The 46708-nt window shown below is 53.7% G+C and carries 40 protein-coding genes; 16 read left to right on the forward strand and 24 right to left on the reverse strand.

Annotated features, from left to right (window positions below; translation table 11 throughout):
* Positions 1–157 precede the first annotated feature (157 nt).
* From HN413_14720 to HN413_14755, 8 genes are all read left to right on the forward strand, one after another.
* Positions 158–1237, forward strand: a complete 1080-nt coding sequence (locus tag HN413_14720; protein MBT3391648.1) for a 4Fe-4S dicluster domain-containing protein — start codon at positions 158–160, stop codon at positions 1235–1237.
* Complete coding sequence (locus tag HN413_14725; protein ID MBT3391649.1) at positions 1234–2085, forward strand: FAD/NAD(P)-binding protein; 852 nt, start codon at positions 1234–1236, stop codon at positions 2083–2085. The genes HN413_14720 and HN413_14725 overlap by 4 nt, the downstream gene beginning before the upstream one ends.
* Entirely contained in the window at positions 2085–2828 is a 744-nt protein-coding gene (locus HN413_14730) for an NADH:ubiquinone oxidoreductase (GenBank protein ID MBT3391650.1), read from the forward strand. Before HN413_14725 ends, HN413_14730 begins: the two co-directional genes overlap by 1 nt.
* A 2-nt stretch (positions 2829–2830) precedes the next feature.
* Positions 2831–4129, forward strand: coding sequence for a Ni/Fe hydrogenase subunit alpha (locus HN413_14735; protein ID MBT3391651.1), 1299 nt, complete (start codon positions 2831–2833; stop codon positions 4127–4129).
* Complete coding sequence (locus HN413_14740) at positions 4122–4649, forward strand: hydrogenase maturation protease (protein MBT3391652.1); 528 nt, start codon at positions 4122–4124, stop codon at positions 4647–4649. Before HN413_14735 ends, HN413_14740 begins: the two co-directional genes overlap by 8 nt.
* Before the next feature lie 108 nt (positions 4650–4757).
* Positions 4758–5153: a response regulator gene (locus HN413_14745; GenBank protein MBT3391653.1), complete on the forward strand. Its 396-nt coding sequence runs from the start codon at positions 4758–4760 to the stop codon at positions 5151–5153.
* Positions 5154–5256: 103 nt separating this feature from the next.
* Positions 5257–7221: a HAMP domain-containing protein gene (locus tag HN413_14750; GenBank protein ID MBT3391654.1), complete on the forward strand. Its 1965-nt coding sequence runs from the start codon at positions 5257–5259 to the stop codon at positions 7219–7221.
* Complete coding sequence (locus HN413_14755) at positions 7211–8359, forward strand: response regulator (GenBank protein ID MBT3391655.1); 1149 nt, start codon at positions 7211–7213, stop codon at positions 8357–8359. Before HN413_14750 ends, HN413_14755 begins: the two co-directional genes overlap by 11 nt.
* A 74-nt stretch (positions 8360–8433) precedes the next feature.
* Here HN413_14755 and HN413_14760 read toward each other — a convergent pair whose 3' ends face one another.
* Both HN413_14760 and HN413_14765 read right to left on the reverse strand, forming a co-directional pair.
* On the reverse strand, positions 8434–9405 hold the full coding sequence (locus tag HN413_14760; protein MBT3391656.1) for a fructose-bisphosphatase class II family protein: 972 nt from the start codon (positions 9403–9405) through the stop codon (positions 8434–8436).
* Between the two features lie 56 nt (positions 9406–9461).
* Positions 9462–11582: an STAS domain-containing protein gene (locus HN413_14765; GenBank protein ID MBT3391657.1), complete on the reverse strand. Its 2121-nt coding sequence runs from the start codon at positions 11580–11582 to the stop codon at positions 9462–9464.
* Between the two features lie 336 nt (positions 11583–11918).
* On the opposite strand from HN413_14765, the gene HN413_14770 reads away from it, so the two are divergent.
* Entirely contained in the window at positions 11919–14150 is a 2232-nt protein-coding gene (locus tag HN413_14770) for a 6-phosphofructokinase (protein MBT3391658.1), read from the forward strand.
* A gap of 33 nt (positions 14151–14183) precedes the next feature.
* On the opposite strand, the gene HN413_14775 is transcribed toward HN413_14770, so the two are convergent.
* The 4 genes from HN413_14775 to HN413_14790 form a co-directional block, all read right to left on the reverse strand.
* Positions 14184–15968 carry an ABC transporter ATP-binding protein gene (locus tag HN413_14775; GenBank protein ID MBT3391659.1) on the reverse strand — a complete coding sequence of 595 codons (1785 nt, stop codon included), beginning with the start codon at positions 15966–15968 and terminating at the stop codon, positions 14184–14186.
* Positions 15965–17266 carry an NAD(P)/FAD-dependent oxidoreductase gene (locus HN413_14780; GenBank protein MBT3391660.1) on the reverse strand — a complete coding sequence of 434 codons (1302 nt, stop codon included), beginning with the start codon at positions 17264–17266 and terminating at the stop codon, positions 15965–15967. Before HN413_14780 ends, HN413_14775 begins: the two co-directional genes overlap by 4 nt.
* A gap of 96 nt (positions 17267–17362) precedes the next feature.
* Positions 17363–18247 carry a methyltransferase domain-containing protein gene (locus HN413_14785; GenBank protein ID MBT3391661.1) on the reverse strand — a complete coding sequence of 295 codons (885 nt, stop codon included), beginning with the start codon at positions 18245–18247 and terminating at the stop codon, positions 17363–17365.
* Between the two features lie 88 nt (positions 18248–18335).
* Positions 18336–19664 carry a UDP-glucose/GDP-mannose dehydrogenase family protein gene (locus HN413_14790; protein ID MBT3391662.1) on the reverse strand — a complete coding sequence of 443 codons (1329 nt, stop codon included), beginning with the start codon at positions 19662–19664 and terminating at the stop codon, positions 18336–18338.
* A 208-nt stretch (positions 19665–19872) separates the two neighbouring features.
* Here HN413_14790 and HN413_14795 point away from each other — a divergent pair, with 208 nt between their 5' ends.
* Together HN413_14795 and hutU are read left to right on the forward strand one after the other, a co-directional pair.
* Positions 19873–20292, forward strand: a complete 420-nt coding sequence (locus HN413_14795) for an Rrf2 family transcriptional regulator (protein MBT3391663.1) — start codon at positions 19873–19875, stop codon at positions 20290–20292.
* A gap of 145 nt (positions 20293–20437) precedes the next feature.
* Positions 20438–22090 carry a urocanate hydratase gene (gene hutU / locus HN413_14800; GenBank protein MBT3391664.1) on the forward strand — a complete coding sequence of 551 codons (1653 nt, stop codon included), beginning with the start codon at positions 20438–20440 and terminating at the stop codon, positions 22088–22090.
* Between the two features lie 37 nt (positions 22091–22127).
* Here hutU and HN413_14805 read toward each other — a convergent pair whose 3' ends face one another.
* The 13 genes from HN413_14805 to HN413_14865 form a co-directional block, all read right to left on the reverse strand.
* Positions 22128–23648: a hypothetical protein gene (locus HN413_14805; GenBank protein ID MBT3391665.1), complete on the reverse strand. Its 1521-nt coding sequence runs from the start codon at positions 23646–23648 to the stop codon at positions 22128–22130.
* 106 nt (positions 23649–23754) lie between these two features.
* A complete protein-coding gene (locus HN413_14810) occupies positions 23755–24777 on the reverse strand; it encodes a 3'(2'),5'-bisphosphate nucleotidase (protein MBT3391666.1) in 1023 nt (340 codons plus the stop codon).
* 51 nt (positions 24778–24828) lie between these two features.
* Entirely contained in the window at positions 24829–25209 is a 381-nt protein-coding gene (locus tag HN413_14815; GenBank protein ID MBT3391667.1) for a GxxExxY protein, read from the reverse strand.
* Positions 25210–25307: 98 nt separating this feature from the next.
* A complete protein-coding gene (gene rimO / locus HN413_14820) occupies positions 25308–26657 on the reverse strand; it encodes a 30S ribosomal protein S12 methylthiotransferase RimO (GenBank protein ID MBT3391668.1) in 1350 nt (449 codons plus the stop codon).
* Positions 26658–26744: 87 nt separating this feature from the next.
* The gene (locus HN413_14825) at positions 26745–28016 is read right to left on the reverse strand and encodes a DUF4115 domain-containing protein (protein ID MBT3391669.1); all 1272 of its coding nucleotides are present in this window, start codon (positions 28014–28016) and stop codon (positions 26745–26747) included.
* Between the two features lie 521 nt (positions 28017–28537).
* A complete protein-coding gene (locus HN413_14830; GenBank protein ID MBT3391670.1) occupies positions 28538–29155 on the reverse strand; it encodes a 50S ribosomal protein L9 in 618 nt (205 codons plus the stop codon).
* Between the two features lie 191 nt (positions 29156–29346).
* Positions 29347–29826 (reverse strand): tRNA (N6-threonylcarbamoyladenosine(37)-N6)-methyltransferase TrmO, encoded by a 480-nt coding sequence (gene tsaA / locus HN413_14835; GenBank protein ID MBT3391671.1) that lies wholly within the window; start codon positions 29824–29826, stop codon positions 29347–29349.
* 90 nt (positions 29827–29916) lie between these two features.
* Positions 29917–30912, reverse strand: a complete 996-nt coding sequence (locus HN413_14840) for a TGS domain-containing protein (GenBank protein MBT3391672.1) — start codon at positions 30910–30912, stop codon at positions 29917–29919.
* Positions 30913–30991: 79 nt separating this feature from the next.
* Positions 30992–32176 carry a glycine C-acetyltransferase gene (locus tag HN413_14845; protein ID MBT3391673.1) on the reverse strand — a complete coding sequence of 395 codons (1185 nt, stop codon included), beginning with the start codon at positions 32174–32176 and terminating at the stop codon, positions 30992–30994.
* Positions 32177–32253: 77 nt separating this feature from the next.
* Positions 32254–32538, reverse strand: coding sequence for a GIY-YIG nuclease family protein (locus HN413_14850; protein MBT3391674.1), 285 nt, complete (start codon positions 32536–32538; stop codon positions 32254–32256).
* Between the two features lie 3 nt (positions 32539–32541).
* Positions 32542–33534, reverse strand: a complete 993-nt coding sequence (locus tag HN413_14855; GenBank protein MBT3391675.1) for a prephenate dehydrogenase — start codon at positions 33532–33534, stop codon at positions 32542–32544.
* Positions 33535–33545: 11 nt separating this feature from the next.
* On the reverse strand, positions 33546–34073 hold the full coding sequence (locus HN413_14860) for an HD domain-containing protein (GenBank protein MBT3391676.1): 528 nt from the start codon (positions 34071–34073) through the stop codon (positions 33546–33548).
* On the reverse strand, positions 34073–34723 hold the full coding sequence (locus HN413_14865; GenBank protein ID MBT3391677.1) for a site-2 protease family protein: 651 nt from the start codon (positions 34721–34723) through the stop codon (positions 34073–34075). The genes HN413_14860 and HN413_14865 overlap by 1 nt, the downstream gene beginning before the upstream one ends.
* 124 nt (positions 34724–34847) lie before the next feature.
* Between HN413_14865 and HN413_14870 the strand changes: the two genes are divergently transcribed.
* Entirely contained in the window at positions 34848–36266 is a 1419-nt protein-coding gene (locus HN413_14870) for a trimethylamine methyltransferase (GenBank protein ID MBT3391678.1), read from the forward strand.
* Positions 36260–36967 (forward strand): GMP synthase, encoded by a 708-nt coding sequence (locus tag HN413_14875; protein MBT3391679.1) that lies wholly within the window; start codon positions 36260–36262, stop codon positions 36965–36967. Before HN413_14870 ends, HN413_14875 begins: the two co-directional genes overlap by 7 nt.
* Before the next feature lie 59 nt (positions 36968–37026).
* Here the strand turns inward: HN413_14875 and HN413_14880 are convergent, their stop codons facing one another.
* The 3 genes from HN413_14880 to HN413_14890 all read right to left on the reverse strand — a co-directional run bounded on the left by HN413_14880 (position 37027) and on the right by HN413_14890 (position 41323).
* Entirely contained in the window at positions 37027–38532 is a 1506-nt protein-coding gene (locus HN413_14880; GenBank protein MBT3391680.1) for an apolipoprotein N-acyltransferase, read from the reverse strand.
* Positions 38533–38541: 9 nt separating this feature from the next.
* Positions 38542–40662, reverse strand: coding sequence for an NAD(P)/FAD-dependent oxidoreductase (locus tag HN413_14885; GenBank protein ID MBT3391681.1), 2121 nt, complete (start codon positions 40660–40662; stop codon positions 38542–38544).
* 112 nt (positions 40663–40774) lie between these two features.
* Positions 40775–41323: a PadR family transcriptional regulator gene (locus tag HN413_14890; protein ID MBT3391682.1), complete on the reverse strand. Its 549-nt coding sequence runs from the start codon at positions 41321–41323 to the stop codon at positions 40775–40777.
* 195 nt (positions 41324–41518) lie between these two features.
* Here HN413_14890 and HN413_14895 point away from each other — a divergent pair, with 195 nt between their 5' ends.
* Together HN413_14895 and HN413_14900 are read left to right on the forward strand one after the other, a co-directional pair.
* Entirely contained in the window at positions 41519–42397 is an 879-nt protein-coding gene (locus HN413_14895; protein ID MBT3391683.1) for a fumarate hydratase, read from the forward strand.
* A gap of 91 nt (positions 42398–42488) precedes the next feature.
* Complete coding sequence (locus HN413_14900) at positions 42489–44876, forward strand: FtsW/RodA/SpoVE family cell cycle protein (protein MBT3391684.1); 2388 nt, start codon at positions 42489–42491, stop codon at positions 44874–44876.
* Between the two features lie 37 nt (positions 44877–44913).
* Here HN413_14900 and HN413_14905 read toward each other — a convergent pair whose 3' ends face one another.
* Entirely contained in the window at positions 44914–45288 is a 375-nt protein-coding gene (locus HN413_14905; GenBank protein ID MBT3391685.1) for a (2Fe-2S)-binding protein, read from the reverse strand.
* 127 nt (positions 45289–45415) lie between these two features.
* Between HN413_14905 and HN413_14910 the strand changes: the two genes are divergently transcribed.
* The gene (locus HN413_14910; GenBank protein ID MBT3391686.1) at positions 45416–46168 is read left to right on the forward strand and encodes a MerR family transcriptional regulator; all 753 of its coding nucleotides are present in this window, start codon (positions 45416–45418) and stop codon (positions 46166–46168) included.
* Between the two features lie 55 nt (positions 46169–46223).
* On the opposite strand, the gene HN413_14915 is transcribed toward HN413_14910, so the two are convergent.
* Positions 46224–46682, reverse strand: a complete 459-nt coding sequence (locus tag HN413_14915; GenBank protein MBT3391687.1) for a DUF1801 domain-containing protein — start codon at positions 46680–46682, stop codon at positions 46224–46226.
* Positions 46683–46708: the final 26 nt, after the last annotated feature.

Below are 46708 nucleotides of genomic sequence, written 5' to 3' on the forward strand. Positions count from 1 at the left end.
AATCCACATAGTAGGGATTCTTCACCCCCTTCGGGGGTTCAGAATGACATTTTTTTCGATGTATTGGTGTTTGAAAAGCACCTATTTTGAATTTTCGGATAAATACTTAGTGAGATTAGCGAGTTGCAATTATAAAATATAGCAACAAGGAGAAGCAATGAGTTTTAAAGTAATTCCAAAATCTGCGCTGCCAGCGTGGATCGAGTTTCTCGCCTCAGCGCATACAGTCTATGCCCCGCAGACTCGGCAGGGCAAAACCCGTTTTACTGAAATTCATTCAGCCGCTGAAGTAAACCTGGACTATGCCACCACCATCTTGCCCCCCAAGAAGATGCTGCTGCCACAGCGTGAGGAATTGATCCGTTTCAAGGGTAATGGCAAAGAAACCGAACCTGCTGTCCAACCGGTATTCGATACCCGTCCGACGGTTATTTTGGGCATTCACACCTGCGATATGCACGCGGTGAGTTTGCTGGATGAAGTCATGCGCGCCCCGATGGTCGATCCGCATTATCGGGAGCGGCGCGCCAACACAACGCTGGTCAGTCTCGACTGCCTCAAACCCTGCTCGCCGGAGGCCTTCTGCCAGGATATGGGCACGCATTTTGTTCCCGAAGAATTTGACCTGCACCTCACCGATCTGGGTGAAGCCTATGCCGCCGGGATTGGCTCCGAAAAAGGTGCCGCCCTGCTGGATGGCTTTGCCCCCGCACGCGCGGCCCTCCCCGAAGATTTCGACCGTCTCAATCAGGTGATGAGCCAGCGTTTATCGCGCTTCCCCTATCGCCTGAATGCGGACGCGCAAGATTTGCCCAAATTACTTTCAGTCACGCAATCCAGCCCGGTGTGGGCTGAAATCGGCGCAAAATGCCTGGGATGCGGCACCTGCAATCTCACCTGCCCCACCTGTTTTTGTTTTGATGTCTTCGATACAGTTGATTTTTCGCTGCAATCGGGTACCCGCGCCCGAGTGTGGGATTCGTGCCAATTAGAGCGTTTTGCGCTGGTCGCCGGGGGACACGATTTCCGCAACAAACGCGCCAAACGGCTGCGGCATCGCTTTGCCCATAAATACGAATACCTCAGCCAGTACGATGGCCTAGAAGGTTGCGTAGGCTGTGGGCGCTGTGCCACACAATGTCTGGTGAAGATCACGCCCATCGGTGTGTTGAATCAACTCTCCACAGAGAAGCACTATATTGGTGAAACCAATAGCAAAACGGAGGTGCGCGCATGAGCACCCCTTTGCGTGAAGCCTTGAAATCCACTTCCATTTATGCTCCCGTAATGGCGCGCATCGTCAATGTGCAATCCATGAGCCATCAGGAAAAACTCTACACCATTGAACTGCCCGGCGGCTTGTCGCTCGATCATCAACCCGGCCAATTCGTCGAAGTCTCCCTGCTGGGTGTGGGCGAAGCGCCGATCAGCATTTCTTCTTCGCCCAGCCGCAGCAACGGATCATTTGAGTTATGCATTCGCAAAGCAGGCGATCTGACAAACGTGATGCACACCCTTCAGACGGGCGACTTTCTGGGCATCCGCGGCCCGTATGGCAACCCCTTCCCGCTGGAACGTTTCCAGAGCAAGGATTTGCTGTTCATCGTCGGTGGCCTGGGATTGGCCCCGGCGCGCGCGCTGATCAATGAAGTGCTCGACCATCGCAGCCAATATGGACGCGTGATCGTCCTCTACGGGGCGCGTACTCCCTCGGAGTTGCTCTTCACCGACGAACTCGCCGAATGGCAGGCGCGTGACGACGTGGATTTCCGCGTCACTGTAGATCAGGCCGATGCCAATTGGACAGGCAATACCGGCGTGATTACCACCCTGATCCCCGATATTCCCGTCTACGTACATAACACTATCGCCGTGACCATCGGCCCGCCGATCATGTATCGCTTTGTGCTTGCCGAACTGCTCAGTAAAGGGCTGCGCGACGCTAATATCTGGCTCAGCCTGGAGCGGCGCATGAAATGCGGCGTGGGCAAGTGCGGCCACTGCCAGATCAACGATAAATTCTGCTGCCAGGATGGCCCCAGCTTCTCCTACGCGCAAATTAAAAATCTTGGGGAGGCAATGTGATGCCCGCAAAACCGAAAATAGCCTTCTTTGATTTCGCCAGTTGCGAGGGCTGCCAGCTAACCGTGGTCGATTCGTTGCAAACGCATGTCGAATTGCTCGACGCGGTTGAGATCGTCCAGTTCCGCGAAGCCATGACCGAGCGCGGCGAAGATTATCAAATTGCCTTCGTAGAAGGCAGTTGTACCCGCCAACAAGATGAAGAACGCTTGTTAAAAATCCGGGAACAAGCCGCTGTGGTGATTGCCCTGGGAGCCTGCGCCCACATGGGTGGCGTGAACGCCTTGCGTAACCGCCAGGCCGTGGCCCAGGCCAGCGCCTATGTCTATGGCAACGATGTCGAAACGCCAAAAGCCTATGCCGCACGCCCGGCCAGCGAAGTCATCACCGTCGATTATTTCATCCCCGGCTGTCCGATTGACCAAAACGAATTTATCGCCGCGGTCAAAGCCCTGTTGCAGGGACGCGCCCCACAATTGCCCGACTATCCCGTGTGTGTGGAGTGCAAGCTGCGCGAGAATGCCTGTGTGATGCTCCAGGGCAAAGCCTGCCTGGGTTCTGTCACCCGCGCCGGTTGCGATGCCATCTGCACCGCCCTGGGTGTGGGCTGCGAAGGCTGCCGTGGCCTGATCCCCAACCCCAACCTGGAAGGCCTCGCCATCGCCATGAGCGAAAATAATATCCCCTTCGCCGAATCCGAAGCCAAACAGCAGCTTTTCCTCACCTATCAACTGATGGACGTGTAACTATGACAGTAACCACTAAAGACGTAAAAATAGACGTTCACCATATTACCCGCGTTGAAGGCCACGGCAATCTGGTTGTCGATGTGCAAAACGGCGAGTTGAAACAATGCGATTTGCAAATTATCGAAGCGCCGCGTTATTTCGAAGCTATGTTGTTGGGGCAGCCCTATCATCAGACTTCGCATCTCACCTCGCGCATTTGTGGAATTTGTGCCGTGACCCATGCGACGGCCTCGGTTTTGGCGGTGGAACATGCCTTGGGGGTGGTGCCCACGCCCCAAACGGTGCTGCTGCGCAAATTGCAGATGCACGCCGAAATGCTCGATAGCCATGTGCTGCACGCCTATATGCTGGTTGCCCCGGACTTCCTCGGTGTGGGTTCTGTGATTCCCCTGGCGGGTTCTCATCCCGAAGTGGTGCTGCGCGCCCTGCGCATGAAGAAATTAGCCGGTGATATTTGCGCTGCCATCGCCGGGCGGCACACGCACCCCATCTCGATGGCCGTGGGCGGCTTCACACATTTCCCTTCAATAGAAGAACTCAAAGCTCTGCGCCAACGCCTGGATGCCCTGCTCGAAGATGTGGATGCCACAGTGATCCTCTACGAAAACCTGCCCATGCCCGCTTTTGAGCGCGACACCGAGTTCATGGCGCTCACCGCCGAAGATGAATATTGCTTTATCGGCGATACGATTGCCAGCAGCGAAGGCATCACCTGGCCGATTGAAGAATATCGCCGCGTGACCAACGAGCATGTGGTGACTCATTCAACCGCCAAGCATACTTACAACCAGCGCGAGACCTATATGGTGGGATCGCTGGCGCGTTTCAATCTCAATCACGAAAAATTACACCCGCGCGCCCGCTCGGCTGCCGAAGCGCTCAACCTGAACCCGGGCTGCATCAACCCCTATATGAATACCACCGCCCAGGTGGTCGAAATTGCGCATTGCGTAGAAGATTCAATTGCCATTATCGACCATTTGCTCGCCGATGGCATTCAGTGGGAAGATTTGGTCACCCCGCCGCGTAGTTCTGGCGATGGTGTGGGCGCCTGCGAAGCGCCGCGCGGCACGCTGTATCATCATTACGAAGTCACCGACGGGCTGGTGAGCGGCGCCAACTGCATTATCCCCACCGGGCAGAATTTAGCCAATATCGAGGCCGATATGCGCGCCCTGGTTCCCCAAGTGATGCACAAAGAGCAGCATGAAATCACTCTGGCGCTGGAAATGCTCGTGCGGGCTTACGATCCGTGCATTTCATGCTCCACGCATATGCTGGAAATAAAATATGTCTGATGTGTTGGTTTGCGGCCTGGGTAATTCCTTGCGCGGCGATGACGGCGCCGGTTTAGCCGTGCTGGATGCACTCAGCGAGCTTGCCTTGCCCGCGAATGTGGCGCTGTATAATGGCAGCCGCAGCGGTTTGCTAACCACGCTAGTCACTGAACGTTATGAACGCGTTTTTGTGATCGACGCGGTGGAAATGCAACAGCCATCGGGAGCCTGGCAGCGTTTTGATCTCGATGCGGCGGCGTTTTCACCCGGCGATATGCGCGCCAATCTCTCGCTGCACCACGCATCCCTCCCTGAGACGCTGGCGATTGCCCAAGCTTTAGGGGTTGCCCTGCCCCAGATTACGTTGTATGGCATCCAGCCTCAGAGCGTGGCATTGGCTCAGGGTCTGAGCGCCCTGGTGGCAGAAGCGGTTCGAGATGTAACCCAGGAGCTTTTAACGGCAATCCACACAGAAGTAGAAACCGAATATCTTGAAAAGCAACCGCAAATGAACGCGGATAAAATAAAAAAATATCAATAAAGAAATGCGTCATGCTGAACGAAGTGACACTTGCACCTGAACGCAAAGACGCTTTGCTAGACCCTTCGCATTCGCTCAGAATGACAAAAATGATCGAAAGGACAAAAAATGGCTAAAATTCTCTTGATTGATGATGATGTTGATATCATCGCGGCTTGCCGAATGACGCTGGAAAGTGTGGGGCATGAAATCATCGAGGCCCACAACAGCCAGGACGGCATTGAAAAAATCCGGGCAGAGCGCCCTGAGCTAGTGATTCTGGATGTGATGATGGAAACACACACCGCCGGTTTCCAGTTGGCGCTCAAGTTGCATAACCCCGACCCGACTTCAGAATTTGCCGAGTTCAAGGATTTGCCCATTCTGATGCTGACGGCGATCCATAGCACAACGCCGCTGCGCTTTGAACCCGACATTGACTATTTGCCGGTGGAGCTTTTTGTGGACAAACCCATTGATCCCGCCGGGCTGCTCGGCAAGGTCGATTGGATTCTAAGCCGGTAACGAGTACAATAAATTTATTGCTACCCTCACACTCCATCCCCCTCTCCCAGAATTGGGAGAGGGGAGTCGAGCGTAAGCGAGAGGGATGAGGGCCAAATTTGTTATGCGAGAATTCATCATCGGCATTTTGCGCGGGCGTTTGCAGATATTGCTGATTGCCGTGTTCTCCCTTTTGGTAGGGATTACAGTGGCATTAGGCTCCTTGCTGGTTGCGCGGGTGATTGAATCGTATCTGGTGAATGCCCAAAATGAGCGCGTGGCGCGTGATATGTATCTGGCGCAGTCTTTTTATCAACTGGAGTTAGATGAGGCTGTTGCTGCCTGCCAGCGGGTGTTAACCGATACGGAACTCTTGCAACGATTTCGGGCCGCACAGGTGGGAAATGCTATTGCGCGGGATTATTTGGTTGAAAAAATTGCCCGCAAAATATCAATCCCGCCCCTGTCTGGCACGCATCTGATTGTGCTACTGGATACCCACGGAGAAATCGTTATCGCCCGCACCGTATCGGCGGATGGAAAGCTGTCTGAACCCTATTCGGGCGGCAATTGGAGCGAACTACCCATCGTAGCCAGCGTGCTGGCAACGGGGGAGGGTTACGGCGCTACAGAGATTATCTCGGCAGAACTCCTGGACAATATTGGCCTGGTTGAGCAAGCGCATGTGCCTTTACGAGATACGCCTCAATCGGCGCCAGACCTGTTGTTTGAGAACGAGGGCACTGCCGGATTAACGCTGACGGCTGCGTATCCATTGCATGATGCCGATGAAACACTTTTGGGCGTGGTGCTGGTAGGGTATTTATTCAACAATGATTTCACGCTGGTAGACCGCATTCAAGACCTGGCCGGAGTGGATACGGTGACGATCTTTTTCGGCGATATGCGCGTCTCGACCAATGTTCCGGATGCGGATGGCAGCCGCGCGGTAGGAACGCGCATTTCCAGCGAAGTGGGAAAATCTGTTTTAGAGCAAGGTCAGGCTTATAACGGTGTGGCTTTTGTAGTCAACGAAACTTATATGACGCGCTACGAACCATTACATGATCATCAGGGGAGCGTAGTGGGTAGTCTGTATGTAGGCGCGCGGGTGGCTTCGTTTGAACAACTGGTCAAAGACTTTAATGACCGCGTAGTATTGATTATTATTATTTGTCTGGCGCTCACGGCTATTACGGCTGTGCCGATTGCTCAAATTATCACGCGCCCCATTGTGCGCCTGGTTGAAGCCAATCAACGTCTGGCTGAAGGCGATATGACCGTACGCGTGCGCGCCGAGGGCAGCAGCGAACTGGCAACCCTCGGCGAATCGTTCAATATCATGGTGGAAAAACTCGATAGCGCCCAACAGCAGTTATTGCATAAAGAAAAACTGGCCTCGCTGGGGCAGCTTGCCGCGGGCATAGCCCATGAATTGAATAATCCCCTGGGAACAATTTTGCTGCTGGCAGATGTGCTCAAAAAAGAAACCCCTGAGGATGACCCCAAACGCGAAGACCTGAAAGTGATTATTCAGGAAACGGCGCGCTGCAAAAATATTGTTGCCGATTTACTGAACTTCTCTCGCCAACAAGAATTGCTGACTCAAGATGTGTATATCCCCGCGTTGGTGGAACAAGTATTGACGAGCATTTACCACCAACCAGCTTTTGAAGGTATAAAGATCATTCAGGATTTTGATGCCCAGATACCCGCCATTCAGGCTGATCCGGCCCAATTGCAGCAGGTATTCATCAATTTATTGAGCAATGCCGCCGACGCAATTGATGGCGAAGGGCAGATCGAAATTTCAGCCCAGCCTACCAATGGACAGTGGATAGAAATCAAGGTGAGTGATTCGGGCTGTGGTATTTCGCCCGAACATTTGCGTAAACTCTTTGCCCCGTTTTTTACCACCAAGGCACTGGGTAAGGGTACCGGGTTGGGGCTTTCGATAGTGTACGGCATTATTAAAATGCACCGCGGCCAAATTGTGGCGCAAAGTCAGGAAGGTGTTGGCACTACCTTTGTGATTACGCTGCCGGTGCAACTCCCTCAGGCGCAGTGGAAGAAAGATTATGGAAGCTAGCGGCAAAATTCTAATTGTGGATGATGAAGTCGGCATTCATCGTGGCGTGCAGCGGGCGCTCGAACCGCAAGGATATTCCATTGAAACGGCAGCCACCCTCGAGGAGGGCCTGCAAAAAATTCGGCAAGCAAAATTTGATCTGGTTTTGCTGGATGTGATGCTGCCCGATGGGCGCGGTATTGATCTGGTTGCCCCCGCGCACGAAATCGACCCAGATATTGTCGTCATTATCGTCACCGGTTATGCCACCGTTGAACTGGCTGTGGATGCCATCAAGCAGGGCGCCTACGATTTCATTGCCAAGCCTTTCAGCGCCGATATGCTGTTGCTAACCGTGCGCCAGGGGATGGAAAAGCGTCAGCTTTTGCTTGAGGCCCAGCGTCTGCAAGCCATTGAGCAGGAAGCCGCGTTGCTGGCGATCGAAAAAGAATCCGCCGAAAAACTCAGTGAATTTAAATCGACTTTCACGCTGATGGTAGCGCACGAACTGCGCTCACCGGTCAGCGCGGCGCAAAGTTTATTGCGCACCCTGATCCACGGCCTGGCTGGCACTGTATCTGAAAAACAGGGCGAAATTCTCACCCGCATTGACGCCCGGATGGATGAACTGATGACGTTGATTAACGACCTGCTAGACCTGGCCTCCAGCAAAACCCTCGCTGACGAACCGTTGCTCACTCTGTTGCCCCTGCAGGCCGCCTTGCAGGCCAGCCTCGATCGTTTTTGCATCCAGGCCGAGCACAAGAATATTGCAATCTCGTTTCATATTTCTGAAACGCCGCTTGAAATTCTGGCAACTTCGGAGTGCCTTGAACGCATTTTGGGCAACCTCATCAGCAATGCTATCAAGTACACCCCGGAGGGCGGCTCGGTAGAAGTGAGTATGCAGTTAGTGTCCGATGAGGTGGAAATTTGTGTTGTGGATAGCGGAATTGGCATCCCGCAGGCTGCCCTGGAAAAATTGGGGGATGAGTTCTATCGAGCAGAGAACGCCAAACGAAGCGGCATTACGGGAACGGGCCTGGGGTTGAGCATTGTTAAACAAAATATCGACTACCTCGGGGGGCGGATGCAAATCCACAGCGTGGAAGGGCAAGGCACCACTTTTCGAGTTTACCTACCCCTGGCGAAAGCTTAACGCACACAGATCGATTGTTACTCCGTTTCGTGGAAACTTAGCGCCTTTGCGCTAAATAATTTTGCACGAAGGATTTACTCCAACTCCAGCAAGTGCTCAGTATGCACCGAGCGGCGGCTGCCGGTTTCGCAGCGCAAAATGATCGAATCGGTTTCAGCCATTGCGCCGCTGTAATGCACACCATTCAGCACACCCCCATTACTGATTCCTGTAGCTGCAAAATAGATACTATTCCCGTTTACCAACTCGTTGCTGGTGAGGATTTGTTGCCTATCCAGCCCGGCGACGCGTACAGCTTCGGCCTCCTCAGGCGATTGCGGAGCCAGGCGTCCCAACATGGCCCCGCGGAGTGATTTAACTGCACAGGCTGCAATCACCCCCTCCGACACGCCGCCGATGCCCATGAGAATATCCACATTCAAATCCTGACTGGCAGCCATCAGCGCACCTGAAACATCCCCGTGGCTGCGAGCAATCACGCGCGCGCCGGTCGCCTGAATTTCTTTAATCAGGTCTGCGTGACGCGGCCGGTCGAGTACAAAAACCACCAGATCGCGCACATGCTTGTTCGTAACGCGCGCCACCAGAGCCAGCGTCCACGCCGCGGGGGCATCCATACACTCCGGGACGAGGGCCTCGGCGGCCCGGCTCCCCACAATAATTTTTTCCATATACACCGCGGGAGCAGGCGCCCACATCGAGCCGCGCGGCGCAATTCCAGCAACTGAAATCGCTCCGGGGCTACCTTTGATGAGCAAGCTGGTGCCATCAATCGGATCGGCTACAATATCCATGGGAGGGCCTTTTCGGTTGCCAATATGATTTCCGCTGTTGAGGGGCGATGCCAACCCCAAACGGCCTTCTTCCCCAATTACAATGCAGCCATCTACATCCAGCGTGTTGAAGGTATCTGCCATTGCAGCGGTAGCCGTGAGGTTAGCGGCAATCGGATCGCCGCGCCCCATCCAGCGTCCGGCGGCCAACGCCGCGGCTTCGGTTACTCGCACCAGGCTCAAGCCTAAATTGGGGGAAATTTTTTCGCTCATCTATTTATCCTGAAAAACTGCATTATCTTTGTTCATCATGACACTCACAAGCTGCTCTACGCGTCAACCGCTTCTAATAGACCGGCATTTTCCCAGGCTAATAACCCGCCGCGCAACACGCGCACGCTTGGATAACCTTGTTGCGCGAAGAGATACGTCACCCGCGTGCTGCGTCTGCCCCCATGGCATACAAAAACAACATTTTCATTGATCTCAATTTGGTCGGTATCCGCAAGCAGGTTCGATAAGGGGCGTGATTCTGCCTGCGGTATGTGTTTGCGCTTAAACTCGCGCGGTTCGCGCACATCAATAATCCGCGGCGGGCTGGGAGTATGCAGTTCAACCCATAGCTCCAGCGGTGGAACCCCCGCTACATCTCCGGCAGGAATCTCAGTCTTGATGGACAACTCCAAGGCATGTTCTGCCTTTTTGGGAAGATTCTGACATTCCAGAAAAACATGCTGACTACACTCATAAACGCAAATCGCCGGATCGAGAATGCGATGATAGAGAAAACTAATCGCGTGTTCGTAGCGCAGGCAGTGGTCTTCACCCAGCTTCTCGATAAAACCGGTGCTTTGCATCATTTTTAATACGGGTGGTTGAATGCGCATCAAGAAAATATCGCCGCCGCGCTCGCGCATATAGTCCACGATACTTTCCAGGGTGTGAATCCCACTGATGTCGCATTGGTGAACGCTGTTCAACCGCAGCAGCAAAAAGCGCTGGCCGGGATGCTCATCCAAATGCGCTCGCAGAGTTTCTTCCACATGGTTGACCGCGCCGAAATACAAATCGCCGAGAATATCGAAAATGGCTAATTGTGGGCAGTGAGCTTTATCGGGCTGATAACTGAAATGACGAAAATTCTGAGCGGGCAGCACGGGCACAACGCTGGGGACGCTGGTGCGCAAAATATAAATCGCCAGGGAAAGCATGATCCCAGTTAGCACAGCAAATTGCAACGGCAGGAACAGTGTTGCCAAAAAAGTGGCTATCATAATGAACCGGTCGCCACGGGTGCCTTGCAAAATGCGCCGGATTTCCACCTGATCCACCATGCTATAGGCCGTGACGATGAGTACCCCTGCCAGAGCTGTGCGTGGAATATAAGCCGCTAGCGGGCCAAAGGCCAGCATGAAGATGAGTACAAAAATCCCGGAGAAAATACTGGCAATCGGGGTGCGTGCTCCGGCATCGTAGTTGATGCCAGAGCGGGTAAATGAGCCTGATACGGTATAGCCTGAAAATAGGCCGCAGGCAATATTGGCTAAGCCCTGTCCCACAAATTCCTGGTTGCTATCGAGACGTTGCCCGGATATGCTGGCGATGGAGCGCGAGATGGCAATTGCCTCCACCAGCCCGATGGCGCCTAACGCCAGCGCGCCGGTTGAAAGTTCCCCGATGACGGCCAAATCCAGTTTCAGCTTGCTGAGGGGAGGCAGGCTGCGGGGTAGTTCACCGATAATTTTGACACCCTGTTGATCAAGATGGAACATACCGACGACTGCCCCGGCGATAATCATGGCGATGAGAGGGGCAGGCCATTTGGGTTTTAACGCACGCACCAGAAGAATGAGTAAAATAGCGGCAAGGCCAACCCCAAAGCTGATAATATGCGTCTCCATGATGTGCAGACTAATCTCTTTAAGCGTGAGCAATAGCGATGGCGTGCTGGCAATATTTAAATTCAGTAAATGGCGCAGTTGGTTCGCGCCAATTAAAACCCCTGCTCCGGCGGTAAACCCAATAATGACCGAGTCGGAGATAAAGTTGACCATAATCCCCATGCGAGCCATACCCAGCGCCAAACGAAAAATGCCCACCATGATGGCCATTAAGCCCGCGATCGCCAGAAATTCCGGAGAGCCGGGTTGTGCCAACGGCAACAAAATGGTCAGCACCAGCAGCGAAGTTGTATTGGTGGGGCCCGTATGAAGGTGATTCGATGCGCCCCACAACGCCCCAACGATGGAAGCCACAATCGCAGAATACAGCCCGATTTGCGGCGGCAATTCGGCAATCATGGCGAAGGCAATCGCTTGAGGCAACATCACAATCGCTACAGTCAACCCGGCGATGAGATCGGGGCGCAGATCGCCGCGGTCGTAGTTTTTCAGCAAGAAATACGGACGGGTGAGGTAACATGAGGCGTTTTTTAAGATTTGGAGATTCATAGTTGTTTCGATTCGCAGTATACAATACTGGCGAGCATACTATAACGCGAACAGCCTTATCGGTAAAGAATTCGTGAGCGGATCGCGGTAAAATTTAGTCAAACGATATTTTTATGTGAGCTATACTATATCCAGCAAAGGTAATTGCTCAGGCTAATGCCTTCGCAGAGAGAATTCCGAAAAAAGGGGTGTGCGTGGGGGCATACGCCCCCACGCACACCCCTTTTTTTGGCCTCTTCCTGTTCGAGGCTGAGCAATCACCAGAAAAGTTAGAAACACTATAAATTTAACTACAATACGCGGCGCATCGGCGCGCGAGAAAGAGACAACATTATCATGATAAAACGAATAGTAGTTTTTACGAGCGGCGGCGATGCCCAGGGCATGAATGCCGCGGTGCGTTCGGTTGTCCGCACCGGGTTAGAGCACGGCCTGGAAGTGTATGCCATCTACGAAGGTTACCAGGGCATGGTCGATGGCGGCGAGAGAATTCGTAAAATGGATTGGGATTCAGTCGGGGGTATTTTGCAAGGCGGCGGCACAGTCATTGGAACGGCGCGCTGTGATGATTTCCGTCAACGCGCCGGACGCTTGATTGCAGCCAGAAATTTGATCGAACGCGGCATCGAGGGGCTGGTCGTCATTGGGGGGGATGGCTCACTCACCGGGGCGAATCTCTTCCGGCAGGAGTGGCCCGGTCTGGTGGCAGAACTCGCCCAAAGCGGAGCAATCACCCCCGAGCAAGCCAACGCTCATCCGAATCTGCTGATTGTCGGGATGGTTGGGTCCATCGACAATGATTTCACCGGAACGGATATGACCATCGGCACCGATTCTGCGCTGCATCGCATCACCGAGGCCGTGGACGCGCTCACCAGCACGGCAGCCAGCCATCAGCGCACGTTTGTCGTCAAAGTGATGGGGCGCAATTGTGGCTACCTGGCGCTGATGGGCGCACTGGCCTGCGGCGCCGATTGGGTGCTGATTCCCGAAAATCCGCCTGATGTAGAAAACTGGCAGCATGTGATGGCCGAGCGTTTGCGGGCTGGTCGTGCTGCCGGACGCCGCGACAGCATTGTGGTTTTGGCCGAAGGTGCGCGTGACCGAGATGGCAACTATATTGGCAGCAGCGATGTACAACGCGTCCTTGAAGAACGTCTGGGCGAAGATGTGCGCGTGACGGTCTTGGGGCATGTGCAACGCGGCGGACGCCCCAGCGCTTTCGACCGCAATCTGGGTACATTTTTGGGCTATGATGCTGTCCAGGCGCTCATGGAAGCGCAGCCCGACGATGAACCGCTGCATATTGGCATTACCGGAAATCGCATTACCCGCAAACCCCTGATGGCCTGTGTCGAAACTACACAGGCCGTTGCGCAAGCCATTGCCGCTAAAGATTACGAAAAAGCGATGCAGTTGCGCAGCTCCAGTTTTACGGATGCCTTCAACACGCTAATGGTCATGGTGCGCGCCTTGCCACACCCCCCCGCACCAGGGCAAAAACGCTTCCGGATTGGCGTACTCAATGCGGGCGCGCCCGCGCCGGGGATGAACACAGCCACGCGGGCTGCTATGCGCCTGGGGCTGGATCGCGGCCATATTATTTTAGGGATTGCCAATGGTTTTGAGGGTTTCGCAGCCGGAGAGATTCGCGAACTTGCATGGATGAGCGCCAGTGGATGGGCTTCGCGCGGCGGCTCCGACCTGGGCACCAGCCGCCACCTGCCCAAAGGCAGCGACTTATATCAAATTGCCCGCAATATCGAAATCAATGAACTGGATGCCTTGCTGGTGATTGGCGGATGGAATGCCTACGAAGCCGCCAATAAGCTGTATAACGAGCGCACCAATTATCCCGCCTTCAATATCCCGGTTATTTGCGTGCCCGCTTCGATCAACAATAATTTACCCGGCTCGGAGTTAAGTATTGGGGCGGATTCGGCGTTGAATAGCATTGTGGATGCGGTTGACAAGATTAAACAATCGGCAGGGGCGACGCGGCGCTGCTTTGTGGTGGAAGTGATGGGCCACTGGTGCGGGTACCTGGCTCTGCTGGGGGGCATGGCAACGGGGGCAGAGCGGGTCTACATCAATGAAGAGGGGGTTACCCTCAGTGATTTGCAACGCGATGTAGATACGTTGAGCCGCGGCTTTAAATTAGGCAAGCGCCTGGGGTTGATGATTCGCAACGAATATGCGAATTCAGTGTATTCCACCCATTTTATGTGCGCGCTCTTCGAGGAAGAAGGGCAAGATTTATTCGATGTGCGCCCGGCTATTTTGGGGCATCAGCAACAGGGTGGCGATCCCTCCCCCTTTGACCGCATTCACGCCACGCGGCTCTCGCGGCTGGCGCTCAATTTTTTGATTGACGAATGCGAGGCTAATTCCACGCGCAGTTCGTTTATCGGATTGCAAGAAGGCAAATATCGCTACCATGCGATGCGCGATTTTGAGCGTATGGTCGATATGGAACATCAACGCCCGATCAACCAGTGGTGGATGGATTTACGCAAGATCAACAGACTGTTAGCCCAACCCGCCCAGAGCGAGATGGTCGAAAAATAAATACAGCAGGTGGGCAAAACCCACCTGTTGTATTTATTTTTCGACCTTTTTACCTGTTTGCACACCCCATAGACCGGCGTATATTCCTGGGCTGGCAACCAGTTCGTCATGCGTGCCTTGTTCAACAAGCTGGCCGCGCTCCAATACGAAAATTTGGTCTGTATTGCGCACCGTGGAGAGTCGATGGGCAATGATGATAGTTGTACGCCCCACGGCAATATGTTCCAGCGAACGTTGAATCAGGGCTTCAGTCTCATTATCCACGGAAGAAGTCGCCTCATCCAGAATCAACACAGGCGGGTCTTTGAGTACCGCGCGGGCGATCGATATACGCTGGCGTTGCCCGCCAGAGAGCTTTTGTCCGCGTTCGCCGACGATGGTCTCATACCCCTGGGGGAGTTGCATAATAAAATCGTGCGCTTCGGCAATTTGGGCCGCTTCAATAATTTGCTCATCGGTGGCATCAAATGTGCCGTAGGCAATATTCTCGCGCACCGTGCCGTGGAATAGAAAAACATCCTGGCTGACAAATCCGATGGCCCGGCGCAGCGATTGTTTTTCCAGGGCGCGCAAGTCGTGCCCGTCTAGCTCTATGGCGCCTGATTGCACATCATAGAAGCGCAACAGCAGTTTTACCAGCGTACTTTTACCCGCGCCCGTCGAGCCGACAATCCCCACACTTTGCCCTGCCTCAATATTCAGCGACAACCCTCGAATAACGGCTTGATCTTTGGCCGATTGATATTCAAAGCTCACATCTTTGAGCTGAATCGCCCCTTCTACGGTATCTACTTCTAAATTAGTATCACCACTGGGGATGGTTTGCTGTGTGTCCAACAAATCCAGCACCCGATCAGTGGAAGCCATCGCCCGCTGGTATAAATCCAGCGTATCTCCCAGGCGAGTGAGCGGCCAGAGTAAACGCTGGGTGATGAAGATCAATATGCTGTAAGTGGCTACGGCCAATTGACCACTGAGCGCCAACTGCCCGCCGAAGATGAGAATGGCAATGAAGCCGCTCATAATGACCATGCGGATCAGGGGCACAAAGGCTGAACTGAGGGTGATGGCATCGCGGTTGGCCTGACGATAATGGTTACTTTCAACGGTCAGGCTGGCAAGTTCGTGTGTTTCGGCGGTGTAGCTTTTAATGGTGGCGATGCCGCTCAGGTTATTGGAAAGTTGTGCATTGAGGATGCCAACGCGCTCACGCACTTTTGCATATTTGGGGGCCAATGTACGCTGAAAGCGAATCGAACCCCAAACGATGATGGGCATTGGCAGCATCGCCATCCAGGCTACGCTGGGCGCGGTGTAAAAGAAAATGCCGCCGATCACCAATACGGTTGTGATAACCTGCCAGATGTCGTTGACCCCGCCGTTGAAGAAACGCTCAAGCTGGTTGATGTCGTCGTTGAGAATCGCCATCAGGCCGCCGGTGCTGCGGTCTTCAAAATAGGCCAGCTCGAGATGCTGCACATGGTCGTAAGCGTCAATGCGCAATTCGTGCTGCAAAGTTTGGGCCAGATTGCGCCAGGCGACTTGATATAAATACTGAAACGACGACTCGAAAACCCAGATAAAAACCGTCAACCCGGCCAGCGCCAGCAATTGATGGCCGGTATCTTTAATGCCAATACGGGCAATCAGCGAATCTTGCTGCTGCACGACCACATCTACCGCTGCGCCAATTAACATCGGCGGGGCCAGATCAAAGATTTTATTGAGTATGGAGTATAGCGAGGCGATGATAATGCCGCGCCGCTGCTCGCGGGCGTAGGCCCACAAACGGGTGAGGGGGTGTTGTTTTTTTGTCATATCATCAACTGCGCCGCCCGGCGGCCAATCTCCACAGCGAAGTTGGTGCCGCGATCCCAGGGATAAACCTGGCTCATGCTGGCAAAGTACAATCCGGAAATTGGCGTTTCAATGGCGGGAATATTACGGGAATGGTTGACCTCAGGGATCGGCTGCGCGTATCTGGTTTTGTGGAGCCAACTCTTGATGAGCCAATCGGACTCGAACCGGGGGTTGAACTGCCGCAAGGCAGGCAGATACTGTTCCAGAAGTTGATCCTGGCTAAGTTCGAAATAGGGATGATCGGTTTCGAGATAGTCGCCACAATAAACGATATGTTCTCCCCCAAAATGCTCCGCCGAGACATAATTAGTATGCTCTACCAATGCCAAAAAGGGGTACCCGGCATCTTTGGGAAGGCTAAACCAGTAGTAGCCTTCTTCGGAGAGTTGATGTTTGAGCGATAGTGTGATGACAACTGCTCCCATCGATTTTAGATTCAACAGCCCGCGCAAATAATCGTCAGGGAGGGCTGGAACCAATTTTGCCATCAACGCCGGGGATGTTGTGGAAAGTACCTTGTCGTAAGTGGGTTGAAGGTTGGATGTTACAGGTTGAAGGTCGGTCTGGCAGATCAGGCCAGTTTCATCACTTTGACGAATTTGACTCACCGCCGTATTAACGCATATTTCCACCCCCAGGCCGCGCAAAATTTCGGCGAAATCATCACAAAAAGCCTGAAAGCCCCCCTGATACGTACCCAGCCGCGTGGTGCGGGCGTGCAAACGCGCCCAGAACCACGACATAGGTACATCTTTATAATGCGGGCCAAACTTGCCAATCAGCAACGGCTCCCACATTTTTTCATAAACGCGCTTCCCCGCCCATTTTTGAATCCAGGCGTGAGCGGTAATCTTCTCGAGGGCGCGCCAATTCTTCGTCAGGCGCAGGTAAACGCCTACCAGCCCGAAGCGGAGCTTATCCAGCCCCCAGCCCAGGCCGGGGAAAAGCAGCGCCTGAAGAATCGAATCGAAAGGATACCATTTTTCATTATGAAGCAGAACGGTATAGGGGCGCGGGAATATAACTTTATCACTCAGGCCGAGTTCTTCGATCAGGCCGAGCATGTACTCGTCGGAGGCGAACCAATGATGGTAAAACTTCTCTACCGACCAATCCCAATGGGGTTCTTTGAAACCCGAGGCCAGGCCACCCACCTTTTCGCTGGCTTCATAGATCGTAACACTGTGACCGGCGCGCACAAGATCATACGCGGCAGACATGCCCGCGATCCCCGCGCCAATAATAGCGATGTTCATGATACTTCCTCCGTCATTCTGAGGAGCGGAGCGACGAAGAATCTAGTGAAACGCTCTACGCTGCGCTAGACCCTTCGGCTACGCCTCAGGGCGACTCTAGGTTTCCCGAAAGTCGTAGATGCCGTCCACGATGGGCCAGGTGCGCACACAGTTTGTGCAGTGGAGCGCGTCGGGGGATTCTGTCAGGGAAGTTTGTCCACACGCCGGGCAACGGAAGAAGCCCTCGGGTGCGGCCCCTTTAGAACTATCACCCGCCCGGGAACGGGTAAATACGCTGGGGGTCAGTTGCCACCAATCGCCTGTCAGTTGTGCCATTGCATCGAGTGCAACTAAAATTTTCGTCGGAATCAATTTTTTAAGGATGCCAATCCGAAAATGGGAAAGCGTTAATTGCCGCTCAAGCTGAAAATCGGCCGCGTGGAGCCATTGGCGCACGGTGCGAGGGTGAAAATCGAAGTTGAGTGGCACAAATTCAACCGACTCTGGCGTGAAGGGATTCCAACTTTGTAGGCGCAAAATGTAGCGCAGAATGGCCTTGAGATTGAGTTTGCTGGCGAATTCCAGGATAAAGATGGCACCGGGTTGCAGCACGCGGCGGATTTCGTCCAACGCCTGCGGAGCCTCAGCGAGATGATGCAGCACGCGAATCATAGTGGCGGCATCAAACAGACGATCCACGAAGGGCAGGCGATAGACATCCCCGGCGATATAGGTGTAGCGGTCGCTCTTACCGAGGCGAGCCTGAGCCTGCTGCATTTGGGTAAAGGAGTAGTCGAGCAGAACGACGCGCTCAAAATTACGATAGCGCTGCGTGTTGCGTCCGGCGCCTGCGCCCAGTTCGAGCATGAGTTTGCCTTCCGAGGGGAGTAGGCGGCGTAGGGCTACAGCTTCTACCTGATCTTCGTAGGCGCGCCCGCCCTCTTCCCAGAACGTGGTCTGGTAATCGGAGCCTTCGTAATTGCAAATGGGAGGTTGGGTCATACGTGATAAGATGGGAGACGGAGGACGGAAGGCCGATGACTCTCGTCGTCTGTCTTCCGTCCTCCGTCATTTGTGATTGTTTTGAATGCTAGGCTTCCGGCGTATTTGTGCCGTTGTAGCCGCGCCCCAAGCCGCGATAGATAAAGTTGAGTGCTTTCATCTCATCGGGGTCGTAGATGTTACGGCCATCGAAAATGACTGGCTGCTTCATGCTTTCGCGCAGTTGCCGGCGGTTGAGTTGTTTGAACTCGTTCCACTCAGTGTTGACCATCAGTGCGTCGCAACCTGCCGCCATCGAGTAAGGATCGTTGTACATTTCGACATCCGGCAAGAGTGGGGCGGCAACTTCCATCGAAACGGGATCATAGCCGCGCACGGTTGCGCCTGCGGCAATGAGTTGCGTGGCAATGTCAATCGAGGGAGCATCGCGCATATCATCGGTGTTGGGCTTAAAGGCCAGCCCCAACATGCCAATGATCTTGCCCTTGACATCGCCGCCAAGCATTTGGATCACGCGTTCAACCGCCATTGGTCTGCGGTCGGCGTTGATGTCCATGACAGCATGTAATAACTGCGGATGTTTGCCTTTTTCTTCGGCCATGTGCGCCAGGGCAAGTACATCTTTGGGGAAGCAGGAACCGCCATACCCCAGACCCGCGTTCAGGAAGTGATGTCCAATGCGCTCGTCGTAGCCCATGCCGGTAGCGACTTCAGTCACATCGGCGCCCAGGGCTTCGCAAATATTGGCGATTTCGTTGATGAAAGAAATCTTGGTTGCCAGAAAGGCATTGGAGGCGTACTTAATCATCTCGGCGGTGCGCAGATCGGTAATCACGATGGGCGCGCGCAGCGGCAGGTGCAGTTGAGCCACTTTATCGGCGGCATCGCGGTCGAGCGAGCCAAGTACCGTGCGGTGCGGGTTCATGAAATCGAAAATAGCTGAGCCCTCGCGCAAAAATTCGGGGCAGGATACCACCGAAAAGGGAGTGGCTTCAGGTTGATTCCGTTTGACAATTCCGGCCACCCAATCGCCGGTGCCAACTGGCACAGTAGACTTATTGATAATCACCAACTCGCTGCTCATATGCCTGGCAACATCACTGGCGGCCGCCTCAACATATTGCAGATCGGCTTCACCATCGACCCCTGAGGGAGTTCCGACAGCAATGAAGACAAACTCGGTGTCTCCATCTAGCCCTTCTTTATAGGACGTAGTGAATGTCAGTCGGCCTGATTTAACATTACGTTCGACAAGTTCTTCAAGGCCTGGTTCGTAAATGGGCATTTCACCATTTTTCAGGCCTTCAATTTTTTCTTCGCTAATATCCAGTGCGATAACGCGATTGCCAAGATCGGCAAAACCGGCGGCTGTAATTAACCCTACATAGCCGACACCGACAACACAGATTTGTTTCATAGTGATTGATCCTCCAGAACGCGAAGTGACAGTTATGTACTGCGCAGAATACTGCAAAATCTTACCATAGGCTGTGCTATTGCGCACGAGTACCCATGCGCAAGGTCATTGACATGCAATGACCTTAATCACTTGTAGATTGGATAAATATACTCTAAAATATAACCGATAAATTTTATCCGTAAGACCAAATATAGGAAAATATCTTATGCAAATCACTCGCCAGGCAGACTACGCGGTACGAGCCGTTTATTATCTCACGACCTTGGGACCAGGCAAACGGGCGGCAACTAGCAAAATTGCCGAAAAACAACATATTCCGGCCTCATTTTTAGCAAAAATTGTATCCCAATTATCCGTAGCCGGGTTATTGCACACCTCGCGCGGCGCCCGTGGCGGCGTTTCGTTGGCACGCGATCCCCAAGAAATCAGTTTATTGGATGTTGTCGAAGCGATTGACGGCCCAATTTTGCTGAATGAATGTGTTGGCGATGATGGGGTTTGCACGTTTAATGATATTTGTCCCATGCGCCCGGTCTGGTGTGAAGCGCAAAAGAACCTGATTGATCGCCTCAGCTCGACGCATTTCTCTACATTTTCGCCGAAAGAAGAAGCACCGGAAGCATAACTCCTCACCGAGCGAAGTTTGAATCTCCTGCCCCTCCTGGCGTATAATATCCGGGAGGGGTTTATTCTTAATTTACTACCCTCACCCCTGCCCTCTCCCATAGGGAGAGGGTTAGGGTGAGGGCAAATTCACTACGGAGGCTCTAATGTCCCAAGCGCGCGTTGTTCATCCGCCACGCGGCACCCAACTGACCTGTAAGAACTGGCTCATTGAAGCGGCCTACCGCATGATCCAGCATAATCTCGACCCCGAGGTAGCTGAAATTCCCGAAAAGCTGATCGTCTACGGTGGGCGCGGCCAGGCGGCCCGCAACTGGGAGTCGTTCGATGCTATCCTTGAATCGCTCAAAAATCTTGAAGAAGATGAAACCCTGCTGGTCCAGTCGGGCAAGCCGGTGGCTGTATTCAAATCGCACACCGATGCGCCGCGCGTCCTCATTGCCAACTCCAACCTGGTCCCGGCCTGGGCCAATTGGGAACATTTCGACGAACTCGCCGCCAAAGGGCTGATGATGTACGGGCAAATGACCGCCGGTTCGTGGATTTATATTGGCACACAGGGCATTCTGCAGGGAACCTATGAAACCTTTGGCGCGTTGGCGCGTCAGCGGGGCTGGGAATCGTTGAAAGGCAAGTTCGTACTCACGGCGGGTTTGGGCGGAATGGGCGGCGCGCAACCCCTGTCCGTGACCATGAACGAGGGGGTATGCCTGTGTGTGGAAGTAGACCCCGCCCGCGCCCATCGCCGCCAGGAGATCGGCTACGTGGACGTGGTGGTGGATACCCTTGAAGAAGCCATGACCCTCGTCGAGGAGGCGGTTGCCAACGAAGAGCCAAAATCCATCGGCCTGGTCGGCAACGCCGCCGATATTTTCCCCGAACTCGTCACCCGCGGCATCATCCCCGATGTGGTCACCGACCAGACCTCAGCCCATGAAGCCCTGATGTATGTACCCTCCAGTCTGAGTGTGACTGCCGCCGACGAGATGCGCGCCTCAGACCCCCAAGGCTATAAAGCGATGGCGCGTGAATCGATGGCAAAGCACGTTGAAGCCATGCTGGCCTTCCAAAAAGCAGGCAGCGAAGTGTTTGATTATGGCAATAATTTGCGCCAACAGGCTTTTGATTATGGCGTTTCCAACGCCTTCGATTTCCCCGGGTTCGTTCCTGCCTATATTCGTCCGTTATTCTGCGAGGGCAAAGGGCCATTCCGCTGGGTAGCGCTTTCGGGCGATGTGGAAGATATTTACCGCACCGATGAAGCAATCCTCGAACTTTTCCCCGACGACGAGCATCTGCACCGCTGGATCAAAATGGCACAAGAGAAAGTGCCCGTACAGGGCTTGCCCTCGCGCATCTGCTGGCTGGGCTATGGCGAGCGCGAAAAAGCGGGGCAAAAATTCAATGAACTGGTCGAGAAAGGCATTGTCAGCGCGCCCATCGCCATTGGCCGCGACCATCTTGATTCCGGTTCGGTGGCCTCCCCAAACCGTGAAACCGAGGCTATGCTCGATGGTTCCGATGCGGTTTCCGACTGGCCGATTCTAAACGCCCTGATTAACGCCGTGGGCGGCGCAACGTGGGTTTCTTTCCATCATGGGGGCGGCGTAGGGATGGGCTACTCGCAGCACGCCGGGCAGGTGATTGTAGCCGATGGCACGCCCGAAGCCGCGGTGCGCCTCGCGCGGGTGCTGACCAGTGATCCCGGTATGGGCGTAGTGCGCCACGCCGACGCGGGCTATGAAATTGCGATAGATGCCGCCAAACGACATGGCATCAAAATGCCAATGTTGAAATAGACGAAAAATAAAAAGAGCGCCGCTAGCGGCGCTCTTTTTATTTTTCAGTATACAACTTCCACGGCTCATCAGGATGATAATGAACCACCGTCCGCTGTGGGAATAGCGTCATAATTTCGTTCGTAGAGCGCGGGCCGCGGTGATAAACGAATACAAACGGCGCATCGAAAAAGGGATTGCTTAATTCGAGCAGGGCGGCGTACTCGCGCCAATTTTCCGGGTGTACAATCACTAACGCCGGGGTTAGTGCCTGAGCATCAACTGTTAAAAAGGGTTGCAGAGCGGCGCGTTCGATGCCATACAACCCGCGCAGTGAACCGATACGAATCGGCGAATAAAACACTGCACTCATCGCCACCAGCAGCGCAACCAGTCCAGTCACGACCAACGGGCGCGCCATCTTCCAACCCGAAAAACGCTGCGGCCAGCCTGCCAGCCTGTCGATGCCAGCCGCACTCAGCAATACCAGCCCTGGCAGGGCTTCGTAATAATAGCGCGGCCCGAAGAGCCACGCCCCCACCCAATAGGCGGCATAAATCAGTACAAGCACGGGGAAAATGCTGACGAGCAGCCAGATTTTGCCCTGGCCCCCTGAGGGCGGGGGGAGAGGGGAGGGGTGAGGGCGAAGCAGCGCCCACAGGCCAAACGGAAAGAAAATCCACGAGAGCTTGCCCCAGCCGAACAGGTCACTCAGCCCGGCATGCAGGCTAAATTTGGTATTTGTCCAGGCATATTTCAAGTTATGCCCGTCGGCAGTCACGCCAAACCCCGGCCCAAAGCCCAGCCTGTCATACGGCCACCACAGGGTATAGGGATTGGTCAGTGCGTTGCCGGTGACGGCGTACTGCCACAACAGATGCAGACTCCCGACGAGCAGAGCGACAGTGCCAATTACCAGCACGCGGCGGCGGATATTCTGAGGGCCGCGCCACAACAGAATCAGCCCGTGGATGCCAAAGGGTAGGGCGATTCCCAGGGCTGTCAGGGGGCGGCTCAGGGCCAGGACCCCCAGGGTAAGTGCCGCGCTCAAGGTGAGCAGCCAGCCCCGAGCTGAGTCCGACTCATCCAGCGCCTCGAGCCAGAAAAGTGCAAATCCTGCGCTGAGTACCAGCCCCCAGGCGTGAGAAAGCAGTGCGCTGGAATTCATCAAAAAGAAAGGGGAACTTAGTAACAGAGCCGCTGCCAGCAGAGCGATGCGCTCATTGAGTAGTTTTTTCCCCAGCCGATACGTCAGCCAGATGCCCAGCCCGGCCAGAAACGGGTTGACCCAGGCGCGCAGCCCCAGGCGCTCGCCAAGCGAGAGTACCACCGGCCAGCCGAGGGGATATTTACCAAAACGCTGCCCGTTGTGATCGACGACGAAGGGCACCAGAAAACTTTTGGGGTTGTCGGGGGAGGGGGTGGTGAGTTGGCCGCGGGCAATGACCTGCGCCTGCCAGACGTAGGCAAATTCGTCTTCAAGATGCGGAATGTCTTCGAAGATATTGAGCGCGATCCAGCCGGTAATTAGGGTGGCGAGGGCGCTGAGGGCGAGGGCGAGCCAATCGGTGCGGGACATGCGTTAAACCTTAACGCAAAGGTGCAAAGATGCAGAGTCGCAAAGAAAAATATATAAAATCTTTGCCCCTTTGCCCCTTTGCCCCTTTGCGTCTTTGCGTTAAAAATCATGCGGCAATTTCTTTGAGCGCGGCTAGAGCTTGCTCATGTAAAATGCCATTGGTAGCGCAGATGCCGCGCGTGTTGGCGAGGGTACGGCCGAGGCCGAAATTGAGTTCTTGCCCGTGCAGATCGGTGACGCGGCCTCCGGCTTCTTCGGTGATGATCGAGCCAGCGGCTTGATCCCAGATTTTTTCGCGGTAGTCGGGGCGGCTTTTAGAAAGCATCCGCAGGTAGATTTCGCCGCCGCCGGAGGCCAGTACGGCGTATTTGGCCTGACTGTCCATGCGCACGGCCTGGGCCTGCACGCCGAGTGCTTCGGCAAAAACATCCATTTTCGTGACGTTGGTATGTCCGGACTCAAATGAGCGCATCAGTCGCGCTTGTGTGGGATCGGCCTGTGTAGAAACGTGAATTTGGGTGAAGTCGGTGTTGCTGCCGTTGAGGAACGCGGCCCAGGCTCCCTGACCGCGGGCGGCAATGTAGATGCTGCCGCCCTCACCCCCGGCCCCTTCGCGAAGCACACCCGCCAGGGTGCTCCCCGCGGGAAATGGAAGTTGAGGGCAGCCTAATGCGCCGATTTGAACTTTGCCGTTTTCGACTAACGCTAACGCCACAGCATATTGATCGCCGCGCAGGAAGCCTTTGGTGCCGTCAATGGGATCGAGTGTCCAGAAACGCGGCGCCGATTCGGCAGAGCCGCGGTCAATCCAGTTGCAGACTGTTTCGGGGGTAGCCCCCTCAGTGAAGCGGCTGACGAAATCGGTGATGCGCGCCAAAGTATCTTTTTCTTCGGGGGTTTGCAGGACAGCCGAATCTTCTTCACCGACCATTGGGTCGTTGGGGAAGTGCTGGTCGAGCAGGTAGCCTACTAGCGCCTGTGCGGCGAAATCGGCCACGGTGACGGGAGAGCGGTCGTCTTTTGTGAGGGCAGGCGAGATCATCTCGGCCTGAACTTGTTGTACGAGTTCAGAAGCCTGCCGCACAGCGTGAAGGGCAAATTTTATTTCGGGGGTGTTTGTGTTGAGCATGGTATTCCTTATTTAACGCAAAGGCGCTATGGTGCAAGGGCGCAGAGTTTTTTATAGATTGTTGACGACACGGTGAATACCATTTTTTACGAGTCTTTCACCGAAGTTGATGACCATACCCAGTTTGACATTTGTCAATCGCAGGTAAGTGAGTAATTGAGCTTCAAATATCTTGTTGTATTGAGATGTTGATTTTATCTCGACAATTACTAATCCACCAACCAGTAAATCGAGACGAAGCGGGTTTCCTAATTGTTCCCCTTTATAGACTATGGGAATGATTTTTTGTTGTTCAACTGAGATGTCGCGTTGCTGAAGTTCCCAAATCATCGCTTCTTCGTAGACACTTTCCAGCAATCCTGGTCCACCAAGTGTACGATGAACTTCAATCGCTGATTCAACAATCACACGGCTAATCTCATTTTCCTTCATCATTTCACCCTATATTTTTTAACGCAAGGCCACAAAGATGCAAAAACGCAGAGCTTTTTTATTTTTCCTTTGCGTCTTTGTTCCCTTGCGTCTTTGCGTTAAATCTCTTGTGCTGTATCTAACACGCCTGTAAGATCATACGGCATTGCGCCTGTGATGCGGACGGGGGTCATCGCTCCGATGGGGAGATCGTCTTCGACGATGACCATGCCGTCAATTTCGGGAGCGTCGCGATAGCTGCGTCCCAATGAGATGCCATCGCCCTGGCCTTCGATGAGCACATCCAGGCTGGCACCGACAAGGCGCTGGTTGCGGGCCAGTGAAATGGCTTGCTGCCGCTCCATGAGCTGCTCCCAACGGGCTTGTTTCACATCTTCGGGAACAGGATCACCCAAAGGCTCGCTGGTTGTGCCCGGTTCAAAGGAGAACTGGAACGCGCCAACGCGGTCAAATTGAATCTCGTCAATGAAATCCAGCAAGGTTTTAAATTCGGCATCGGTTTCGCCGGGATAGCCTACAATGAAGGTCGTGCGCAGAGCCAGATCGGGCATAGCAGCGCGCATTTTCTCCAGGGTACGGTAGACCCAGTTCATATTGGCGGGGCGGCGCATCCGGCGCAGGGTATCAGGGTGGGCGTGCTGCAGAGGCATATCCAGATAGGGCAGCACTTGTGGATTTTCAGCCATAACTTCGATGAGTTCATCAGTGACATAGCCAGGATAGGCGTAGAGCACCCGCAGCCAGGGTACATCAGGGACGGCGGCGCTCAACTCGTCGAGCAGGGTTGCCAGACCGTTGCGCATGCCGAGATCGTGGCCGTAATCGGTGGTGTCCTGGGCGATCAGGTTGATCTCGTACACGCCCATCTCTTGCAGCGCGCGCGCGTCGGTCAGAATCGCCTCCATAGGACGGCTGACGGCAATACCCTTGATGAGCGGGATGGCGCAAAAAGCGCATGGGCGGCGGCAGCCATCGGCAACTTTCAGGTAGGCGCTGCCTCCTTGCACGTTGACGCGCTGCGTCCCGGCATCGTCGCGGCCTACGTCGGCGACATCGGGCAGATGGTAGAGCGGGCCAGGGTGTTTGCCATCGCGCAATTGGCTAACGACATCGAGAATATCCATCCAGCGGCGCGTGCCAAGAATGCCATCAATGCCAGGGACTTGTTCAATAACATGCTGGCCGTAGCGTTGCGTCAAGCATCCGGCGGCAATCAACACCTGACCGGGTTTCTTTTCGGCGGCCAAGTTTTGCAAAGTTTGCAACGATTCGTCTTTGGCCGGACCAATGAATCCACAGGTGTTGACGATGAGTACTTCGGCCTCGGCAGGTTCATCGGTGGGTGCAAAGTGGTCTTGCATCAGCAACTGCGCCATCGAGTCGGAATCGACTGTGTTTTTGGCGCAGCCAAGGGAGATCAGGTGGAAGTTTTTTTGAGTAAGGGGCATAATAACCAATCACTTAAAATTGATTCAATCTCAGTATAACCAAATGATAAAAAGTGCGTAGAGATTGAACCAATTTGTCGTATCCGTCTACGGACTTTGCGTTCCGCGCGGCGTGCGTGTAACCCGCGGGGTGCGCGTTGGGGTGGGCGAAATAGTTGGCGTGGGGGTAATCAGGCCATCGGGAGCCAGGATAAAATTGACAACTTCATTATCGCCGCCCAGCACGCCCAATTCCACACCGTTATAGGTCACTTGCAGGGCTGCCGCATCTCCGCTGAGAACTTCGATGCTTTTTTCCCCGGCGAAGGTTTGAATGCTGCCGGGCGCGAGACGTGCATTAAAGGCAATTTTTCCATCTACAATCACGCGCACAAAAGCGCGCCGCCGGGTTGAAACCTGCACTTGTACAGCCCCTTCGATAATTTCATTCGCCGGATCAGCTGGATTATTTGCCCCGGTAATGCCGCCAACCACCGTTTCGGCAGCCACATCAATCAGAGATGGCACGGTAGCGGTTGCGCTAGGTTCAACCGAAGGTGTAGTGGAGGGCAGCAACACATCAGCGATTGAGGGTGCGGTGGGCTGGGGTGTTTCTGGCAGGTTGCGCGCGGCAGAAATTTGCAATCCGGCCCAGAGTATAAAGGTGATCACTGTGAAAACAATCATCCCGCCAATCAACATTTCGCGCGAGAAAAAGCGCCGTATTGGTGTAAGCGGTTTCACCGGAGCGCGTTTGGGACGTTGTTCGGTGACATTATTTTGTTTTTGCTCTGCCTTGCGTTCGCCTAATTGTGCCTGTAATTTTTCGGCATAGCGCAGCAGCATGGGTTCGGGGTCGAGGCTGAGAAACTCGGCGTAGTTTTTTAACATCCCGGTGCCTTGTACGGCAGAGGGCAAGTCATCCATATCGCCGCGCTCTAAAGCCTGTAAATAGTGCAGCCTGAGATGTGTGTGCCGGGCGACATCGTCGAGAGATAGCCCCAGGAGTTCGCGCTGATTTTTTAGCGTCTCACCAACTTTAATGAAATTTGTTTCTGCTTCTTGTGTGGGGGTGATTTTTGCAGACGACTTAACATCGGTAGGCTTGTCTTCTGCTAGGCTTGCCTGAGGCGGCATTAACGCCATCAGGGCATCTTTTTCCAAAGCCTCGAAAAGCGGGATAGTATCCAGGTGCAAATAACCGGCATAGGCACGCAGAAAACCGCGCATCTGCACACGCGATGGCAGCGCGTCGAAATTTCCGGCTTCCATAGCGCGTAAATAATGTAAACCAATATGGGTTTCTGCCGCCGCTTGTTCAAGCGTTAATTTCAGCGCTTCACGCGCCAGGCGTAATTTATTGCCAACCGCTGCACTCATGGGAAGTATTATATCGGAAATCTGGCGCTTTGATATTTTGTGTGGGTGTCTCTACCGTACATTTGCACCCTGTGGCTCAAAAATAGGTCGCGGATGACGTGGATCGGGCAGATTTTCACGGATTTTTTGTTTTATTGTATGGGTCAATAGTAGCTTGAATAGCGAAACCATCGTTGTCATTCCGAGCGCAGCGAGGAATCCCTTTGAAACGGGTTGATTCATCACTTGCATAGGCACTTTTCAACATTCCGGCTAAGGGATTCTTCACTCCGCTGCGCTCCGTTCAGAATGACGCGTGCTCAAGCTTTGGTTGATGATTACAGATTTTTTGTTTTATCTGCGAAAATCCGTTGGTTCCGCGTCATCCGCGTTCCGTTTTCACAGATATACGGGAGAGAAGTGCGAAAAAAACGGACACGCATAAACATGGATTGAGGTGAGATTTATAGGAAAAACAAAAAAAGGCCAGAGGCGGTTACACCACTCCGGGCCTTTATAATGCTGATCTTGTGATTTACGGTTTAGAGCTGATCGAGAATATCATCCACGCTGGGCGGGGAATCGTCATCGACGCCTTCATCCGATTCCACTTCATCAGGTTCCACTTCATCGAGATAGACGACTTCGGCAGCTTCGTCCTCATAGGTGAGTTCTTCCCTGGCTTCAGCTTCCGCAACCGCGGCTTCGGGGCTTTCACCTTCGCGATGGACAATCACCTCAATGGCGGGGATCAGGTCGACAGTCAGACGAACTTCAATGCTGTGGGAGCCAATCGTGCGCAAAGGCTGAGCATCAATCTGGCTATGGCTGATTTCCACACCCACTTCCTGAGAAAGCGCTTCAGCGATCATACGCGTATTGACGGAGCCATACAGACGGCCAGTTTCACTGGCGCGCACCGGGAAGGTCAGAACCACTGCTTGCATCTGTTCGGCAAGGCCACCCAGTTCTTCGTTGAGTACCGAGCGTTGCTTATCAGCTTCGACACGGATATTATCCACCATTTTCAGCGCACCGGGGGTAGCCAGCACAGCCAGTCCATGGGGGATTAAATAATTACGGCCGTATCCATTGGCAACTTTTTTAACGTCACCGGCACGGCCAAGTTTGTACACATCTTGCAAAAGTAATATTTTCATTTGTTCAAGCCCTTTCGTTTGACTTTGCTAATTTACGACGAAAGTAGCCAGAAAATAGGGGTATGTGGAGAGCTTTACTCTCCACATACCCCTATTTTCGGAAGTCTTTTCGCCGTAAATTTAGTTGATTTTCCCGGGCGAAGGGTACAACGCACCGAGCGGCGGGATTTTACCAGATGAATGGGAACCCGTCAACGGAAGCGTTCGTCCGAGCGTTTCTCAGCAACCGTATTTCTAGGCTTGCTCATCCAGCCGGTGCGCACGGTTTCATCAGGTTCAAAGGCAGGAATATAGGGCTTGATATCGAGTAGGGGCGTGCCGTCGAGAATATCTACATTTTCGATGTGTAAAATATTTTCTTGGGATTTAACCAATCGGACGATGGATAACCCGATGGGATTTGGCCGCCGAGGGGCACGCGTGGCGAACAGGCCCCGGGGCTGATCATCGAGAAAGGGCGTGACGCGCAGCCCGAAGCCCTGCGAACGATGCAAATGATACAACAAGATGATATGCGAAAATCCATCCAGATCGGCCAACCCGGACTGGAATTCAGGATACACCTCCACTTCCCCGCGGATACCTTGTGCTCCAGTGGGTTGGATGGGCATGCCCTCGATTTCGGTAAATGGGCTATGGATGATGCCGATAGGGATGTAAGTGATTGTCATACGCTGCGCTCCTGACGACAGAAGACGGAGGACGGGGGACAGGTATTCAACCCGGTCTCCCGTCCTCCGTCCCCGGTCTTCCGTCCTCTGTCACCGGTCTGTTTTAAGCTCTACTACGTCGCCTTCAGCGAGCACATACTCGCGGCTGACCATTTGCCCCTCAAAGGCTGTGCTGCCCCACACACGCGCTGATTTGAGATTCTCTTTAAAGTCCTGATGCACTTTTTCGGCAAAATCTTCCACGGTGCTGCCGTGTAGGAGCACAAAGGGCAAGTTGAAGTTGGGGTCAGCTCCGGGAGGGCGCGAGTAAACGCGTATAATACCCAAATTTCTGTAAACCACCTGTGCCAAACGACCAAAATTGCGCGCTTGCATCACCGAGATGGGAATCAACGGGCATTCCTCTCCTTCAAGCAGTTCACACAAGACTTCAAAGTCTTTGTCTTGCGCGTCGGTATCGGTTTTATTGACCACACCGATGATTGGCATGATCTTCATGCGCAATTCGTCTTCATACTGATCGCGCAAATATTCGGGCACAATACGACGCTCGGCCAGCAAGGCCAGGGTATCTTCGATCTGGCCGATGGGGTCAGCCAGCAAATCGACAATCAATAAGGCCAAGTCGGCGCGGTGGATGAGATTGAAGAGTTCGGGGTCTACAAAATCGGCATCCAGGGGCGGAGTGTCGAGGAGTTGCACCTGGATATTCTCGATTTGCCACATCCCCGGGGTGGGCACCCAGGTGCTGAAGGGGTAGGCTGCCACCTCGGGGTTGGCATTGGTCAGCGCTGCCACCAGGGCAGATTTCCCTGCGTTGGCAGGTCCCAACACCACCACTTGTCCCGCCCCCTCCGAATCGATATGATATGCAGAACTTTGCCGCGCCGCGCCTTGGCCCCCTTCGGAGGCCGTCCTCAATTTCGAGAGCTTGCGCCGCAGATCAGCCCGCAGATGATCGGTGCCCTTATGCTTGGGCACAATGCTGTACATCTCTTCCAGCCAGGCGATGCGCTCGTGGTTGGTAGTTGCCGCGCGGAATTGTTTCTCGGCTTTGGCGTAGTCGGGAGGGAGATTGGTAGGCATAGGCAATTAAGACTGGACTGGTTTTTCGAGTAGCGCTCCGAACGGCGGTACGTTGAAAAACCTGTCCAGTCTGGTAAATCTACGCAATCACACCAAGCTGGCGGCCAACACGCAAGAAGGCCTCCAGCCCTAGATCAAGGTCTTCCTTCTCGTGCGCCGCGGAGATCATCACCCGGATGCGGGCTTTGCCGCGCGGCACGGTGGGGAAGCCCAGCGCCATGCCAAATACGCCCGCTTCGAAAAGTTTGCGGCTGAATTCCTGCGCCAGTGGCGCTTCACCGAGCATCACGGGCGTGATCGGGGTGACGCTTTGGCCGGTATCGAAGCCCAGGGTGTTCATTTCGGTCTTGAAATAGTTGGCATTATCCCAAAGTTTATCAACCAGCTCGGTGGATTCTTCGAGCATGTCCACAGCTTCGAGGCAGGCCGCCACATCGGGGATCGTCATCGCCGACGAGAACAAAAAAGGCCGTCCGCGCTGCCTGAGCCACTCGACCACCTTGGCGTTACCGGCCACCACGCCGCCCATCACACCAAAGGCTTTTGACATGGTGCCAACTTCAACATCGACTTTGCCATGCAAATTGAAGTGATCGACGATACCGCGGCCACCTTTGCCAACTACGCCCTCGCCGTGGGCATCATCAACCATCAGGATAGCCTCATAATTCTGAGTCACGGCATAGATTTCATCCAACGGGGCCAGATCGCCATCCATGCTGAAGACGCCATCTGTGACCACCAGCGCCCGCCGGAAATTTGCTCGATGCGCCTTGAGTTGCACTTCAAGATCGGCCGCATTAGCATGTTCGAAGGCAATAATCTTGGCCCGCGACAGGCGGCAACCATCGATGATGCTGGCATGGTTGAGCGCGTCGGAGAAAATGGCATCTTCTTTACCCACCAGCGCGGGGATGACAGCCAGATTGGCGGTGAAGCCCGATTGGAAGGTGATGGCCGCATCAACACCCTTGAACTCAGCCAGGCGTTGATCCAGTTTGACATGCATATCCATTGTCCCGGCAATGGTGCGTACCGCGCCGGGACCGACGCCATATTTATCCATTGCCTTTTTAGCCGCTGCCACCAGCCGGGGATGATTGGCTAACCCCAGGTAGTTGTTGGAGCAAAAATTGAGCGCCTTTTTGCCATCCACTACCAGCCAGGCGCCTTGTGGCGAACTCAGCGTGCGGATATTGTTGTAAAGCCCGGCGTTGTGCAGGTTTTGTAGTTCTTCGTCAATCCAGGTCAATTTGTCGGTCATTGGCTCCTCGTTTCAGGTGGAAAAGTAGCAGGTTGCAGGTTGCAGGTTGAAGGTTTTAACGCAAAGTCGCAGAGTTTTTATCTTTTTTTCTCTGCGTCTTTGCTCCCTTGCGCCTTTGCGTAGAAAATAAGTTGTTGTTTTTTTGCCCGCGGTAATTTTTTGATAGCACGTTCGCGCTGGAGGGCCGCGGAGCGATTGGTCTGCGGCTCTACATACACAAGTTGCACTGGACGCCGCGTTTTCGTGTAACGCGCCCCGCGTCCGGCGTTATGCGCGGCCAAACGGCGCTGTGGATCGGTCGTCCAGCCGGTGTAGAGCGTGCCATCACTGCATTCAACGATATAACAGTAGGCTTCGTTCAATCGTTACTCTTCGCGGCGGGGTGGTTTGCCGCCAAAACGCAGTAAATCGCTAAAGACACTTTTGGCAACGGGTGTTTCAAGTTGGGGACGGTCTTCAGCGCTCCAATCGGCTTCCAGGCGCTCTTGCCACCACTGCTCACGCCCTGCGTAGGCACGTTCCAGGCGTTCGGCGAGAGCATCGTAATCGTCATGCTGAATATCTTCACGCAGCGCCTGTAACGCAGCGATAACGCTGCCTAACATCCGCAATGTATTTTCCTGGTTGAGTCTGGCGATGCTGGTGAGTGAGGCCGAATCGCCAAAATGGGCAATCGGGCCAGATACTTCGGCGTAGGCGCGCCCGGCCAGTTTGCGAGCTTCGCGCCACCCCGGCTGATCGACAGTGGCGTTGAGCAGCGCCGCGCCCAAAAATTGGGGCATCACATGTGTAGCGGTCATAATACCGTCTAGTTCGACGATGTCGGCAAATAGTGGCGTAGCCTCTATCAGGCGCACAAGATCGGCAGCCAGTTTGATGGCTTTTGAATTACTCTGTGGCGAGGTAGAAATAGCAATAATGCCACCGCGGAAAAGATCGGCACGGGCGGCTTCAATCCCCTTTTGGTCGCTGAGTAAATACTGTTGGGCTACCGAAGGGGTCAGGCCTACATAGGCACAATTTTCCGGTAATGCCGCGGCCACCCACTCGGCGATGCGCGATTTCACCGGGGCTGTGTCCATCAAGATGGCTCCGCTCTTCATTGCCGGGGCGACTAACTCAATCATCTCGCAGACCGCATCAAGCGGCAGCGCGATAATCACCGCGTCGGCATCGGCAACGGCATCTTCTGCATAGCGCACGGTTTCGTCTACGGCGTTATGTTTTTTGGCCTGAGTCGCTATTTTCAGGTTAATGTCAAAACCAACGCGCCGAACAGGATTCTGGCCTTCGCCCAGCGCCATGCCCAGCGATGCACCGATCTGTCCCAGACCAATAATTGCCAGTTTTAATTTCATAAGTAGCCTTTCTAATGGCGATCATCTGCAGCTTGCAGTAATTTCAGCAGACGGTCTTCCGGTGAGTGTGGGTTATGTGTGGATATTTCTTCTTGATGACAGCGGATGAGCGTCACTGCTCCGGGGGTGGTGCCTGCCTCTTGCGCAAGATCAGCCCCCCAACCAGGATGCTGCGCAGCCACCACGAAGGGGCGTGCCAACCCTCGGGGTGGATTCACTCCCCAAGCCTGACTCTGCCGCGGGAAAAACCACTTCCCCAAAACAACAAAAACCCGCTCCCATAGGCACAGCGGGTAGCGGATTTTGCCAATATCATGCAGCAGGGCGGCAATCAGCAGATCGGGGTTGGTATGGCCCTCCTGCTGGAGTGTTTGTAATACGCGCAAGCTATGACGCTGTTCGCTGGCCTGCAAGCGGGAAAATAACGTCATTTGCGCGGGAGTCAACAACTCGGATGCGCTTTGTTTTTGGTGTTGGGTAAGGGGGGCGGCGCTGAACGCAAACCAGAATTGGCGCGTTCGATAGCGAATGCCGTTCATTAGAAGCCTACCAGAAGCCTGTACAAGAACCGGAGCGGGGGGAAGATGATCCACTGAAATAGATCAATACCGATATACGGGCCGCCGACGATGACCAGCATCAAGATCATGGGGCCATAGGGGCGCATCTTTGCTAAAACATCTTTTCCGGCGGGCGGCAGTAGATAATCGGCAATTTTATCGCCATCCAATGGTGAAATGGGCAGCAGATTGAAGAGCATCAATAATAGATTGATGAAGACGAAATCGTATAACAACTCGGATACCGTGGCAAGCGCAAAATTGCCAGGATATACGGCATAGGCAGCGTTCAACCCCAGGCGTAAGGGGAGCGCGGCGACAATCGCCATAAGCAAGTTCGACATCGGCCCAGCCAGCGCCACCCACATCAGCGCGGCAGGTGAGCGACGCTGTAACGCATAGGGGTTTACCTGCACGGGTTTTGCCCAGCCAAATCCGGCCACAATCAGCATCAGCGATCCTAACGGATCGAGATGCGCCGCCGGGTTGAGGGTCAGCCTTCCGTTGAGACGCGGGGTATCATCGCCAAAATAATTTGCTGTCCAGGCGTGGGCGAATTCGTGCACCGAAAAAGCGGTTGCTAAAACAATCAGGCGTGAGATCAGGGTTGTCAGGTCTAAATCTAGCATTCATCACCTCGTCAATAATGAAGTGGATTATACCATCAGGGCTTAATGCGAGTAAAATTAGCCATACCATCAACCCGCTTGCGGTAGCGGAATTCCACAAAAAAACCACACAGGAGCAAGCATCATGCCCGATCGGTTACAGCGATTTTCAAGAGAAGATATAGAAAAAATTCATGCGTCTTCAATGCGTATTCTGGGCGAGATAGGGGTGGTTTTTCAAGCGCCCGAAGCTTTGCAGGTTTTCAAGCAACATGGCTTTAAAGTAAACGGACAGACCGTATTTTTTAACCAGCATCAACTCACAAAAGCCCTGGAAACGGTGCCGCAACAGTTTGAAATCACGGCGCGCAATCCGGAGAAAAGCGTTCTTGTGGGCAGCGGCGATCCGGTGTTTGCGCCGGGTTATGGCGCACCCTTCATCACGGATGCCAATGGCACTCAACGCCAGGGCAAGCTGGATGACTATATCAATTTTTGTAAGCTTGTGCATACATCTGAGCATATCGATATGCTGGGTTACGAGATGATTGATCCCAGCGATGTGCCCTCTGAACATGCATACCTGTATATGATGCAGGCCAATCTGACCTATTCTGATAAACCCTTCATGGGGTCTGTGGTACCCGTGAGCGCGGCGCTGGATGCCATTGAGATGGCAAGTTTCTTGTGGGGCGGAAAGGAATTCATTCAAGACAAGTATGTCATCCTGCCGACAATCAACCCTATCTCGCCGCTGGTATGGGATGAGAATATGTCTGGAGCGATTGTGGCCTATGCAGAAAATAACCAGCCAATTATGTTTGAAAACCTGATGATGTCTGGCTCCACCGGCCCGATCACCCTGGCGGGCACGATTGTGTTGCAGAACGCCGAGATTCTTTCGGGGCTGGTGCTTACGCAATTGATTACCCCAGGGCTGCCCGTCATTTTTGGCAATATTCCCGGCATCACTGACATGCGCAGCGGAAATCTCTCCATCGGCGCGCCAGAGACTTCGATCTTTGTTTCGGCAAACGCACAGATGGCTCAATTCTACGGAGTCCCTGGGCGCAGCGGCGGCAATCTCACCGATGCCCACATTCCCGATATGCAGGCCGGGATCGAATCGGCGCTGTGTATGTTAACCGCCATGCGCTCTGGCACGACTTTCCTGCTGCATTCTTGCGGAATTCTGGGAGCTTATCTCTCGATGAGCTATGAGAAATTCATCCTTGATGAGGAGATCATCGCCATGGTCAAGCGCATACTACGCCCGGTGATAATCTCCGATACGACGATTGATTTCGATACCATCAACGAAGTCGGCGCTGGTGGCGAATTCCTTAGCCATCCCACAACTTTTGAACATTTTCGAGATGAGCATTTTGACACCACTTTGTTCAATCGTCTGGGGTATAACGAGTGGGTACAACAAGGCAAAAAAGATGCCATCACGCGGGCCGGAGAAATTTATAAAGCGCGCTTGGAGAGCTACGAAAAACCTGAACTTGACCCAGAGATTGAGAAGAGAATTAGCAACTATATTCAGGAAAAAGTATGTTGAAAATTGGAATTTTAGATACCTTCCCACCTAACGAAATCACCATCAATTGGAATCACACCCCCGTTGATGCATATATCCGCTTTCTGGAACAGGTTAGCCCGTCGTTTTCGTATACCGGGTATGCTGTTGCCCAGGGTGAGTTTCCTGCTACGCTTGATGCGTGTGATGCTTATCTGATCACAGGCAGCCCGCGCGGCGTTTATGATTCCGACCCGTGGATTGCCCAATTAATTAATTTTATTCAAGCGAGTTATCAGGCAGGCAAGAAACTGGTCGGGATTTGTTTTGGGCATCAAATTTTAGCGCATGCTCTAGGCGGGTATGCGGCCAAATCCGTAAAAGGCTGGGGGTTGGGTTTGAAAACGTTTAATGTCAGTGTCCAAAAACCCTGGATGGAGCCTGTGCCTGATTCGTGTTCCCTGTATTTCGTACATCAAGATCAGGTGACACAATTGCCGCCCGAAGCCGAATTACTCGGCGGCAATGATTTTTGCCCGAATCTCTTTTTCAGCATAGACGATCAAGTTTTTGGCATTCAAGGACATCCCGAATTCACGCCTGACCTGATGCGCGCGATTGTAAAGACGCGTGAAAAATTTGTGGGGGCAGAACCCTATGCTGAAGCGCTCGATTCGCTCGACAGCGGCACACCTGATAATCGTCTTTTTGCACAGTGGATTACAAAATTTTTAACTTCATAACACCAATCCTGCGGACTTCAGTGCATTTCAATCTTTATGCTTTGTGGGAAATATGTGGGTTATGTTGGGATAATGTGGGATAACAAAGCCAAACTCAGCAGCACAATCAACCCTGCAACCATCAACCAGCCAAACCAGTCGCCAAAATGAGTGTACATTGTCTCGCCTTCAACTGTATATGTCTCACCCAAGATTACGCCGCGCTGGTTGATCTCACCTTCGGCGGTAATGCGTCCGTAAGGATCGATCACCAATGAGATGCCGCTGGTCGTGCCCAGACCCATCGCCACGCGATTCTCCGCGGCGCGAAAAACCCCATCCGAAGCGTGGAATGGCGGGAAGTTGGGGTTGGCATCAAAATCATCATCAACGGTCATCAATACGATCTCTGCACCATTGCGGGCCAGCTCGCGCGTGATCTCGAGACGATGCCGATCCCAGCAGACAGCCAGACCAACTTCACCGTAGGGGGATGTGAAAACGGGATAATCGCGCGGCCCCGGCACGAATCCGGCGGCTTCTTCACCGGAAGTCGTGTTGATCTTTGCTCTCCGGCCGGATTCTACGCCCGCGGGAGATACCATCAACGCCGTGTCGTGCATCCCGCTGGGAGCATTCCACACCACATCGGCGACGATATAGCTGCCCATCTCGGTTGCTAATCCTTTGAGTTGATCCATGAAATAGGCATCATCCGCGTCTGCAAACTCATTCTCCGACCAGACAACAAAGTCGGGATGCTGATCAGCAACAGAGCGAGTAAGCACTGCATCCAAATCGAAAATGGCCTGCGATATTTCGGGAGAATTGGCTTTCGTGCCATCAAATTCGCCCGTCGCAAGAATATCAGGGGCCTGGTTGACTAAATCTGTCAGCGCAGCAATGGTGAAGGTATCATCAGGAGGCTTGGGAATAGAAAACGCTCCCCAACTTAGTACAACGACAACGAAAGCCAGAGCAGCTAAACTTGTTCTCAAGCTAACTCTCAAACCTTCTAGCTTTCCAACTTTCAACACGAAAAACACAATCGCCACATTCGCCAGCATGATGAGAAAACTCAATCCCGGAAATCCAGTAACGCTCAAAACCTGCAACGCAGGCGGGAAGCGCCAGGCGCTCTTGGCGAGCAGTACAAACCACCAGTCATCAACAACCGGGGCGATGAATTTGACGAATTCAATCGCCGACCATGCTACAGGCAACGCAAGCAGTTTGAACACCCCAGGAAGGCGCGTTTCCAGCCACACGCCCAGTTGGATGATTCCGGCGTAGAAGCTGCCCACAGCCAAAATCAAAAAGTAGCCCAAAATAGGTGGGAAAATGTCCGGATACCAGTTATGCACCCCAATGGACAGAATCACGCCAAAGGGGAGCGCGATCGCGAAATGCTGTTTGGTCGGCGAAACCGCGAGCACTAGCAGCAACGGCACGAGGGCAATCCATCCCAAAAAGGGGATGTCGAATCCCGGCATGGAAGCCGTGAGCAAAATCCCAGACAGGGTGGAGAGAAGCAATTTAGCCAAAATGGGCAATCTTACGAGTTTGGTTATAGCGTTACCTGACATTCTGTTCTCCTAAAGAGTGCTCTTCAAAAGTTCGAGTGTACTTTCTACTGCAACGTCACCCTGATGCGTTCCGGCGATATTTCCCTGAGCATCTAGCACAACTACGCCTGCCATCTGATTGACGTCCTTCAGGTCGGCAGCGTTAGTGACTGTGCCGTCCCAATCGGGCAAGATAAGTACATAATCTTCGGCGTTGAGGCCTTCGGGCAGCGCCGCGGCGGCTTCTTCATAAGAACTGCGCATGGCGCGCTCAGCAAAATTACGGAAGAGTTTCGGCACTGTGCGCAGGTCTACTACGTTGGCGATCAGTAGATTTTCCGCTTTGGTGTAAGCCTCCACAGCACGGATGGCGGCGTTCACCTGCGCGGCTTCTTCGGAGGTCTCCTGCGTGTGGAAGATCAGCACAGCGGGTTTGCCGATGGCTTTCAGGCCAATCTCGCGCCCGGAGCCAATCGCTTTGAGCATCACATTGGGGAGTTTCACCCCCGGCCCCTCTCCTTCAAGCGAGTTGGGAGTCTGACTCCCTCTCCCAGTGGGAGATGGCTGGGGTGAGGGGTCTGACATCTCAATTCCCGTCATCAAAACTACCTCTTCGCCATCCAGATAACCACGCACATGGCTGGCGGTCTCGCGCCCGGAGAGCAACGCCGCGCTCATGCCGCCTGCAAAAGTCCATGCACCTGCCAAAAAGAGATTGGGAATCGGTGTGGCCGCGTTCAGGCGGTTGAAGTACATATTCTCCACCGACTGCTCGGTGCCGTAGATGCTGCCTGCCGGATTGCGGCTGTAACGCCAATTGGTCAGCGGGGTGCCAATTTCTTTGTATTTTATTGCCTTTCGCAAACCAGGGATTAATTTTTCAGCGCGCTCAATCAACTCGTCGGCAGCGGCCTCTTTGAGTTCAAGATATTGCGGATTTTTACCATAATCCTTGAGTGAGCCGCGCGTGCCCCATTGATCAAAGCTATCCCAATGAGCCAACGAGAAAATTCCTAAAACCGAACCGCGCGCGGGGGAGCACGCCGGGTCCACCTGATCGTAATGCGTAATCGAAATTCCGGTGCGCTCGAACACTCCATCCAAAACGGCCCGGTAATCTTCTTCGGCCTGATAACTCTCGTTGACGAAGATTTCGTGATGCGGCCAGCCTTCCGCCTTGAGATCACGATCCAGCCCGAGGTAGACGATCAAGTTTGAGATAGCGGGCGGGGCGGACTCGATTTCGGCTTGATACTGCGCAGGAAGATGTTCACGCCCCACAAATTTGAGCAGCGTATCAGGTGCATTGGCGTTGCTGATGACCACATCGGCCTCGACGCGTAAACCCTTTTCGGTCTCTACAGCGACCGCTTTTCCATTTTGGATTTCTATGCGATTGACCGTTTGCCGATAACGAATCTCGCCGTCGTTGTCTTTGATGGCAGCCTCGATGGCGCGGCTCATCGCCATGCTGCCGCCTTCGGGGTAATACGCCCCGAAGAGATGATAACTGACCCAGGGGAAGATAAAGGTTGCTGCGTTAAGTTGAGCGGGTGGCAGGCCGTAATAGCCCCACAACGTCGAGAAGACAGCCTTGAGCTGCTCGTCGTTAATGAACCGCGCCATGAAATCGGCCCAACTCATGGACATGGTTGCCAGCATCTTGGGGTACACGGTGGGCATCCGCTCGATGGGGGGGCGCGTGCCGATGGTCGCATCTTCACCAAAACGGCGCACCTGCCAGTAAGTCTCGATCATCTCCGCGATCATGGCGCGAATACCATTTTTCTCGTGGGGGAAGTTGCGAATCAGTTCGGCTTCATAGGCTACCGGATCGGCGTGGGCGGTGATTTCGTGTTCGGGGAACTGCACGGTGTAAAAGGGGTCCATACGATGAAAGTGGACGCGCTCGGTCACGCCCAAATCTTTGAGCACAGGGTACGCCCAGCCGCCGGGTCCGGCGCCATCAATGGCATGCAGGGCAACTTCAAAGCGATATTTGCCGCGCCGGAATTCGTGGGCGTAGCCGCCAGGGACGCTGTGATGCTCGAGAACGAGAACTTTTTTGCCAGCTTTCGCAAGGTAAGCGGCAGATGAAAGCCCCCCCAGCCCCGCGCCGATGACAACAACATCGTATTTTTCTATGGTCATGTTTAGCTCCTTAGATAAGTATTGATATATAATTATTGATATTCATAAACAAAAAAAAGAGAGTGGTCTCGTAGGTGACAGTCACGCATAACGTGACTGTCACCTTTCGTTTTTACCACCCCTCCACCATCCCAATCGTCTCATCCAGCCAGCGGACGAACATCTCTTCGAAGAGTACGCCGAAGCGGCGCGTGGCATCCCAAAGCTCGGCATCTTTTTCTAACTGCGGCATCCCTTCCGCAATTTCCCGGATGAAAGCGTGGGTGGCGGTTTCGTAATGTTCCATCTGGCGCTGGTGCAGATCGCGCAGCAGGCGCAATTGGGTGAGCATTTTTTCTTTATCGCCGCCCGCCGAAAAGAAGAGTTTCACCAGCAAGCCTTCTTTACGCGGCTGAAGCTCCGTTTCGGGTTGCGCCAGCCAGTCGTTTAAGTCAGCGTAGCCTGCCTCGGTAATCGTGTACACGCGCCGGTCGGGTCGGTTTTCCTGGGCTTCAATGTGTGATTTTAGCAAATCCTCTTCTTCCAGTTTTTTCAGCGTGGTGTATATTTGGCTCTGTTTGGCGTGCCAAAAATTGGCTGTGGACTCGTCCATAAATTGTTTGAGTTCATAGCCGGTCATGGGGGTGTAGTTGAGAAAGCCAAGCAAGACATATTTGAGCATTGCATCATCCTTTATATATAAATAATTATATATAAAGCAATAATTTTGTCAAGCAGAAAACCCGTTTTCCTCACAAATTCATTCGATTTGGGGTATGATATAGCCACAATCGGTCGTCAGTGACCCGTATTCAGTTACCGTCTGGATGCTGACCACTGCTTACTGATAACTGGTTACTGAAGTCTGGAGGTTTCCATGCAACCTGATCTCACCCAAAATATTCTCGAATTGGTACGCCTGACAGCCACCAATCTGCCCCTGGATGTGGAAGCAAAACTTCGCGCCTCGCTGGCACAAGAAGAAGCGGGTTCGGCAGCGGCGGGCGCGCTGGATACGATCATCCAAAATGTGGAAATGGCGCGCGCTAACTCCACACCAATTTGCCAGGATACTGGCACGCCACTCTTTTATGTGCATTACCCCGAGGGCTGGAGCACGCGCAAACTTCGAGCGCAGATTCAGGCCGCGGTGGGGCAGGCCACCAAACAATCATACCTGCGCCCCAACTCGGTCAACGCCGTCAGTGGCAAAAATACGGGTGATAATTCCGGCGATGAGCACTATCCCACGATCCATTTTGAAGAAGTGAACGAAGACCAACCCCTGACAATCGAATTGATGCTTAAAGGCGGCGGCTGTGAAAATGTTGGCGCGCAGTACAAGCTGCCAGATAACAAACTCGGCGCGGGACGCGATCTCGAAGGGGTGCGTAAAGTCGTGCTGGATGCGGTTTTTCAGGCCCAGGGCAAGGGTTGCGCCCCCGGCTCGTTGGGCGTATCCATCGGCGGGGACCGCGGTTCGTCGTATCTGGCCTCCAAAGAAGCTTTGCTCGGCCAGATGGAAGAAGCGAACCCCGCCCCCGAGATCGCCGCATTGGAAAAACGCATTACTGGGGAAGCCAACCAGATGGGCATCGGCCCGATGGGCTTCGGGGGCAAAACCACTGTGCTGGATACCAAGATCAAAGGGCTGCATCGTTTACCGGCCAGCTATTTCGTCTCGGTTTCGTATATGTGCTGGGCCTACCGCCGCCGCAAAATGATTGTAGCAAATGACAAGGTAGCGTATTCGTAAATCAAAACAGGCGATCAGGGATTATCTAATCCCTGATCGCTAATCGGGGGAATGATTTCACAGCCGCGGCTTTTCCCGATACAATAACCCTATGGATAAAACCCAACGCCGATTATTTGTGCTGGCAGCCCTGTTTGTGGGATTCTACGCCCTGGCCTTGACACTCTCCCCGGCGGCGCGCGCCCGCGCCTGGGATGTAGATTACCGTATCGGGCATTGGCTGGGCTATGCGATCTGGTTGGTGGGTTTTGCTCTGGCAATGCGCGAGACCCCCCGACGCCTGCCCAAAAGTGATCCTCTGTTGTTGCCCCTTATCGCCCTGCTCAGCGGCTGGGGCCTGCTGACCATCTGGCGGCTGACCTTTACCTACGGCCTGCGTCAAACTATCTGGCTGGCGGTGGCTCTCGGCGCGTTAATCGCGGGGTTACGGTTGAAGAATCTGCTCGATGTGTTGCAACACTACAAATATATCTGGCTGACCAGTGGCCTGATCCTCACTGCCCTGACCCTGTTTTTCGGCACCAACCCCCTGGGCTACGGCCCGCGCCTGTGGCTGGGATGTTGTGGGGTGTACCTACAACCATCGGAACCGCTGAAGTTGTTGCTGATCGTTTATCTCGCCGCGTATTTGGCAGATAATCGGTTGAAGGTTGGCAAGTTGAAAGTTGAAAGTTCGCCCCCAAACCTTCAACCTTCAACCTTCAACATATTAACCCCCACCCTCATTATGACCGGCCTGGCATTGTTGTTGCTCATCGTCCAGCGTGATCTCGGTACAGCCTCACTCTTCATCTTCATCTACTCGGTGATGATCTTCCTGGCAACCGGCTGGCGCTGGATTCCTGTGCTGAGTACTCTGGGGCTGGGGTTTGCCGGAGTAGCGGGCTACCTGCTCTTCGATGTGGTGCGCCTGCGCGTGGATGCCTGGATCAACCCCTGGCTGGACCCCAGCGGGCGTTCCTACCAGATTGTGCAATCGCTGATCGCGGTTGCCAACGGCGGACTCTTTGGGCGCGGCCCCGGAATGGGCAACCCAAGTGTTGTCCCCGTAGCGCACTCCGACTTTGTCTTCGCGGCGATAGCGGAAGAAACCGGCCTGCTGGGGACATTGGGCCTGTTTGTACTGCTGGGGCTGATTGTACAGCGCGGTTTGCGCATCGCCCGCACCGCCAGCGATCCCTTCCGGCATTATCTGGCTGCCGGGCTGACAGCTTATATCGCCGCCCAGGGCATTCTGATTATTGGCGGCAATCTGCGCCTGCTGCCCCTCACTGGCGTAACGCTGCCCTTTGTCTCCTACGGCGGCTCATCACTGCTGACTTCGTTTATTGCGTTGCTAATACTTTTACATATTAGTGTGCCGGTTGAAGGTTACAGAATGAAAGTTGAAAGCTCGCCTTCAACTTTCAACCTTCAACTTTCAACCCTTTTATTTAGCGCCATCGCCGCCGCCGCCCTCGTCAATGGTTGGTGGGGCTTTGTACGCGGGCCTGATCTGCTCACTCGCACCGACAACCCGCGTCGCGCGATTGCCGATCTAACGGTGCCGCGCGGCGCGCTGCTCGATCGCAATAATACCCCCCTGGTCGAAACCGATGGCCAAGCCGGAGGCTACGCGCGCCGCGTCCACACTCCTGAGCTGGGCTCTCTGCTGGGATACAGCCATCCGGTTTATGGGCAGGCCGGTCTCGAAGCCACACTCGACCCTTATTTGCGCGGCCAAACGGGAAATGATCCCCTCACAATCTGGTGGCATCACCTCCTCTACGGCGCGCCACCCCCGGGCCTCGATATCCGCCTGACCCTCGATCTGAATCTGCAAAATACAGCCGATGAATTGCTTGGCGATCATTCCGGCGCGCTCATTCTGCTGGATGCCCAAAACGGCGATATTTTAGCGCTGGCTTCACATCCTGGATATGATCCAAATCAGTTAGATGAGCTGTGGGATGCCCTGATCGAAGATGAACGCGCCCCGCTGCTGAACCGTGCTACCCAGGGAAGCTACCCAACCGGGAACCTGGGGTTGGTTCTGTTCCCGGAAGGCTTGCCTGCCGCCTGGCTGGAGTATGTTCCCCTGCGCCTGCCCGGTGATGATACAGCCCTGACCGCAGAATCTGCCAGCCCGATGAGCATCGCCTTGTTAGCCGCCGCGCTGAGCAATGATGGCCTGCAACCGGTGCCCAAGATCGCCCAGGCGTATCAACATCCTGAAAATGGCTGGAGCCTGCTCCCGGCGTTGGGCACGGCGCGCCATTACCCGACTCTGGCCGATGCAGTCAGCTTTGCCGCGGAGGGCGAACAAACCTGGCACATCTCGCTGGCCCCCGCGGGTGAAGAATTAATCTGGTATCTAGGGGGCACACTGCCCGCCGCGGAGGGCAAGGCGCTGGCCGTTGTGGTAGTGTTAGAAGAACGCAATTTGGCCCTGGCCGAGGCAATTAGCACAGCGATGCTGCACGCCGCACAAACTCCTTGATGAGGGAGGACAGTTGACGATTAGAAGTCAACTACAATTACTCACCTAATTCGGCTTTCTCGAACCATTCCGCTTCAGGCGTGACGTTGGCCTCTGGGTCCGGGCCGGTATCGCCGTTCCACTGGGGGGTATTCTCGGCGGTGACCAGCGGTTTGACAGTCATATCCGCGTTGACCACAATCTGGCAGGACAGGCGGAATTGGCCTAATGTGCCATTATTCTTGAGTTTGTTGTATTCGGCACGCGTCATTTCAGCGGGTTCGCCGTTCTCGAATTCCACGCGACAAGTTGTACAGCGCGCATTTCCTCCACAACGATGACCGATGCCAACTCCGGCTTCTTCGATGGCCAGAACCAATTTTTTTCCGGCTTCAACCTGGCTAGTTTTTCCATTAACAATTAATTTAGGCATGTGAAAATCTCCTGTAGGGCTTACGCAACACGATGAAAAATATCCCGATTTGTTGATGCATCGATTATACACGATGCCGCGATTTGCCCTTGACATTAACGTTACGTCATAGTTTATACTCCAGGCTATGAACTACACCGTCAAACAACTCGCCGATTTAGCCGGTATTAGCCCGCGCACGCTGCATTATTATGACGAAATCGCGCTACTCAAGCCCTCGGCACAGGGCGAAAATCGCTATCGTTATTATGATGAAACAGCCATGCTGCGCTTGCAACAGATTTTATTCTACCGTGAGCTGGGATTAAATCTAAAAGAGATCAAGGCAATACTGGATCAGTCGGAATTTGATGTTTTGAGCGCGCTTGAAGTACATAAAACAACTTTGCAAAAGCGCATCCAGCGGCTGGAACGTTTGATCCAAACAGTGGATGATACGCTGAATTATTTAACAGGAGATATCAAAATGAGCGAAGAACAAATTTTTGAAGGTTTTAGTGAAGATCAACAAGAAATCTATGCCGAAGAAGCCCGCCAGCGTTGGGACCCGAAGTTGGTAGATCAATCCATGAAACTTTGGAAAAGTTATTCCCCCGAAAAAAAGCAGCAAGTTATGGATGAGGGCAAAGCGGTTTATGTGGATATTCTGGCGAATATGAAAACGGGCAAAGAACCCGGCAGCGCGGAAGTTCAGGCTTGCCTTGTCCGCTGGCATGAGCACATGCGCTACTTCTATGAGCCAACCTGGGCTATCTTGCGCGGTCTGGGGCAAGGGTACGCCACTGATCCTGCATTTCGGGCCAATTTTGAGAAAATGCACCCCGATTTGCCCGATTTTCTAAATACAGCCATACAAATTTATACGGATGGCAAGATATAACGATTCTCAATTTGCCACAAGATGACAGTCATTTTGCGCAGTGATTGTCACCGGCTTATTTTTTAGCTTTACGCACCGAGGCAGCTTGTTTAACTCGTTCCACAAATTCGTTGGCGGCCATCGTAGCAATACTTTCGCCAATCAGGGGGAGCGGTAAATCATCGAGCTTGCGAAAACGCACACACGATTTGCCAACATCAAAGCGTTTTCCCGTCGCACGGTATGCTTGCTCAAAATCTTCACGGGCAGCATCATCCATATAAATGCCTGTCAGGTAAACAGCCATATGATTCTTTTGTGAGGCCAGGGCAGCATACATGAGCGGTTTTTTGTTATAAGTATCGGGATAAATTTCCAGGGGAACCTGATAGGTTATCATGCCCCAATTGATGACTTCTTCATAGCCATCGGGTAAATTTTCGAGAATCGTCTGGCGAACTTTTTCGAGGGCCAGGTGGCGCTCCTCCGGTAATTGGGCCAGATATTCAGCCACGGTTTTGGCGTCTGATTTCATATTTTTCTCCTTTGTCTGCTTTACCC

This window comes from Chloroflexota bacterium, assembly GCA_018648225.1.
GTDB lineage: Bacteria > Chloroflexota > Anaerolineae > Anaerolineales > UBA11858 > NIOZ-UU35.

Coding starts and splice junctions, on each gene's coding strand:
- HN413_14720 (MBT3391648.1), top strand. CDS start 158: ATGAGTTTTAAAGTAATTCCAAAATCTGCGCTGCCAGCGTGGATCGAG.
- HN413_14725 (MBT3391649.1), top strand. CDS start 1,234: ATGAGCACCCCTTTGCGTGAAGCCTTGAAATCCACTTCCATTTATGCT.
- HN413_14730 (MBT3391650.1), top strand. CDS start 2,085: ATGCCCGCAAAACCGAAAATAGCCTTCTTTGATTTCGCCAGTTGCGAG.
- HN413_14735 (MBT3391651.1), top strand. CDS start 2,831: ATGACAGTAACCACTAAAGACGTAAAAATAGACGTTCACCATATTACC.
- HN413_14740 (MBT3391652.1), top strand. CDS start 4,122: ATGTCTGATGTGTTGGTTTGCGGCCTGGGTAATTCCTTGCGCGGCGAT.
- HN413_14745 (MBT3391653.1), top strand. CDS start 4,758: ATGGCTAAAATTCTCTTGATTGATGATGATGTTGATATCATCGCGGCT.
- HN413_14750 (MBT3391654.1), top strand. CDS start 5,257: ATGCGAGAATTCATCATCGGCATTTTGCGCGGGCGTTTGCAGATATTG.
- HN413_14755 (MBT3391655.1), top strand. CDS start 7,211: ATGGAAGCTAGCGGCAAAATTCTAATTGTGGATGATGAAGTCGGCATT.
- HN413_14760 (MBT3391656.1), bottom strand. CDS start 9,405: ATGAGCGAAAAAATTTCCCCCAATTTAGGCTTGAGCCTGGTGCGAGTA.
- HN413_14765 (MBT3391657.1), bottom strand. CDS start 11,582: ATGAATCTCCAAATCTTAAAAAACGCCTCATGTTACCTCACCCGTCCG.
- HN413_14770 (MBT3391658.1), top strand. CDS start 11,919: ATGATAAAACGAATAGTAGTTTTTACGAGCGGCGGCGATGCCCAGGGC.
- HN413_14775 (MBT3391659.1), bottom strand. CDS start 15,968: ATGACAAAAAAACAACACCCCCTCACCCGTTTGTGGGCCTACGCCCGC.
- HN413_14780 (MBT3391660.1), bottom strand. CDS start 17,266: ATGAACATCGCTATTATTGGCGCGGGGATCGCGGGCATGTCTGCCGCG.
- HN413_14785 (MBT3391661.1), bottom strand. CDS start 18,247: ATGACCCAACCTCCCATTTGCAATTACGAAGGCTCCGATTACCAGACC.
- HN413_14790 (MBT3391662.1), bottom strand. CDS start 19,664: ATGAAACAAATCTGTGTTGTCGGTGTCGGCTATGTAGGGTTAATTACA.
- HN413_14795 (MBT3391663.1), top strand. CDS start 19,873: ATGCAAATCACTCGCCAGGCAGACTACGCGGTACGAGCCGTTTATTAT.
- hutU (MBT3391664.1), top strand. CDS start 20,438: ATGTCCCAAGCGCGCGTTGTTCATCCGCCACGCGGCACCCAACTGACC.
- HN413_14805 (MBT3391665.1), bottom strand. CDS start 23,648: ATGTCCCGCACCGATTGGCTCGCCCTCGCCCTCAGCGCCCTCGCCACC.
- HN413_14810 (MBT3391666.1), bottom strand. CDS start 24,777: ATGCTCAACACAAACACCCCCGAAATAAAATTTGCCCTTCACGCTGTG.
- HN413_14815 (MBT3391667.1), bottom strand. CDS start 25,209: ATGAAGGAAAATGAGATTAGCCGTGTGATTGTTGAATCAGCGATTGAA.
- rimO (MBT3391668.1), bottom strand. CDS start 26,657: ATGCCCCTTACTCAAAAAAACTTCCACCTGATCTCCCTTGGCTGCGCC.
- HN413_14825 (MBT3391669.1), bottom strand. CDS start 28,016: ATGAGTGCAGCGGTTGGCAATAAATTACGCCTGGCGCGTGAAGCGCTG.
- HN413_14830 (MBT3391670.1), bottom strand. CDS start 29,155: ATGAAAATATTACTTTTGCAAGATGTGTACAAACTTGGCCGTGCCGGT.
- tsaA (MBT3391671.1), bottom strand. CDS start 29,826: ATGACAATCACTTACATCCCTATCGGCATCATCCATAGCCCATTTACC.
- HN413_14840 (MBT3391672.1), bottom strand. CDS start 30,912: ATGCCTACCAATCTCCCTCCCGACTACGCCAAAGCCGAGAAACAATTC.
- HN413_14845 (MBT3391673.1), bottom strand. CDS start 32,176: ATGACCGACAAATTGACCTGGATTGACGAAGAACTACAAAACCTGCAC.
- HN413_14855 (MBT3391675.1), bottom strand. CDS start 33,534: ATGAAATTAAAACTGGCAATTATTGGTCTGGGACAGATCGGTGCATCG.
- HN413_14860 (MBT3391676.1), bottom strand. CDS start 34,073: ATGAACGGCATTCGCTATCGAACGCGCCAATTCTGGTTTGCGTTCAGC.
- HN413_14865 (MBT3391677.1), bottom strand. CDS start 34,723: ATGCTAGATTTAGACCTGACAACCCTGATCTCACGCCTGATTGTTTTA.
- HN413_14870 (MBT3391678.1), top strand. CDS start 34,848: ATGCCCGATCGGTTACAGCGATTTTCAAGAGAAGATATAGAAAAAATT.
- HN413_14875 (MBT3391679.1), top strand. CDS start 36,260: ATGTTGAAAATTGGAATTTTAGATACCTTCCCACCTAACGAAATCACC.
- HN413_14880 (MBT3391680.1), bottom strand. CDS start 38,532: ATGTCAGGTAACGCTATAACCAAACTCGTAAGATTGCCCATTTTGGCT.
- HN413_14885 (MBT3391681.1), bottom strand. CDS start 40,662: ATGACCATAGAAAAATACGATGTTGTTGTCATCGGCGCGGGGCTGGGG.
- HN413_14890 (MBT3391682.1), bottom strand. CDS start 41,323: ATGCTCAAATATGTCTTGCTTGGCTTTCTCAACTACACCCCCATGACC.
- HN413_14895 (MBT3391683.1), top strand. CDS start 41,519: ATGCAACCTGATCTCACCCAAAATATTCTCGAATTGGTACGCCTGACA.
- HN413_14900 (MBT3391684.1), top strand. CDS start 42,489: ATGGATAAAACCCAACGCCGATTATTTGTGCTGGCAGCCCTGTTTGTG.
- HN413_14905 (MBT3391685.1), bottom strand. CDS start 45,288: ATGCCTAAATTAATTGTTAATGGAAAAACTAGCCAGGTTGAAGCCGGA.
- HN413_14910 (MBT3391686.1), top strand. CDS start 45,416: ATGAACTACACCGTCAAACAACTCGCCGATTTAGCCGGTATTAGCCCG.
- HN413_14915 (MBT3391687.1), bottom strand. CDS start 46,682: ATGAAATCAGACGCCAAAACCGTGGCTGAATATCTGGCCCAATTACCG.